At 61.2% G+C, this 48,888-nt stretch carries 40 protein-coding genes and 1 tRNA gene (1 of these 41 running past the window's edge); 20 read left to right on the plus strand and 21 right to left on the minus strand.

Annotation, left to right across the window (positions count from 1 at the left end; genetic code table 11):
- From dksA to GOB93_RS06800, 10 genes are all read left to right on the plus strand, one after another.
- Positions 1-145, plus strand: partial view of an RNA polymerase-binding protein DksA gene (gene dksA, locus GOB93_RS06755; RefSeq protein WP_173582726.1) — the end only. Its footprint begins 269 nt before the window's first position; only the last 145 of its 414 coding nucleotides appear in the window; the start codon falls outside the window, past its left edge; the stop codon is at positions 143-145.
- 105 nt (positions 146-250) lie between these two features.
- Positions 251-325, plus strand: a tRNA-Thr gene (locus GOB93_RS06760).
- 63 nt (positions 326-388) lie between these two features.
- Complete coding sequence (gene hpxZ / locus GOB93_RS06765) at positions 389-775, plus strand: oxalurate catabolism protein HpxZ (protein ID WP_173582727.1); 387 nt, start codon at positions 389-391, stop codon at positions 773-775.
- A 75-nt stretch (positions 776-850) separates the two neighbouring features.
- Positions 851-2,254, plus strand: a complete 1,404-nt coding sequence (locus GOB93_RS06770; RefSeq protein WP_173582728.1) for an MATE family efflux transporter — start codon at positions 851-853, stop codon at positions 2,252-2,254.
- A 172-nt stretch (positions 2,255-2,426) separates the two neighbouring features.
- On the plus strand, positions 2,427-4,745 hold the full coding sequence (locus GOB93_RS06775) for a cache domain-containing protein (protein WP_173582729.1): 2,319 nt from the start codon (positions 2,427-2,429) through the stop codon (positions 4,743-4,745).
- Between the two features lie 167 nt (positions 4,746-4,912).
- On the plus strand, positions 4,913-5,749 hold the full coding sequence (locus GOB93_RS06780; protein ID WP_338422313.1) for an MlaE family ABC transporter permease: 837 nt from the start codon (positions 4,913-4,915) through the stop codon (positions 5,747-5,749).
- Between the two features lie 73 nt (positions 5,750-5,822).
- Positions 5,823-6,524, plus strand: a complete 702-nt coding sequence (locus GOB93_RS06785) for an ABC transporter ATP-binding protein (RefSeq protein ID WP_173582730.1) — start codon at positions 5,823-5,825, stop codon at positions 6,522-6,524.
- Positions 6,524-7,474 carry an MlaD family protein gene (locus GOB93_RS06790; protein WP_173582731.1) on the plus strand — a complete coding sequence of 317 codons (951 nt, stop codon included), beginning with the start codon at positions 6,524-6,526 and terminating at the stop codon, positions 7,472-7,474. Before GOB93_RS06785 ends, GOB93_RS06790 begins: the two co-directional genes overlap by 1 nt.
- Positions 7,471-8,490 (plus strand): hypothetical protein, encoded by a 1,020-nt coding sequence (locus GOB93_RS06795; protein ID WP_242010582.1) that lies wholly within the window; start codon positions 7,471-7,473, stop codon positions 8,488-8,490. Before GOB93_RS06790 ends, GOB93_RS06795 begins: the two co-directional genes overlap by 4 nt.
- Positions 8,468-8,701, plus strand: coding sequence for a hypothetical protein (locus tag GOB93_RS06800; protein ID WP_173582732.1), 234 nt, complete (start codon positions 8,468-8,470; stop codon positions 8,699-8,701). The genes GOB93_RS06795 and GOB93_RS06800 overlap by 23 nt, the downstream gene beginning before the upstream one ends.
- 47 nt (positions 8,702-8,748) lie before the next feature.
- Here the strand turns inward: GOB93_RS06800 and GOB93_RS06805 are convergent, their stop codons facing one another.
- The 6 genes from GOB93_RS06805 to GOB93_RS06830 form a co-directional block, all read right to left on the minus strand.
- On the minus strand, positions 8,749-10,191 hold the full coding sequence (locus GOB93_RS06805; protein ID WP_173582733.1) for a pilus assembly protein TadG-related protein: 1,443 nt from the start codon (positions 10,189-10,191) through the stop codon (positions 8,749-8,751).
- Positions 10,192-10,275: 84 nt separating this feature from the next.
- Entirely contained in the window at positions 10,276-11,760 is a 1,485-nt protein-coding gene (locus GOB93_RS06810; protein WP_173582734.1) for a SulP family inorganic anion transporter, read from the minus strand.
- 124 nt (positions 11,761-11,884) lie between these two features.
- A complete protein-coding gene (locus GOB93_RS06815; RefSeq protein ID WP_173582735.1) occupies positions 11,885-13,516 on the minus strand; it encodes a tetratricopeptide repeat protein in 1,632 nt (543 codons plus the stop codon).
- A gap of 16 nt (positions 13,517-13,532) precedes the next feature.
- On the minus strand, positions 13,533-14,123 hold the full coding sequence (locus tag GOB93_RS06820) for a CarD family transcriptional regulator (protein ID WP_173582736.1): 591 nt from the start codon (positions 14,121-14,123) through the stop codon (positions 13,533-13,535).
- A gap of 210 nt (positions 14,124-14,333) precedes the next feature.
- Positions 14,334-15,911, minus strand: a complete 1,578-nt coding sequence (locus tag GOB93_RS06825) for a porin family protein (RefSeq protein ID WP_173582779.1) — start codon at positions 15,909-15,911, stop codon at positions 14,334-14,336.
- 326 nt (positions 15,912-16,237) lie between these two features.
- Positions 16,238-17,113 carry a bestrophin family protein gene (locus GOB93_RS06830; protein ID WP_173582737.1) on the minus strand — a complete coding sequence of 292 codons (876 nt, stop codon included), beginning with the start codon at positions 17,111-17,113 and terminating at the stop codon, positions 16,238-16,240.
- Positions 17,114-17,444: 331 nt separating this feature from the next.
- Between GOB93_RS06830 and fghA the strand changes: the two genes are divergently transcribed.
- On the plus strand, positions 17,445-18,296 hold the full coding sequence (gene fghA, locus GOB93_RS06835) for an S-formylglutathione hydrolase (RefSeq protein WP_173582738.1): 852 nt from the start codon (positions 17,445-17,447) through the stop codon (positions 18,294-18,296).
- A 357-nt stretch (positions 18,297-18,653) separates the two neighbouring features.
- Here fghA and GOB93_RS06840 read toward each other — a convergent pair whose 3' ends face one another.
- From GOB93_RS06840 to GOB93_RS06855, 4 genes are all read right to left on the minus strand, one after another.
- Positions 18,654-21,815, minus strand: coding sequence for an error-prone DNA polymerase (locus GOB93_RS06840; RefSeq protein WP_173582739.1), 3,162 nt, complete (start codon positions 21,813-21,815; stop codon positions 18,654-18,656).
- Complete coding sequence (locus GOB93_RS06845; protein ID WP_173582740.1) at positions 21,812-23,374, minus strand: DUF6504 family protein; 1,563 nt, start codon at positions 23,372-23,374, stop codon at positions 21,812-21,814. Before GOB93_RS06845 ends, GOB93_RS06840 begins: the two co-directional genes overlap by 4 nt.
- Positions 23,274-24,062, minus strand: coding sequence for an ImuA family protein (locus tag GOB93_RS06850; RefSeq protein ID WP_173582741.1), 789 nt, complete (start codon positions 24,060-24,062; stop codon positions 23,274-23,276). The genes GOB93_RS06845 and GOB93_RS06850 overlap by 101 nt, the downstream gene beginning before the upstream one ends.
- Positions 24,063-24,188: 126 nt before the next feature.
- Positions 24,189-25,235 carry a LacI family DNA-binding transcriptional regulator gene (locus tag GOB93_RS06855; RefSeq protein ID WP_173582742.1) on the minus strand — a complete coding sequence of 349 codons (1,047 nt, stop codon included), beginning with the start codon at positions 25,233-25,235 and terminating at the stop codon, positions 24,189-24,191.
- Between the two features lie 345 nt (positions 25,236-25,580).
- Between GOB93_RS06855 and GOB93_RS21465 the strand changes: the two genes are divergently transcribed.
- The 5 genes from GOB93_RS21465 to GOB93_RS06875 all read left to right on the plus strand — a co-directional run bounded on the left by GOB93_RS21465 (position 25,581) and on the right by GOB93_RS06875 (position 31,888).
- Positions 25,581-26,516, plus strand: a complete 936-nt coding sequence (locus GOB93_RS21465) for a sugar phosphate isomerase/epimerase family protein (protein WP_242010583.1) — start codon at positions 25,581-25,583, stop codon at positions 26,514-26,516.
- Positions 26,513-27,604: a sugar phosphate isomerase/epimerase family protein gene (locus GOB93_RS21470; RefSeq protein WP_338422310.1), complete on the plus strand. Its 1,092-nt coding sequence runs from the start codon at positions 26,513-26,515 to the stop codon at positions 27,602-27,604. Before GOB93_RS21465 ends, GOB93_RS21470 begins: the two co-directional genes overlap by 4 nt.
- Positions 27,601-28,719 (plus strand): Gfo/Idh/MocA family protein, encoded by a 1,119-nt coding sequence (locus GOB93_RS06865; protein WP_242010584.1) that lies wholly within the window; start codon positions 27,601-27,603, stop codon positions 28,717-28,719. The genes GOB93_RS21470 and GOB93_RS06865 overlap by 4 nt, the downstream gene beginning before the upstream one ends.
- 100 nt (positions 28,720-28,819) lie before the next feature.
- The gene (locus GOB93_RS06870; protein ID WP_173582743.1) at positions 28,820-30,487 is read left to right on the plus strand and encodes a GMC oxidoreductase; all 1,668 of its coding nucleotides are present in this window, start codon (positions 28,820-28,822) and stop codon (positions 30,485-30,487) included.
- A gap of 60 nt (positions 30,488-30,547) precedes the next feature.
- Positions 30,548-31,888, plus strand: a complete 1,341-nt coding sequence (locus tag GOB93_RS06875; protein WP_173582744.1) for an MFS transporter — start codon at positions 30,548-30,550, stop codon at positions 31,886-31,888.
- Positions 31,889-32,172: 284 nt separating this feature from the next.
- Here GOB93_RS06875 and GOB93_RS06880 read toward each other — a convergent pair whose 3' ends face one another.
- A complete protein-coding gene (locus tag GOB93_RS06880) occupies positions 32,173-33,810 on the minus strand; it encodes a hypothetical protein (RefSeq protein WP_173582745.1) in 1,638 nt (545 codons plus the stop codon).
- 415 nt (positions 33,811-34,225) lie between these two features.
- Here GOB93_RS06880 and GOB93_RS06885 point away from each other — a divergent pair, with 415 nt between their 5' ends.
- Positions 34,226-34,804, plus strand: coding sequence for a YqaA family protein (locus tag GOB93_RS06885; RefSeq protein WP_173582746.1), 579 nt, complete (start codon positions 34,226-34,228; stop codon positions 34,802-34,804).
- On the opposite strand, the gene GOB93_RS06890 is transcribed toward GOB93_RS06885, so the two are convergent.
- Complete coding sequence (locus tag GOB93_RS06890) at positions 34,791-35,705, minus strand: DMT family transporter (protein WP_242010585.1); 915 nt, start codon at positions 35,703-35,705, stop codon at positions 34,791-34,793. The two genes, GOB93_RS06885 and GOB93_RS06890, sit on opposite strands and share 14 nt — an antisense overlap.
- Positions 35,706-36,114: 409 nt before the next feature.
- On the opposite strand from GOB93_RS06890, the gene GOB93_RS06895 reads away from it, so the two are divergent.
- Positions 36,115-38,745: an HWE histidine kinase domain-containing protein gene (locus GOB93_RS06895; protein ID WP_173582747.1), complete on the plus strand. Its 2,631-nt coding sequence runs from the start codon at positions 36,115-36,117 to the stop codon at positions 38,743-38,745.
- A gap of 34 nt (positions 38,746-38,779) precedes the next feature.
- On the opposite strand, the gene GOB93_RS06900 is transcribed toward GOB93_RS06895, so the two are convergent.
- Together GOB93_RS06900 and GOB93_RS06905 are read right to left on the minus strand one after the other, a co-directional pair.
- Positions 38,780-39,763, minus strand: a complete 984-nt coding sequence (locus GOB93_RS06900; protein ID WP_173582748.1) for a zinc-dependent alcohol dehydrogenase family protein — start codon at positions 39,761-39,763, stop codon at positions 38,780-38,782.
- A 208-nt stretch (positions 39,764-39,971) separates the two neighbouring features.
- Complete coding sequence (locus GOB93_RS06905) at positions 39,972-40,844, minus strand: substrate-binding domain-containing protein (RefSeq protein ID WP_173582749.1); 873 nt, start codon at positions 40,842-40,844, stop codon at positions 39,972-39,974.
- A gap of 350 nt (positions 40,845-41,194) precedes the next feature.
- Between GOB93_RS06905 and GOB93_RS06910 the strand changes: the two genes are divergently transcribed.
- The gene (locus GOB93_RS06910; RefSeq protein ID WP_173582750.1) at positions 41,195-41,542 is read left to right on the plus strand and encodes a DUF3147 family protein; all 348 of its coding nucleotides are present in this window, start codon (positions 41,195-41,197) and stop codon (positions 41,540-41,542) included.
- A gap of 180 nt (positions 41,543-41,722) precedes the next feature.
- Positions 41,723-42,184, plus strand: a complete 462-nt coding sequence (locus GOB93_RS06915) for a DUF2147 domain-containing protein (protein ID WP_173582751.1) — start codon at positions 41,723-41,725, stop codon at positions 42,182-42,184.
- Between the two features lie 46 nt (positions 42,185-42,230).
- Here the strand turns inward: GOB93_RS06915 and GOB93_RS06920 are convergent, their stop codons facing one another.
- The 7 genes from GOB93_RS06920 to GOB93_RS06950 form a co-directional block, all read right to left on the minus strand.
- A complete protein-coding gene (locus tag GOB93_RS06920) occupies positions 42,231-44,480 on the minus strand; it encodes a TonB-dependent receptor (protein ID WP_242010586.1) in 2,250 nt (749 codons plus the stop codon).
- Positions 44,481-44,568: 88 nt separating this feature from the next.
- On the minus strand, positions 44,569-45,051 hold the full coding sequence (locus tag GOB93_RS06925; RefSeq protein ID WP_173582752.1) for a DUF2946 family protein: 483 nt from the start codon (positions 45,049-45,051) through the stop codon (positions 44,569-44,571).
- A 156-nt stretch (positions 45,052-45,207) separates the two neighbouring features.
- Positions 45,208-46,506: a lactonase family protein gene (locus tag GOB93_RS06930; protein WP_173582753.1), complete on the minus strand. Its 1,299-nt coding sequence runs from the start codon at positions 46,504-46,506 to the stop codon at positions 45,208-45,210.
- Positions 46,507-46,586: 80 nt separating this feature from the next.
- A complete protein-coding gene (locus GOB93_RS06935; RefSeq protein WP_338422311.1) occupies positions 46,587-47,195 on the minus strand; it encodes a DUF2147 domain-containing protein in 609 nt (202 codons plus the stop codon).
- A 56-nt stretch (positions 47,196-47,251) separates the two neighbouring features.
- The gene (locus GOB93_RS06940) at positions 47,252-47,761 is read right to left on the minus strand and encodes a DUF1178 family protein (protein ID WP_173582754.1); all 510 of its coding nucleotides are present in this window, start codon (positions 47,759-47,761) and stop codon (positions 47,252-47,254) included.
- On the minus strand, positions 47,758-48,027 hold the full coding sequence (gene grxC, locus GOB93_RS06945; protein WP_173582785.1) for a glutaredoxin 3: 270 nt from the start codon (positions 48,025-48,027) through the stop codon (positions 47,758-47,760). The genes GOB93_RS06940 and grxC overlap by 4 nt, the downstream gene beginning before the upstream one ends.
- A gap of 167 nt (positions 48,028-48,194) precedes the next feature.
- Positions 48,195-48,716 carry a ComF family protein gene (locus tag GOB93_RS06950; protein WP_173582755.1) on the minus strand — a complete coding sequence of 174 codons (522 nt, stop codon included), beginning with the start codon at positions 48,714-48,716 and terminating at the stop codon, positions 48,195-48,197.
- Between the last annotated feature and the right edge of the window lie 172 nt (positions 48,717-48,888).

Genomic DNA, 48,888 nt, shown 5'->3' on the forward strand with positions numbered 1-48,888 from the left:
CATCGATAACGGAACCTACGGCTACTGTGAGGAAACCGGCGAGCCAATCGGCCTCAAACGGCTCGAAGCCCGGCCGATTGCAACACTGTCGATCGAAGCGCAGGAACGTCACGAACGGATGGAAAAGATTCACCGCGACGACTGATCCCGCAACACCGGAACAGAGCAAGGGGTGATAAAAACCACCCGGACGGCGATTCAGGGGCTTGCCGATATCCTGCCGGAAATGTAGGAAGCCTCTCGCCTCAGTGCTGCTGTAGCTCAGTGGTAGAGCACTCCCTTGGTAAGGGAGAGGTCGTGAGTTCAATCCTCACCAGCAGCACCATCTTTCTCCTGACCTGTGGCAGTATGGCGCGGCAGTCCAGACCACGGTTACAGGAAAAGCACTATGCTGAAAATTGACGATCCGGATGTCCTCCGCGAGGTGACAGAAGCATCAGACCGGTATGAAGCCGCCCTGATGGCCAATGACGTGGACACGCTTGATGTGCTGTTCCGCGATGCACCGGAGACCCTCCGTTACGGTGTCGGCGAAAATCTTTACGGTTTCAGTGAAATCGCCGAATTCAGGAAAACCCGTACGGGCGGCTCGCCACAGAGAGACGTCATCCGTCGCGTCATCACAACTTATGGTCCTGATATGGCGACCGTGAATCTGGAATTCCGGCGCAAAGGCGGAAGCCGGACCGGCCGCCAGAGCCAGACATGGCTCCGCACAGATGAGGGATGGCGCATCGTCACTGCCCATGTTTCGCTGATGGAAGCCTTTTCCTGACAACACAATTCTGAGGGGTATGGTGCAGCATCTTCGCCCGCGCAGCCGGCCTTCGCGCAGACTTGCCATGCCCCGATGAACAGTGACAGCGCAACCGGACTCGGGGCGCACGACCCTTCCGAAACAATCGCGGGACAGGAGCCATCGTTCTCCACGCGGCCGCTTCCTGTGCGTTTTCTGATCTTCATGATGCCGGTCCTCCTGGACTGCGTGCTTCAGTCAGCATCCGGAACGATCGGAAATATCTATGTTGGACGCCTGCTCGGCCCGGATGATCTCGCTGCGGCGAGTTCGTTCTTTCCGCTTCTGCTGGTTCTGATCTCGTGCGGCGTCGGCCTGGGAACCGGCGCAAGTGTTCTCGTGGGGCAATACTGGGGAGCCGGTCAGGCCGGACGGGCGAGGGTGGTCGCCTCCGCCGCGCTGGGCGTCGGGCTCGCCATCGGCGTGATCATCGCCGCTGCGTCTCAGGTCGCAATCCGTCCGACACTCACACTGTTTGGCACCCCGGAGAACGTGCTGGATCACGCCGCGCGCTACGCAGGCACGCTGCTGCTCGGAACGCCGGCCCTGGCGATGCTCATCATCGCCTCGATCGTTCTGCGCGGCGCCGGTGATAATGTCAGACCTCTGGTGTCGATGACCACCCAGATCATCGTGACCCTGATCGCAACCCCGCTCGCCATCCGCGCCGGACTGGGCCTCGATGGCGCAGCCTTCGCAACCCTGGCGGGCTGGACAGTTGCCCTGCTTTACATGGCGCTCTCCCTTCGGCGCGCGAAACACCCGCTTGCGCCGGATGTCACCATGCTGCGCGAACTCGTCCCGGCCAGTTCCGTACTTCTGCCGGTGCTTCGCCTCGGTCTGCCGGCCATGGTCGAGATCATGACAATGGGACTGGCCGAGATCGCCCTCGTCGGGCGGATCAATGCTTTCGGCTCGGACATGACAGCCGCCTACGGACTCTTCATGCAAACCCTCACTTATATAGAATACCCCGGCATGGCCGTCGGCATCACCGTTTCCGTCCTGTGCGCACATGCCATCGGTGCCCGTAACGAACCGGAAGCACGTGCGGTCCTCAGAGTCGGCTTCAGGGTCGGACTCATCATGACTGGATGTCTCGCCCTGACGGTTACACTGGCACCGGGAGCGGTCGCCTCGCTGTTCACAACCGACCGTCACGTGATAGGCCTCGCGGAGCACGCATTCCGGACCGTGATGTGGAGCGCCGTTCCCCTCGCTCTCTGCGGTGTCGTCGGCGCCGCCATGCGGGCCAGCGGAGATGTAATCGGACCGATGACGATTCAGCTCTGCTGCATCATCCTCATCGAACTTCCGGTCGGGGCCATCGCCGCCCGTCTCTGCGGCGCACCGGGCGTCTGGTTCGGCTATCCCGCCAGCTTCAGCGCCATGTTCATAATAACCGTCATTTACTGGGCAGTCCGCTGGAGACAGCGTCCGCTTATTCCCGTCATCTGACAGTCAGCCGCCACTCTCAGGACCGTGTCCCGCAATCGCAGACCTGCCATTTTCATCCCGACCGTAAGGAAGACGTGACTAACTGTCCGTTTGGTAATAACTTATTCAGGTTTCCGGGCACCATCCTGCATAACCGGATCCATATGGCAGACTGATCGGGGAAGGCGAAGTTTTGGCGTCCAGTGAGATTGTCGATCCGACCTCAAATACTGACGTCTCCCTCCGCAGGAAATTCCTGCATGTCGGCGTACCTGTCATCGGCGTGCTGCTTATCCTCGCCACAATCGGCGGTATCGGCTGGCATACCTATCAGACCACCCGCACCGGGGTCCTGAAACTGACACGTCAGTTGCTTGTCTCGGTACAGCGCTACGTCGTGCAGGATGTCTCCGATTATCTCGGCGGAGCAACAATAGGCGGCGTCTTCGCAAAGGACTTCGTCAGCCACGCTCCACCTTCTGTGACGAATAACGCGTTCTATGCATACAGCGCGTCCATGCTCCGTCTCGTGCCGCAGATCCAGTCCTACTATCTCGGCGATCAGAATGGCGGCTTCATTCTCGTCGAGCGTGATCCGGGCGGAAAAGGCCTCGAATACACCGAACTTCGCACCGGTCCCGCCGGCGGTATTTTCCATCACGAATTCCATGACGAAGACGGCAAGGTCATCCGGACCGAGGAAAATCCGGCTGACAATTATGACCCGCGCACCCGCCCATGGTTCACCGGAGCTATCAACAAGGACAGCCTCGCCTGGTCGGCACCGACAATATACGCCAACACGAAACAGCTGGTGATCACGGCATCCGTCTCCCTGGCGGGAAGTGACAGCGTAAAGCGCGTTTTCGCCGTCAACGTCTCGCTCAATCTTCTGAGCCAGTTTCTGGATGGCCTGAAGATCAGCGAACATGGAAACGCCATTATTCTTGATGGCAGCGGGCATATCATCGCCGGTCATAATTTTTCGAAAGTCGTCGAGCGGTCCGGCAACGACCCGTCAAAAATGACTCTCGACCCGAAAACGCAGCCCGCGTTTCAGATGGTTTATGATCAGTACCGTGTTCGCGGCGCGGGTTCACACCCCTTCAGTCGTAACGGGAAAAACTACATCGGCATGGCGCAGACACTTCCGTCCACAAACGGATGGGTGCTCCTCATGATCGCTCCCGAGAGCGACTTCGCCAGTTTCGCCCGCCAGAGCGGCCGTGAAAGCCTTCAGTTCTCCATTATCATCGTCGTACTGGCCGTCCTTCTCGCCGGTCTTCTGGCCCGTCAGAGCCGGCGGACCGAACGCGTGAACCATGCCCTGTCGCGCCAGAAAGCACAGACGGATACCGAAGCCGCAGCCCTCCAGCAGGTCGCCGTTTCCCCGGGCCTTATGGACGCGTCTTCCGAGGCGCTGGTTCTCACCGAGGAACTCACGCGCGTCACCGGCGCAAGGCGGGCTTCCCTGTGGCGCATGCTGCATGACGGCACCGCCCTGATCTGCGACGACAATTTCGACGCCAGAGTTGAAGGGCATTCCGGCGGTTTCGAACTGTCCCGCAATGAAGTGGAGGATTTCTTCAAACTCGTGGACGCGGGCAGCATTGTCACAGTGGAGGCCGCAGCCGCCGATCCCCGCACAGCGTCCTTTGAACGCTTCGTAATGCGGGACGCGGGCACACGCTCACTCACAGTCTGCCCGATCCGCGGCACAAACCAGGGTCGGAGCGAGATTGTCGGCGTGATGACACTGGAAGACGCCCGCTTCGCGCCCTATCTCGTCTATTTCCTTGAAATCATCTCAGCCATCGTTGCTGTGCGATACGGAAACAGCGCCGAAATCGTCGACAGCGAAAAAGACGCCGCTCCGGATACGAGCGCCGCAAAATCGCTCGCTCCTACCCGTTTTGACGAAACACTCATGCAGGCCCCCAAAGTCGGTGGCGAGGCCGGAAACGGCCTCTATCCCAGCGTGGCCGTCATGGTGATCGCTTTCTCCGATCCCGTACTGGAAAACGACGACACCGGCGCAAAGCTGCTGCCACTGATCGACCGCATCGCATCGGAAGTGCAGGATATCGCCCGGCGCTATAATCTGTTCTCCGTCAAAGTCGCCGGACATCGCCTGATCTGCATGGCCGGATGCACAAAAGACCCCGACCCGACAGCCGTCTGGCGTCTGGCGGAAGCGGCACTCGCATTGCGTGAAACGTGCATGATGCTGCTCTCCGCCGCCAATATCGAACCGATTTTCAGTATCGGAATGGATTTCGGCCCCGCAATGGGTGGCGAACTCGGTGAAGACCCGAAGATTTTCAACCTGTGGGGAGAAACAGTCACGCTGGCGGAACTGATGGCGCAGGGTGCGCCGGATGTCGGAACCATCGAAGTCACGGAACGGGTCTATCAGGCTCTGCGAAACCGTTACCTGTTCCGTAGTCGCGGCTCTTTCTATGCGCCACGCTCAGGCACGGGACGGGTCTACGTACTCGCAACACGCCGGTGACGGACGAACCATCCTCCGGCACCGGACAGAATCCCCACACAGATGGCGGGACACAGCCCGGCACGCCGGCAAACTCCCATCCACATGCCGCAGCAGGGCAGGGGACCGCACACGAGCAGACGACGGATCGCCCTGACGACAGCACACCGGCAGGCCAGCCCCCCGAAATCTTCCATCCCGATGACGAAGAGCTGCCGCGGAACCCGACCGTCGGTCAGTATATCAGGCGCTTCCTTGCCGCGACAGGCGCGCTGGTGCGCCGTCAGGTCTGGTTCCTGCTCATCATGCTGGGCACGATCTGGGGTGTCCTGAACGAAAGCGTGCGCCCGGGAAACTGGCGCCGGACAGTTCGCTACGAATTCCAGATGACCCTCTCCTCCGTGACCGTCGGTGGTCTTCTCAGCACGCTGGTCACCGGCACGCTCACCGGCGTCGCGGTCGTCTCCCAGGCGATCTACTGGCTCGGTTTCGCCGGCATGGCTAAAATGACCGGATCGATTCTCGTCTCCGTCATTGTGCGTGAAATCGCACCGGTCCTGGTCGGCGTGCTGATGCTCGGGCGAAGCGGCATGCTGTCCCTGGCCGAAATCGGCATGCTGACAACTGGCGGCCAGATCCGTTCCCTCCAGGCCGGCGGCCTCGACCCGTTTCTGCTCCTCGTTCTGCCGCGCACCCTCGCATTCATGGTGTCAGGCTTCACACTCGGCATCCTCTTCTCAGTCGCGTCCCTCACAACCGGTTATGTGATCAGCCGTGCCTCGGGTGCCCTGTCGAGCTCGCTTCTGTCGTATTATTACGATGTGGCGACGGCCATGACCCCTACCGATTACATCCTGATCCCGCTGAAATTCGTCGTCGTGGGATTTCTCGTCGGCCTCGGCTGCTGCGTCAGCGGTCTGACAGCATCAGGAGAGGACACGCTCGCCACCATGCTCCCGCGCGGTTTTTCACGCGGGATGCTCATCGTCATGGCGGTGAGCGTACTGTTCAGCCTGAAGCTGTGAGGGAGACCGGCATGTCCTCTTCTCCGCCACAGCATCCGGCCGCTCAGCATCTGACGGGAAAGGAGACACGCCTGTGAGCAGCCGTCTCTCCGGCCCGATGCTGGAACTCGCAAACGCAACCCCCTTTTTTGAGGACAGCGGCCTTCCGCCGGTCCCGCTGAACCTGCGGCTGATGCCTGGCGAATGCATGATCGTCGAAACACGCGATATGCTGCGCGCAACCATGTTTGCCGATCTGTGCTCAGGACTTCTGCCGCTGAATAACGGCACCGTCAAAGTCTGCGGCCTGGACTGGGCCACTCTGGACAACAGACGCAGCAATGCCCTGCGCGGCCGGATCGGCCGGATCACCCGTCGCGCAAGCTGGACCAGCCTGTTCGGAACTCACGTGGAACTGATGCTCAGAGAACTGCATCATACGACGCGCTCCATCGAGGAAATTACCTCTGAAACGCTCCGACTGAGCGAACATTTCGGATTGCCCGGCATCCCCGTGGATGCGGCGCGATATCTTTCCTTTACAGATCAGGCCCGGGCAAACTGCGTGCGTGCTTTTCTGGGCTCGCCTGATCTTCTCCTGCTCGAAGACCCTCTGGATGGCGGAATGGTCGACCTGTCGGTCCCGTTTCTGGAGAGTCTGACCGCCGCGCGTGACCGCGGAGCCGCCGCGCTCTGGTTCGTGCGCGATGCCTCCACATGGCAGCCTTACCGGGAAACGGTCAGCGCCCAGTGGAGGCTTGCGGATGATGGACTCATAACGGTACGGATGCGCTGATGTTCCAGATCAGATTAAGGCAGAAAGGCCGCCCCCTTATCCATCTCCGCTATGCGGATGAATGGGTCGGACTGCTCGTGCTGGTCAGCCTCGGCCTGTTTGTCGCGGCTGTCATCGAAGCCGGCGTGCTGAGTGACTGGCTGAGCCCGCCGGCCCGCCTGCGCGTCGTGCTCCCGGAATCGGGCGTCGGTGGCCTTACCGTCGGCGGAGACGTCCAGATTCTCGGAGCCCATGCCGGCACCATCCGGGGAATCAAGCTGAACCCGGGCGGTAAAATGTACGCACAGGTCGATCTCGACCCGCAGGTCGAACCATTCCTGCGGCGCGACAGCAAAGCCGTGATCCGCAAGCAGTTCGTCGTCGCCGGCGCCAGCTATCTGGATCTGACCCGTGGCTCCGGTGAACCGATGAACTGGGAATACGCCGTCATCGACGCCGTAACCGAACCCAGCCCGACCGACATGATCACGCAGACCCTGAAAGATATTCAGGCGCAGGTGATGCCCGCCATCGCAAGCGCCCGGCACATGATGGCCCAGTTCGATGAGACGATCACCGACATGCATGCCGGCAAAGGAAGCGTCGGACAGCTGATGACGGATGACAAACTCATCCGCCAGGCCGAAGCGACCATCGTTTCGCTCAACGACGTGATCAATCGCCTGAAACCACAGGAAGAACAGCTGAAAGCGATCCTGACGAAAACCGACGCCACCATGGCCAACGTAAAATCGGCAACCGGAGATCTGAAAAAAGCCACGCCACGGCTTCCGTCCATCACCAGGAGCACCGATGAAGCTCTTGCCGATGTCCCCGCGTTGCTGACACAGGCCCAGACCACGCTCTACACATTGCAGAAACTGACCGATCAGTTGCGTGGCCTGTGGCTGCTCGGCGGTCACAAAACCTCGCAGGCTCATCGTCTGCCGGCCCATCGGGTGGCGCCATGATGTACAGATATGCGGCATTCCGCCTTTCCGTCATCCTGATCCCGCTCTGGACAGGCCTGTCCGGATGCGGAGGCGCCACCAGAGACGAAACCGTTCAGGATCAGGACACCGCCTGGACACAGGCCATGGACGCCGGACGTGAAGCTCTGGCCATCGAGCGCTATTCGGTCGCTGAACGGGAATACCGGGAAGCCGCGCGTCTCGCACTCCGTAGGGATGATCCGTCAGCCATCGACGATGCCGCCTACAACCTGGCGGTCACACAACTCGCCGCCGGAGAGGCGGCGCAGGCCCTGGTAACAGTGCAGCAGGCCCGTGAGACGCTGAAAATGCGGGCTGGCCAGAGCGCTTCCGTCCCCGGCGGCATGCCTGGCTCGTCAGCTTCAGTCAGCCCGGCAAAATCACCCGCCACCGGAACCACGTCAGGCGGAACCACATCAGGTCCCGACGCCGGCGGCCTGGATCTCGTCGCCTCAGCCGCGCTCTACCGTCTTGGCCGGCTCGACGAAGCCGCCCCGCTCGCCGGCCAGGCATCCCTGTCAGGACAGACCGATATCGCACTGCGGGGCTCGTTCATCGCAGGCCTCATCGCAGCCGGTCGCAATGACAGCATGACCCTGAACGCCAGCATCCGGACACTGGCCGCCGTGCGTCCTCCGCAATCGGCCGTGCTGCGCGGCGATCTGGCTGAACTGAAAGCGCTGGCCTCCCTGAATACAGATCCGGCTGTCGCCATGTCTCTCGCCGCCAGTTCGGTCGATCTGCGCCGTGAAACAGGAGACTACCGGGCCATGGCACGCGCCCTGTCCGTCGAGGCGCAGGCAGCGCGGGCAGCCGGGCAGGGGGCAAAAGCCTCGGCGTTGCTGGCCCAGGCCGCACAGAGTCTCGGCGCGCGTGGCGGAGGCGATGGCACCGACCCTCTGGCGAACCGTTATATGAGCGACGCACAGCTCTCCGTACCCCTGCAGCCTTTCGATATCAAGGATGTCTCACATGATTCGACAACCACCCGCTGACCGGCACGGCGTCGCCCGGCCCGTACCGACCATGAGAGCAGCCGGAAAATGGGCACGATGCGCCCTCCTGCTGACCTCCCTCGCGGGACTGGCCGCCTGCGCGGATGATATAGGCGGAGGTCATGGCCAGCTTCATCCGAAGCATCACCACGGGCAGAAAGCACCTAAGTGGTTCGTGCCTCCGGCAGTTAAATCAACGGACCAGCAATAAATCAGAGGACCGGTAAAGCGACCGCCCGACAGTCATTGGAAGAATGCCTACTGGGAAAGGTGCAGACCAATATCGGCGATGATGGAACTGAATGTCGTGCTCACCGCCGACTGAATCGCCGGTCCGTCTTCCGCCTCAATGTAATCGTCGCTGCTTGTCGCGCATGTTTCCATGGTGTTCTGCATCGAATCAGCTCCGGTGCCATTATAAGGCGCGACAAGCGTTTCATATTGCCCGTCCGTATCGGTGACCGGGTAGTAAGGAGCCCATATGGAAAACAGCCTTACGCCCGCCGCCTTGAGAGAGGTGCAGCCGGAAGAATAAGCCGTATCGACCATCCGGTTCCACAGATTATCCGTGTAGACGTCCTCCGCTCCGTCCGACAAAAAGACAACGTAAGTCCGCATGGCCGAGGCCGACGATCCGTCACCAATATTGGTCAGACTGCTCTGCACATTGCCTAAAGCGGTAGTGGTCTTCGTGTACCCATAGTTTGTGACACTGTAAGGTGGCGTCCAGTTCGTCGCGGCTTCAATATCGATATTTTCAGCGGCGGCGGCGGCAGCACTCATGTCTGTCGTCGGCGCCAGCATCTGAGTAAAGCCTGTCCCGAACGTATAAATTCCAACCGAAAAATTTGCCCTGCTGTCGGTCGCATATTCGGCGAGCTGACTGATGAACGTCTGAACAGCCTCATTCACATAATCAATCTTAAGCTGAATCCCGAGCGTTTTCGCGGTCGCCCGTCTGTCGCACGGAATCGTGGTGGAATGCCTGCCAGACCTGGTGGAACTGGTTGCAGCCGTGCAACTGGTCGTCGCTTTTGAATAGCCATTCGGATCATGGCAGGCAAAAGCACACTGTATCTGGCTGCTGGACGCCAGCTCCGAAATCGCGCTGGTCGTCCCGCCGATCCCCATCGAATTCGAAACATCGACAACGAAGATCACCTGAAAATATCTTGACCCTTCCGCCATCGTTGCCGTCGACGTCACAGATATCGTCGTGCTCGCCGCACTCCGGAACGCCGGGAACAGCGCAGCCTGAGTCAGATTCAGCTTCACGGTCACGGATGCCGAATACGCCGAAGTCTGGGTAATCGTGACCGATGCTGAAGGAAGAGATGAAAGACCCGCGCCCTGATAATTGCTGAGCACAGCGCTTTCCGCCGCGCTCTGGGCAATGCCCTGCATACTCCCCGATGTTGAGGAGGAAGAGCCCGTGGACGCCGCCAGATAAGCATTTGTCTGTTTCGTCGCCGCAAGTGCCGCCGCATCCGCCACTGCCTGCAGAGCAACACGTGTATTGACAATCTGCCCGATATCGACCGCGCCCCCGATCGCGATCAGAAGAGGCACGAAAGCGACTGCGGCAATCGCCAGCACATTACCGCCTCGGCTGCCACCGAAACGACCGTCCGCGAAAGTCTTACGAAGGCAATGGCGAAGCCATCTCTCCGGCCGGCGCAGAAGTCGGTACAGAGTATGCATCAAAGCGGCAGCTCACATTCTGTCTGCCGCTTAATTAAAGAGCGTTTTTTAAAACCGGGTTAAAGGTTTACCGATCCAGGCATCTCAGCCTTCGGTTGCGCCGACCGCCGAATGCCGGGCCAGAAAAGCCGCGCTCGCTTCGTTCAGGCCCACGACACGCACAGCATGGCCCTTCTCACGCAGTTTGCTGACGATCGTCTCCATCGCGCCCACCGCCGTGATGTCCCACAGATGCGCCTCATGCAGATCCAGAATGATATCGCGGGGATGAGCCGGCACGCCGTCTGATCCCCCGGCCATATCGTCATAAGCAATGGCGTCCTCCAGCAGTTCGGAAGACGCAAAAAACACTTCCCCCGTCACCACATAGCGACGCACCCCATTCACCGGATCGAGTGAAGCCTCCACGCGCAGCATGGAGGATACGCTGGACGCGAAAAACACGCCGCTCAGCAGCACCCCGGCCGCAACGCCCGCGGCCAAATCATGTGTCAGCACGACAACGATCACAGTCACCACCATGACCGTGCTCGTCAGGCGGGGATGGGTCGCCAGTTCACGCAGCGAAGACCAGGAGAATGTACTGACCGAAACCATGATCATGATCGCCACCAGCGCCGCCACAGGCACCCGCGCCACCAGAGGTCGCAGCATCACCATCAGCACAAGCAGGAACACACCGGCCATCAGAGTGGACAGACGCCCGCGTCCGCCATAGCGCACATTCCCGACCGTCTGCCCGATCATCCCGCAACCGCCAATCCCGCCGAACAGACCGGCCGCGATATTCGCCATCCCGAGACCGACGGATTCCCGCCGCTTGTTCGACGGAGTTCCCGTCAGATCGTCCACCACCCGCGCCGTCATCAGGCTTTCAAGAACACCGACCATCGCCATGGCCAGCGCATAGGGAAAAACAATCCCGGCCGTCTCCATCGAAACTGGCAGATGCGGAAGCGCGAAAGAGGGCAGACCGTCCGGCAGATGCCCCAGATCGGCAACCGTCGCCACAGGCATCGGATGCACGGCAACGATCACCGTCAGCACCGCTATGCAGATAAGCGGCGATGGAATCGCCGAAAACACGCGCGGAACCAGATAGATGATCGCAAGCCCCAGACCAATCAGCGCCCAGGTGTGCCACGTCACATGCAGCATATGCGGCACCTGCGCGGAAAAAATCAGAATTGCCAGTGCGTTGACGAACCCGGTTCGTACAGGACGTGAGACAAAACGCATCAGCACCTGCAGATTCAGCAGGCCAAAAACGATCTGAATCACCCCTGAAAGCAAAGTGGCCGCAAGCAGGTACTGCACGCCATACCCGTGGACCAGTCCCGCCGCGACAAGCGCGACCGAACCCGCCGCCGCTGAAATCATCGCCGGTCGGCCGCCCGCAAAAGCAATCACGACACTGATCACGAAGGACGCATAAAGTCCGACAGAAGGATCGACACCGGCCACAAACGCGAAGGCGATAACTTCCGGAATAAGGGCGAACGTCGCGACCAGACCGGCAAGGCATTCACGGACAGGGCTGGCTTTCCAGCCATCAGCAAAAAAAGTCATACGGTTTCCGGAAGATCGGAAGATGGAATGACAGCCTGGCGCAATTCTCATCCTCAGATTAAAGATTATGTCGTAACACTATGATTTTAAAATATATACTTACAGAGAACCATATCCGGACAGATTACGCGACATGCTGCTTCGCCGCAGCCATCCCCCGCAGTCGCGCCGCCACACGCTCAGCCACGGAACCCCAGTCCCGTGGCCGCTCCTGCCGGATGATCGTCAGATCCGGATACCAGACAGAGTCCTCACGACCGGAAAGCCACCGCCAGCAATTGTCAAAACGATCCATCAGCAGCACAGGCCGACCCAGCGCCCCGGCCAGATGAACGACCGAAGTATCGACCGATACCAGCACATCGAGCCCCATCATCAGAGCCGCCGTGTCATCCATGCTGCCGATCTGATCCGTCGGATCATACAGACGCATGCCCTCCGGCGGATTCAGCGCCTGTTCCGCATACGGCCCCTTCTGGAGACTGATGAGATTGATGCCCGGAATACGTCCGAGCGGCGCCATCGCCGCAAGAGAGGCCGACCGCCGCCTGTCAACCATATGGGCAGGCGTTTGATCCGGACGGGGAGAACCACCCCAGACAAGCCCGACATTCAGCCGGCCATTCCGGGGCAGAAAACGTCCCATCCGCTGCACCTTCCCCGGATCGGCACGAAGATAGGGAACCGGATCACCCATGCTGTCCGGCGTTCCGACAAAAACCCGGGGCAGGCTGATAAACGGGCAGTGCCAGTCAAAAGCCGGCGTTCTGCCGCCAACCTGAACCACGGACACACAGTCGATCCGCCGGCACAGATCACCAAGCTCCTCCGGCACCCAGAGATGCAGAATGGCGCCGCGACGGGCGAGGGGAGCAAGATAGCGGAGATACATAATCGTATCCCCCAGCCCCTCTTCCTGCGTGATCAGGATACGTTTCCCGCGCAGATCCAGCCCGTCAGTGAGAGACGGCAGAAGCGTCGCACGCGGCAGATCGCTGTGCCCGGGCAGTTTCAGACGCCATTCGTGCTCCGACCAGCCCTGGGCGAACCGCCCGGCCTTCAGAAGTGCAATGGAATAATTAAGCCGGATCTGCGCATCAGCCGGCCGTTCCTGAATGGCGGTCCGGTAAAGATCAATCGCCTCGTCCGACCGGTTCTGAGCCGAATAGATACAGGCAAGATTCGAAATCGCGCTGGGATTTCCGGGAGTCATCTTCAGCACCTCGTTGAAGATGTCGATCGCAGCATCGATATCCCCGCGCTCGGCAAGCGCGATCGCCTTCAGATTCAGCGCATAAGTCGCAGACGGCCTGATCTCCAGACTCTTCGTCAGAACCCCGACCGCCTCATCCAGACGCCCCATCTGCGACAGCACGTCCCCCAGAGCGTCATAAAGACGGGCGTCATGCGGCGCCAGCCGGAGCATGACCCGCAACACACGCTCGGCTTCCGGTCGCCGGTCGAACCGCGCGAACATGTCAACAAGATCATGTCCCGGATGTTTGTTGCCAGGGCTGGCCAGTCCTGAAGCCACCATCAGCTCCGCAGCCTTTTCAGACCGCCCGGTTCCGGCACAGGCAAATGCGTATAAAAGGTCCGCCCGGTCATCACCTTTCTCAGCAAAAGGCTCCAGCGCGGCCCTGGGTGCCTCAAACCGGCCTTCGTGGATTTCCACATAAGCCCGGCGCAGAAGCGTATCATCGGCTCTGACGGACTGCCCCGTCGTTGTGCGGGATGGGGCAGGGGGGCTGACCATCTTCAGAACCCTGTAATCAGGCCGCTTTCATCACGGCAGTCAGAGACTGCAGCACATCAGCGGGCTCTTTCTTCTCAAGAACCGCAACCTCAGCCACGAACCGCTCCTGAGCCGCCTCGAACAGTTTGCGCTCCGAAAAACTGCCATCCAGACTGTCCACATTACGTCGCAGATCCCGCAGAACCTCCGCGATCTGCACCAGGTCACCGGAATTGATTTTTTCCTGATAAGCCACGGCACGACGCGCCCACATGCCTTTGCTCACATGAGGCTTGCCCTTGATGATCGCCATCGCCTTATCAACGATCTCGCGTGACACAATCTTGCGAAGGCCCGCCTTGCGCGCCTTGGCAAGCGGAATACGCAGCGTCATCTGGTTTCCCGGAAAGGAAATCTGGATGACTTCCAGCTTCGTGCCCGCAATCTCGTCAACACCGATGCGGTCAACGCGTCCAACACCGTGAGCGGCGTAAACGATGGAATCGCCTTCCTGAAAAGGATCCTCGTCCTTGATTTTAGTCTTCGCCTGCGCGGCAGTCGTCGCTGCCGCTGTGCGTGCCATGGCGTCTGTAACGCCGCCCTTCGGTGGAGATCTGAATGTGCTCATAGGGCCTGTCTTTAACACAAAAACACGCTCATGTCTCGCGGGTTAAGTCAAACTTCGTCCGGGCAGGCACCCCGTGCTTCAGTAACATCCTCCGTTACACACAGATTACCACGTCCGAAACATCCCGGTTCCGCCATGAACGTCACGATAACGTTCCGAAACCTGAAATGTTCCCGGATTTTTTACTATGGCTCTTCTTCGTTCAGAAGATCAGAAGAAGAGCACCGCACCACCGGAAGCAGAGTTATCTTTCGCCTTGTTGCCATTATGCGCGGACGATTCCGTGTGCGCATATTCGCCGACAAGCTGCAGCCAGTCCGTCACCTTGAAGAACAGGGCACCAACTTCGGATTCATTCCGCTTCACCAGATCGGGATCAAGCTCCATCGGTCCCTGATAGAGATTGCTGACACCATAACTGCCCACCAACCGGAGCCGCTTCGTAACCGAATAGGCCCCCTGAACATAGAATCCCTCGGAATCACGCTTCCGGCCATCCGCGGCAATACCATCAAAGAACAGTCCGGTCGTTCCAAGACCGCTGCCCCGATAATAATAAGCCACGCCCTCGAAGCCTTTATAGGACAGCTTCGTCCCGATCTCCCCGGCCTCCACCGTCGCGCCACGCCCGGTCGACTGCGCCAGAATGCTGGAGGTCAGCCTTTGCTGATGCTGCGCCAGGAAGCCCGCCCAGATCCGGCCCTTCAGATCGCCGGCCGTGAAGTCATAGGAGAATTTGCCCTGCACCATAGGGGAACTGTGATAGGTCGACGTGGCGGATGAACCATCGCCGGCAAAATTGAACTCATCCAGCGGCTGGAAGATGCCCACCGAACCCTGCAGCCCATGCCAGACAGGGGAGGCATAGGAAATCTGCGGAATCCAGTCCGCATACACATAACCAACACCGATGCGGCCAAGAGATGTATTGCCCGGCGCAGCGTTGCTTCCCGTCGAGCCGACACTGAGCAGCGTCGCGTCAAACAGGATTGCGTCCGAGCCAAACAGCGCAATATCGCGTCCGACCTTGAATGTGCCCCATTTCTTGTTGCCCGCCGTGATGTAAATCTGACGAAAATCGAGCCCGGCCGTGCCCAGACCCACAGGACTACCGCCAGTATTGGCGTTGAACGCGCCGTTCTTGGCATTGTCGATGCCCGGATACATGCCGAATACCGCCGCCAGATCGATCCCTTCCTGCGTGGTCGTGATCTTGGTGATCAGACCCGCCGGAAGCAGGCCGTTGCGAACCGCCGAAGCATCAAACTTATTGCCGCCAGCCCCGGTCGAGACACCACCCGCGACGACCTGACCCGTCGAAGGACTGTTATAAGTGTAGAACCCGTTTACAAAACCCGAAAGATTGATCGCGATTTCCCCGGCCTGGAACGTCAGCCCCTTACCCGGAACATATTTCGCGACACGGACAATGCTCGGATCATGCACGGCCTGCTGCGCCGCCAGCATCGAATCATGCGCCGAACGTGCACTGGCTGCCGCACTGTCAGCCGCATCCTGCGCATCCACGAAAACAGGCGTCACATCCGGAGACGCATCATGCCGACGGGCGCGCCGCACATCCTCGGCATAACGACGGCTCCCGCCTCCCGGACCCGCCGCGCGCTGAACCCGCGCCGGGCTGCCATCCTCATCGCCAAGGGAAGGGCGGCTGTGATGCATATGCTTCGTCAGGAGCGTGCTGTATTCCGTCTTCGTCAGACTGCCTTTGGCCCGCAGAATATCAAGCAGATCCGTATAATCATCCGCCCGCGCCGCGCCGCCGCCCATAATCCCGGCCAGAACCGTCGCGGCCAGCAGCACCGAACTCCGGTATCTGCAACTCCGGCATCTGCCGCGCCATGAACCGGAATGTTTTTCCCTGACCGGTGACGGCGCCGACTGAATCACGATACTTCTGGTCCTTCAACTGCCGTGCTGTTTCTCTGTCAGCCACCGCGTCACAAAAACGCCGCCCGCATGACGGACATCACATGACGCAGCCTGGCAAACAAACATTATGAAACAGCAAAATCTGACAGAACGGTAATGCGGTCAACGTTCCGTGCGGCGACTGATGGCTTTGTGATCGGGAGTGCGTCTTTTACGTCACGGCTTTACGGCTGGATACCATTTTCGATTTTCACCGGTGGCCCCGGCTGCTCGCCGATCGACTGCAGCAGATCCGTCTCGATGGTCCGCGCCATCGCCGCCATCGGCAGCGCATGCGGCGAATTCCTGAACGGCTCCTGCAGGTCATCACCGGCCTTATCCAGCACAACAAACAGCAGTCCGACCAGGGAAGACCCCAGCGGCGTCACCCAGCCCAGCGTCTGCACGGCCGAAAGCGGAAGCACGATGCAGAAAATATTCGCCAGCGTGCGCGGCAGAATGGAATACTGAATCGGCAGCGGCGTCTTGCGAATACGCTCCAGACCGCCCTGCGCGTTGGCCAGATCGGACAATATCCGGTCGATCTGGCCATGCAGCGCCCCATCGATCCCCAGCCGCGTCGCTTCCTCCGTCACACCCACGCCAAGCTGAACCAGGATGCCGTTGGGCTGGTTCGCCCATCCCCTGATCTGCTCCGCCATCTCCGGCGACAACAGCCGGTTCACATCAGCCGACGCATCCACCTCACCCAGCGCCATCCGCAACGCGTGAGGGTAGGCCGCCATCGCCCGCACCAGATCATGCCGCCCGCCCAGGATCGAAACAACCTGACGCCCGAAGGACCGTGAGTTATTCGTCACCGCACCCCACAATGTCCGTCCCTCCCACCAGCGCGCATAGGCACTGTTGTTGCGGACACTCATAAACAGAGCCAGAGCCGAGCCGATGAGAGAGAGGGGGAGGGAAGGGATCTCCATCCATTCCTGATGAAAAACCTGGTAGAGAAAGACGACAACAAAATCCCAGGCGCCCAGAAGAAGCAGAATGCCGAGGCTTTCCCGGAGAAGGATCGTCAGTCCGATCCGCTTATTAACGATCATCGCGAAGCGTTATCCCTGACCCTCTTGCAAATACTGAACACGCAGAATCCGCCGCAGATATTCCGGCTCACTCAGATTTCTCCCTGACAATGTGGTGACACAGCTTCGCCCCGGCGACAACGTCACCCGCCACATCAGGATCCCGGAAATCCATGGAAGATCATCGTTTGTCATCATGTCGCCACGCACCGGCAAAATACAGACGGGCAAAACACAGACAGGACACTTTCAGCTGACCCGCTACAGCCGGCCGGACAACCACCATTCCCACACGTGCGTGCCCCGTTTTATTGGGATAGACTGTTTCAGTCAGAAATGGAGGAACTCAGAAATGACCCTTACAACGCGTTCCGAACATCTCTGCTGCGGCGGACAACTCGGTTTTTACAGCCATCAGTCCGAAGAACTCGGCCTCGTCGCCAGCTTCGGCGCCTTTATCCCGAAGGGTGCCAGCCGGGAAAAGCCGGTTCCCGTCATCCACCTCCTGGCCGGTCTGACCTGTAATCACGAAACCTTCCTGATCAAATCAAACGTCGTGCGTTTCGCCGCACAGCACGGCATCGCCCTCATCGCCACCGACACCTCTCCGCGCGGCGCCGGCACGACGGGCGAAACCGACAGCTGGGATCTCGGCGCCGGCGCCGGCTTCTATCTCGACGCCACACAATCCCCCTGGCGCGCCCATTACCGCATGGGCAGCTACCTGGACCGCGAGCTTCCCGCTGTCACGGAAGCGATTTTCCCGCTCGACGGCACAAAACGCGGCATCATGGGCCATTCCATGGGCGGCCATGGCGCGCTCGTCCACGCCCTGAACCGTCCGGATCTGTGGAAATCCGTCTCCGCCTTCGCGCCCATCGCGCATCCGGCCGCTGTCCCCTGGGGCGAAAAAGCCTTCACAGCCTATCTCGGTCCAGACCGCGCCGCCTGGGCCTCGAACGACGCCACGCTGCTGCTGAAAGCCGGTCACAAACACCCCACGACGCTCCTCATCGATCAGGGCAACGCCGACCAGTTCCTCGAAAAACAGCTCCAGCCCTGGCATCTCGAAGCCGCCGCAAAAGAGGCGGGACAACCCCTGAAACTGCGCCACCACGCCGGATACGATCATTCCTACTGGTTCATCCAGAGCTTCATCGAGGACCATCTCACACACCATGCCTCGGTCCTGAACAACATCTGACCTGAACCTCACCCTGGCCAGAGAGTGGCGGATCTGGTTTTCCGCCACATTCCCCGGAGAGCATAACCCGGCCACCATTCGAGTTGGCATAATATATATTATGCGACAAATGTGCGTCGGAGAACGATCCAGGGCAAAACATCGCCTGCGTCCCTGTCCGGTGATCCCGCAGAAAGTAAAGCAACAAGCCCGCTACCCACCCTGACTGCATACGTCCGACATTCCCAGACAGCGCATGGACACGATGCCGGACCCACCCCACCCTCTCCGGCTGTTCCACAAGATGGTCGCTGTAATGAAAATCACTGCAGGAAGCAGACCCCGCTCCTGAATGAAAGCAGCTTCCCCACGGCAGCCCTAATGAAAATTCCGGGCTCTGAAAGCCAGAATCTCCGCCGCACCGGACGCATCCTCCCGCACTCCGCTCAGATCCCGGTTCCCCACATCGGCCAGCAGTCCCGACAGATCGGTGAACTCCCACGCCACAAGATGCACAATCGCTCCCTCCTTCTGCAGACGCCCCTTCACAGCAAGCATCTGTCCCGAAAGAATGACCCGCCGGTATTTTTCAAACATATCCGCCCATATGACGACATTCAGCACGCCGGTTTCATCTTCAAGCGTCAGAAACACCACTCCGCCCGCCGAACCGGGCCGCTGCCGGACCAGTACCAGCCCCGCCGCCATCAGCCCGCGACCATCCCCGGCCCGTGCCACCTCACGGCAGGACACAGCTCCCAGCCGCCGCAGATCCTCGCGCAGGAAAGCAACAGGATGATCGCGAAGCGTCAGTCCGGACCGGTTATAATCCCGCGCCACTTCAGCCCCCTCCCGCATGGGCTGAAGCAGCACATCCGTCTCATCGGCCTCACGTGCGAAAGACATCGCCGCGAACAGCGGCAGAGGCTCATCCCGCAATGCCCCGATCGCCCATAACGCCTCACGCCGCGCAAGACCCAGACCCGGCCTGAACGCATCCGCATCCGCCAGATGCTTCAGCGCCGCAACCGGCACACCCGCCCGGCGCCAGAGATCGTCAGCCGAAGCAAACGGCCTCCCGCCACGCGCCATGACAATGCGGACAGCATCCTCACGGGAAAGCCCTTTCACCAGACTCATCCCAAGCCTTACCGCGAGCCGGCCATCCGCCGCAGCCGACCCTTCCGGCAGGCTGTCCCAGCGTGACGCATTGACACAGACCGGCCGAACCTCGACGCCATGCTCCCGCGCATCCCGCACAAGCTGAGCCGGAGCATAAAATCCCATCGGCTGAGAATTCAGAAGAGACGCCAGAAAAACGTCAGGATGATGACATTTTATCCAGGACGACAGATAAGAAAGAATCGCGAAACTTGCCGCATGACTCTCAGGAAATCCATACGACCCGAACCCCTCAAGCTGCCGGCAGATACGTCCGGCAAATTCATCCGGGTAGCCGCGCTCCCTCATGCCGTCGATGAGCTTTTTACGAAATGCCCCGATCGAGCCTTTGCTTTTAAATGTCGCCATAGCCCGCCGGAGCTGATCCGCCTCCGATGCGGTAAATCCCGCACAGACCATGGCGATCTGCATGACCTGCTCCTGAAACAGCGGAATGCCCAGCGTCCGCTTCAGCACCTTTTCCAGCGCCGGTGACGGATAGTCCTCGGGCTCAAGTCCTTCCCTGCGCCGCAGATAAGGGTGAACCATACCCCCCTGAATCGGCCCCGGCCGCACAATGGCAACCTCGATCGTGAGATCCCGCAGGCTGCGCGGCTTCAGACGCGGCAGCATCGACATCTGCGCCCGGCTCTCGATCTGGAATACCCCGATCGTATCGGCACAGCAGATCATGTCGTAAGTAGCCTCATCCTCCTTCGGGATCGTATGCAGCGTATGAACGACCTTCTTATAATCCGCGAGCAGATCCAGCCCTTTCCGCAGACAGGTCAGCATCCCGAGAGCCAGACAATCGACCTTCATGAATCTCAGAACATCGATATCATCCTTGTCCCATTCGATGATCTGCCGCCCGTCCATCGCCGCCGGCTCAACCGGAACCAGCTCGTCCAGCCGGTCACGGGTCAGAACAAACCCACCCGGATGCTGGGAGAGATGACGCGGCACATCAATCAGACAATGCGCCAGATCAAGCGTCAGCCGGATACGCCGGTCAGACAGATCAACTCCCGTTTCCCGGAACTGCTCCGGATCGACCTCTTTCGACCATCCCCATATCTGACCGGAAAGAGTCCGGATCAGATCCTCCGGCAGTCCCATCACCCTGCCAACATCACGCAGCGCTCCTCTGGTGCGATAGCGCGTCACCACAGCCGTCAGCGCCGCCCGGTCCCGGCCATAATGATCGTAAACCCATTGAATCACCTGCTCGCGCCGCTCATGCTCGAAATCGACGTCAATATCAGGCGGCTCACCCCGCTCCTCGCTGATGAACCGCTCAAACAGCACGGTGTTACACGCCGGATCAATCGCAGTGATCCCAAGCACATAGCAGACCGCAGAATTCGCGGCAGAACCACGCCCCTGACACAGAATACCCTGACTGCGGGCATAACGAACGATGCTATGCACCGTCAGAAAATAAGGCGCGTAATTCATTCGCCCGATCAGCACGAGCTCATGATTCAGACTGTCCCTGACTGAACCGGGAATGCCACCGGGATAGAAAGCCTTCGCCCCCTCCCATGTCAGTGTTTCCAGAGTCCTCTGCGGTGTCTGCCCCGGAACGGAAACTTCGTCCGGATACTGATAGACCAGATCAGCAGGACTGAACCGGCAGCGCTCCACGATCTCCATCGTGCGCGCAACCGCCTCCGGATACCGGCTGAACAGCCACGCCATCTCATCCGGCGACTTCAGATAGCGATCAGCATGACGTTCCCGCGCAAATCCCGCATCGTCGATCGTCGTGCCATGCCTGATGCAGGTCACGACATCCTGCAGAATGCGCCGATCATAAGTGTGAAACAGCACATCATTGGTCACAACCGCCGGCACCTGCTCCCGCGACGCCAGACCCGCCAGCTCATAAAGCCGCATCTGATCATTGGGCCGCCGGCGCAGCGTCAGCGCCATATACGCACGATCCGCAAAAACCGCCCTCAGCATCCGCAGATGCCGGACACAACCCTCGTCAGCCCGGTCCGGAAGCAGGATGACAAGCAGCCCCTCCCCCCAAACCTCCAGATCCTCCCACAGGAGACGGCATTTCCCCTTTCCCGCCCGCGCCTTCCCCAGCGTCAGAAGCCGGCAGAGCCGCCCATACGCCGCGCGATCCACCGGCCAGACCAGAACCGGAGGGAAATCCACCAGATCAAGGCGGCAGCCCACAACCAGCCGCACCCCTGTCTCCCGCGCCGCGACATACGCCCGCACCATTCCGGCCAGCGAATTCCGGTCCGCAATCCCCAGCGCTCCGATGCCCAGCGCCTTCGCCTGCGCGAACAGCTCATCAGGTGAAGACGCACCGCGCAGGAACGAAAAATGACTCGTCACCTGCAGCTCGGCATACCGGATCATCCGAAGATCCCATGCAGAAACCAGTTCTGCGATCCGGTTTCCCCATGCTCGCCATCCCCGGAACGATACAGCCAGAACCGCTCGCCGGACGTATTCTCAACCCGGAAATAATCCCGGACAGCGCTCAGTTCAGAATCACCCCGCCACCACTCCCCGAACACGCGCTCCGGCCCGTCCGCGCATCTCACCCTGTGACGCACACCCCGCCAGATAAAAAACACCGGCGGCTGATCCGGCAGCTCCGCCATTGCCTGAACCGGCTCCGGCCGGGAAAGCAGCCGCGCCGGTCGCGGCCATTCATGAGACCAGCCGTGGAGCGAGTCATCAGCCAGTTCCTCTGCGCTCTCCGGCGCCAGCGCCGGCACCCTGCGGAAAGAACGCTCAGGCACATCGCTCTCAACAGGAACGAACCGGTACACCGCCCGCACCCCGATGCGGTTTGCCAGCGTGTCGATCAGATCAGAAATATCCGGCTCCGCTTCCTCAGCCAGGCAGGACACCGTCTGGCGGCGATCCACAGGCTCAGCATGCGTCGCCGTCAGAACCATGCGCTCGATCCCGAACCCCGGATCAATAGTCTCTATTTTTTCACAGAGCAGCCGGGACAGACGCCCCGCATCCCGTACCGGAAAGCCTGTAGCGACACGGATCGCCGCAACCCGGCTGTCCACCCGATGCAGCAGCAGCTCAAGACGCCGCGCTCCCTGTCCGCGTTCTTCCAGTCCGGCACAGAGCAGCGGCACCAGCCTGCCGATATAACGGGCAATCGTTTCCGCCGCCCCGATCGGTTCCGCGAAATTCCGTGACACCTGAACAGGCTCAGCGACGCTGACCGGCGTGATGACCTCCGCCTCCCGTCCGTAAGCCTGATCCAGCCTGCGAACCACTTCCGGACCGAAGCGCAGAACCAGCGGAGCACGCGGCATGGCGGCAAGCTGCCCGATCCGCGATATGCCCAGCGTGCGCAGATCATCGGCAGGACCGTCCGGCAAACGCAGAGCCTCAACAGGCAGATCCGCAACAGCAGCCACCGTCCCGCCAGGCGGCGCAACAATGATCCGGGCGCGCCCGTAACGCGCCAGTCCATGCGCGGCGCCCCATGTGTCCGCAACAGCCGCTTTCGCGGTGACGCCCTTCTCCTCCAGCCGCCGGATCATCGCCTCCAGCATCGCCTGCTCTCCGCCATGCAGATGATCCGCGCCGGTCGTCTCCATAACCAGACCATCCGGCAAATCGGGGGCGACAACGGGAGCAATCCGCAGCCGGAACCATAACGCCAGCCGCTCCAGCCCGGCCCTGTCCCCCGCAGGATCGGCATCCATGATGATCAGACCGGGATACAGCGCCCGCGCCCGGGCAACCGGCATTCCCGCCCGCAGCCCCGCCTGCCGGGCCGCCAGATCCACTGACAACACGACACGCCGCCGTCCCTCACGCCCGGCCAGCACCAGCGCCACATCACGCCCGGGCGCTTCGGAACCCAGTCGCCTCCTGAGCCGGTCCGTCGGCCAGAGCGGCAGACAGAGCGAGACGACACGACGCAAGCCTCCCCCGATCATCACAGGCCTCCACTTCAAAAACGGCGGGCTCCCCGGACCGGACCCGCATCAGTTCCAGCCGCCAGCGCGACCGCCCGACACCGGGCACCGGCAGCACAGCGGATGGCCGCACCGAAACCCGCCACCGGGTCACACTCGCCACGGGCTGACCGAAATCAGCCATCTCCGGCGGATACCGGCAGCGACGGATGGCAATACCCATCGTGCCGGATTTCTCCGCCGCCAGTTGCAGACGCCGGGACGCCATCATCGACAGCCGTCCGACTTCCCCCACGACAGCCCCCAGCCCCCCGTACCGCAGCCCCTCCTCGAAGCAGGCCAGCACATCCGCGTCCGAGCCGGCCTGCGCGCAGATCAGCCGCCGCCCCGACAGCCCCGCCTGACGCAGCGCCGGCGCGAACAGATCCTGCCCCGTCACAATCCACAGAACCCTGCCCCGCATGCGCGCCACAATCCCGGCCGAGAACTGCCCGGCCGCCGCAGCATGAACCGCATCACTGTTCCCTCCCGACACCTCGTGCAGAGCGCCACACACCAGGCCACCCCCCGGAAGATGACGGTCAATCTCATCGACCCCGAAAGGCAGCACCGCCCGCCTGCGGATAGCATGCCCCTCAAGCCGGCTGATCTGATCCCGCAGCGTCGCCAGGGCGGGACCCAAGGCGGGACGAGGTCCGGAAATGGTCATTGGCGTGATCCGTCTGCGCGTCACAGGCTGAAGTCAGAATAATATGTTCACTATTTGTTCTCATTCATGACCGAAAGTCAATCCGCCACGGATATCGCCGACAACCTCTCCCCGAAATCTTTCCCTTCAGGCCGAATGGCGCCTGATCAGACTGACCGGCATGATGACCCGCTGCGCCGTCAGTTCAAACCGCCCCAGACAGGCATCGATCAGCATCCGCGCGCCGGCTTCACCGATTTTCACGGTCGGCTGGGACACGGTGGTCAGACCCGGTGTCGTCCAGCCCGAAAAATCCACGTCATCATAACCGACAACCGCAACATCGTCGGGAACCCGCAGCCCCGCCTCCATCACACGATGAATAAACCCCTGCGCAACAAAATCACAGACACAGGCAACCGCCGTGGGCAGCGTATCAAGCGCCAGAAACTCCCCGGCCGCACGCGCGCCGGAGGCGAAGTCGAAATCACCGGCCAGCAGCACGACCGGCCGGATCTCCGGCGTTTCCCGAGCAAGACGGTCACACAGCCCCCGCAAACGCGGCCGGTCATGCTCGCTGGCCTCGCCCGGTCCCTGCACATACGCGAAACGCCGGTGCCCGCGAGACAGCAGATACTCAGCAATCTCCCGGAAACCCGCCTCCTCATCCGCCACAATGCTCGGAATGCCATGCCGGGTCTGATCCGTCAGCAGACTGATCACAGGAACCCCGGCCAGATCAGGCGCCACCCCTCCGGCCCGCATCAGCACCTCGGTCCCCGAAATACTGATGATGCCATCAGCGACCCCACTGACCGGCGTGCGCCTGAGCGTCGCGGCGCCGCTTTCCGTCTCCCTGACCAGAACGCCGTAATCCATCCGCCGCGCCTCGGAAAAAATGCCCCGCAGAACATCCATCACAACCGGCGAGATGGACCGGTCCGAAGGCGCGGGCGCCGTGACGAGAATGGTGCTGGTCCGCCCGGTCCGCAGGCTCCGGGCCATCTGATTCATCACATAGCCCATGCGAACAGCCGCCTGGGAAACAAGCCTGCGCGTCTCCGGACTGACCCGGTCCGGATTCGAAAGCGCACGGCTGACAGTCGACGGATTCAGCCCGACGTCACGGGCAATATCGGCAATCGTGACCCTGCCCTGACGGGAAAGATCCTCAGCATCCTCCATGTCAGCCATCGCACGCGCAGTCCTTCTGAAAAAGCCGCTCATGCCACGCGCGCCGTTCCATCATGATCAGCAACGCCACCTCTCAGATCCGGCCGCCGGAACCGACCCAAAAACAATCGAATGCCAACACAAACACCATTTCACAGCAGGAAAACACTCCCTTCGGCTCCGATACGGACATCACGAAACAACCCTTTCCAGGCAGCTGTTTTACCCCATAACTGTGATCTCTTAGCTCATAACGCTTCGAACCCGAAACGTCCTTGACAGGGATAGTGGCAAACTTTATGGCATACGATTGCCAGACGCAGTCTTCGCCTTCTTTCGGACGTCATCAGCCGGAGCACCCGCATCATGCAGATCGGCACCGATCTCGTCACGTTCTACAATCCCCGCTTCTGGAACGTGGACTCCCCGGACGACATCGCCGCCCTCGCCGCCACACAGCCCCGCGCCTTCTGGACCCGTATCCTCGACGTGCTTCAGAGCGCCGGCCTCACAGGCGCCGAACTCACCTTCCCGCCCTTCGACTGGCGCGGCGCCGTCTCAGCCTTCGGCTCTCCGGCCGCCTTCAGCGCCGAACTCGCCGCCCGCAACATCGCCGCCTGGTCCTGCTTCTTCCCCGATCTCGACCGTATTCCCATCAGCGAATACGGCACGTCGGAAAACGCCATCCTCGCCTCCGTCACCGAAACCGCACGGTTCCTCGCCGCCACCGGCGGGACCGTTCTGGTCACAGGCCTCCCCTGCCGCACCGGTTTCCTCAGCGAACCTCTTTCCTTCGTCGATCTGCCGCTCGCACAGCCGATCGCCGCCCTCCTCAACCGCATGGGCGCCGCCGCCGCAAAGGAAGGCGTGAGCCTCGCTCTCCACACCGAAGCTCACAGCCTGTTCTGCGCCCCGCGCGACATCGACCTGTTCCTGCTACTGACCGATCCTCGCTACGTCCATCTGTGCCTCGATCCCGCCCACATCACACTCGAAGGCGGATCGCCCGAACGCGTCCTCGAACGCCACCTGGACCGCACGGTCGCCGCGCACTGGAAAGACGCCACCGGCCCCATGCCCGTCGACACCCCCATCGACGCCGATATTCACACCCGCCACAGACCGTATTTCTGCGAACTCGGCCAGGGGCGCGTGTCCTTCCCCCGCCTGCGTGCGCTGCTGGATCAGGCTCCCCTGCGCTGTGGCCCGATCCTCGAACTGGACGCCTGTCCCGACCCCGTACCCGCCCTGCGACGCGGCAGCGCTTTCGTGCGCGCGCTCTCCAAAAAGGACGCATCGTGAAAGGCCCCGGACTCTTCATCTCCCAGTTCCTCGGCGAGACCCCGCCGTTCAGCAGCCTCGACGGCATCGCCGACTGGGCCGGCGAACTCGGCTACAAAGCGCTGCAGATCCCCACCCACCGCAAAGACATCTTTGATCTCGGCAAGGCCGCGGAAAGCCAGACCTACTGCGACGATATCCGCGGCATGCTCGCCGGACACGGCCTCACCATTTCGGAACTCTCCACCCATCTTCAGGGCCAGTGCGTCGCCGTTCATCCTGCTTACGACATCCCGTTCCGACGCTTCACGCCTCCCGCTGTATGGCACAGCCCCGAAGCCCGGACGGAATGGGCCGTCTCCGAACTCCTCAAGGCCGCGAAAGCCTCAGGCCGCCTCGGCCTGAATGCCCACGCAACCTTCTCCGGCGCGCTCGCCTGGCCCTACCTCTACCCCTGGCCGCCCCGGGATGACGATCTCATCACCCTGGCCTTCTCAACCCTGGCCGAACGCTGGACCCCGATACTGAACGCCTTTGACGAGGCTCGCACCGATCTCTGTTTTGAACTGCATCCCGGCGAGGATCTGCACGACGGCACCAGCTTCGAGCGCTTTCTCGCCCTCACCGGAAACCACCCGCGCTGCGCCATCCTTTACGACCCCAGCCATCAGCTCCTTCAGCAAATGGATTATCTGGCCTTCATCGATCTCTATCACGACCGGATTCACGCCTTTCACGTCAAGGACGCCGAATTCAATCCCACCGGCCGTCAGGGCGTCTATGGCGGCTACGCGGACTGGCGGGACCGCGCCGGTCGTTTCCGCTCCCCCGGTGACGGCCAGATCAACTTCACCGGCATCTTCTCCCGCCTCGCCCAATACGGCTACGATGGCTGGGCCGTGCTCGAATGGGAATGCTGCCTGAAAAGCGCCGCCCAGGGCGCCCGTGAAGGCGCCCCTTTCATCACCAGCCACATGATCGACGTCGCCGCCCAGGCTTTCGACGACTTCGCCGGCGGCACTCTCACCGACGCCGAGCGCCACGCCTGTCTCGGCCTGCCTCCGACAGTACCGGAGCCACCAGCGGACGGAAACACCGCGCAGCCATGAGCGTTCTTCCGATCCCCGCTCCTCTCATCTCCGCTGGCATGATCGGCGGCGCACTCGGCGCGTTCATGGGCGATGTCCACCGCCGCGCCATGGCCCTGACCGGACGCTTCGCCCTCACGGCGGCCTGCCTGTCCGGCCACCCCGAAACCGCGCGCGCCGCCGGCACCGCTCTCAGGCTCGACCCCGATCGCATCTACGACGACTGGGCCACCATGGCCCGGACAGAGGCCGCCCGTCCCGACGGCATTCGCCTCGCCATCATCGTCACCCCCAATTACCTGCACCTTCCTGTCGCTGCGATCTTTCTCGACGCCGGAATCCCGGTTTTCTGCGAAAAACCCCTGACGAACACTCTCCCCGAAGCCGAAGACTTCGCCGCCCGGTTCGCCATGTCGGGTGACAGAATGGCGCTCGCCTACACCTACAGCGGCTACAGCATGGTGCGCGAAGCTCGCACCCTGATCCGCTCAGGCCGCCTCGGCCCGCTGCGCAGCATTCAGGCCGAATACCTTCAGGACTGGCTCGGCGCTTCCGATGCGCCCGGCGGCTGGCGCCTCGACCCGGCAAAAGGCGGCCCCGGCGGCTGCCTCGCCGATATCGGCACCCACGCCTTCCACCTCGCGGAATTCGTCACCGGCCTGCGCTGTAACGCCCTTTCCGCCCGTGTGTCCCGTCTCGTCCCCGGCCGCGAGGTTCCCGATGACGCCCAGATGCAGCTCCGCTTCCCCGGCGGCGAAACCGGCGGCCTCTGGGTCAGTCAGGTCGCCACCGGCTGCGGCAACGGCCTGCGGCTGCGGATCTTCGGCGAAAAAGCCAGTCTGGAATGGGCGCAGGAACGCCCCGAGGATCTGATCCTTTCCTTCCCCGACGGTCACAGCGAACGGATCGTGCGCGGCGCCACCGGTGTCACTGCCCCCTCGCTCCTGCCTCGCGGTCATCCGGAAGGCTATCTCGAAGCCTTCGCGCGGCTCTACACCGATCTTGCCGACAGGATCGAAGGCCGGCCGGCCCCGCTTCTGCCGACGCTCGCGGACGGGCTGCGCGGCCAGCATTTCGTCGCCGCCGCACTGACCTCCGGCGCAGCGGACGGTGCCTGGATTTCCCTCACCCCGTGACAGGCCGCCATCCGCCCTTTCTGAACAAACCCGCCAGATCCGCGTCTCCGGGCGCATGGGTTCCGGCACAACCCGAAATCCCCGCCTTCAGGAACCGGTTATGACCACCACACAGTACGACGCCATCGTTATCGGCTCCGGCGCCGCCGGCGGTTTTGCCGCCAAGGAACTGACCGGACAGGGCCTCTCCGTCCTCGTTCTCGAAGCCGGCCGCCCGGTCGGACAGAATGACCCCGCCTCCCGCCGCAAACCGGCCGGCAAGGACGCGCATCTCCTCCCCCGCATCGCCGCCACTCTCACCGGCCAGCACCGCCAGTCCCGCGTCGCGTTCTTCAACAGCCAGCTCCGTCATCTGTTCGTCAATGACTGGACGCATGGCTACACCACCCCGAAAGACGTTCCCTTCCTGTGGGTGCGCGGACGTCAGATCGGGGGCCGGCTGCACGCCTTCGGACGTGTCCTCTTCCGCTGGTCCGATTATGATTTCAAAGGCGCAGGACAGGGAATGGGCGGTGTCGACTGGCCCCTATCCTATGCCGATCTCGCGCCGTGGTACGAAAAAGCCGAGCGGTTTCTGAGCATCCACGGCAATCTGGACAGGGTCAGCACCGCCCCGGACGGGATCATGGCGGAACCCGCCGTTCTGACGCCGGAAGAACAGGCCTTTCGCAAAAGCGTCGAGCAGCGCTGGCCCGACCGGCACGTCATCGCCTGGCGCTTCAATCCGCATGACGGCGCCCCGCTCCCGCCCGCGCTCGCCGCCGCGAAAGCCACCGGAAACCTCACCATCCGCTCCGGCGCCGTCGTCCGCGAAATCCTCACCGACCCAGCCACCGGACGCGCCACCGGCGTCGCATGGTCGGATCGTACGACCAAAACACAACACGTCTCACAGGCCCGCGCCGTCGTCGTCTGCGCCTCGCCGATCGAGAGCATCCGTCTGCTGCTCAACTCATCCTCATCCCGGCATCCGGACGGCCTTGGCAACAGTTCCGGCACGCTCGGACGCTATTTCATGGATCAGTGCGCCAGCCTCATGTTCGGACGCTGGCCCGCCACCGCCCGGAGCGGCCCGGACGTGACCCTGCCCGTTCATCCGTTCTTCGGCGTCACCGGCGGCATGTACATTCCGCGCTATGAAAACGCCGACGGAGCCTCCGATCCCGCCTTCCTGCGCGGCTATACCTATCAGGGCTCAATCGGGCGTTACAGCGCCCCCGCCTCAGGCAGCGACGTTCCCGTCGCAATCATGAGCTTTGGCGAAATGCTGCCTTATTCCGACAATACCGTCACCCTCAATCCGAAACGCCGCGACCGCTGGGGCATCCCCCTGCCCCATATCCGCTGCGCCCCCCATGAAAATGAACGGGCCATGCTGCGCAAACAGATCCGCGACTGCGCCGACATGATCGAAGCCGGCGGCGGTGAAGTCGATTTCTGGGCCTCCCCCCTCGGTCTCGGCGAAACCGGACGCGGCCTCTATCCGGAAAAATCACCGCTCGCCCGCTGGCTGATCCGGAAGATGTTCCCGAAAAGCATGGTCATGGGCGCCGCCATTCACGAAAGCGGCGGTATCCGCATGGGCAGCGACCCCGCCTCCTCTGTTCTGAATACCTACGGTCAGTCCTGGGATGTTCCCAATCTCTTCGTCACCGACGCCTCCAGCTTCCCTTCCGGCGGCGCGCTGGGAACGACCCTGACAGTAATGGCTCAGAGCATGCGCGCATGCAATCATCTCGCAAACGAACTGAAATCAGGGCGTCTCTGAATTTCAGACCCCGGCAAAACGCCGGCGGAAAGTCAGTGAGAAGCCGGCGGGAGGCCAGCGATGACGGTGACATCAGGCGAAATCTCCATTCGTGAAAAGATCGCCTACGGATGCGGCGACCTTTCCTCCAATCTGATGTGGGGCCTGACCTCGTCCTGGCTCATGTTCTATTACACCGATGTCTACGGCCTTCCTGCATCGGACGTCGCCTGGATCCTGCTCATCGCCCGCGTCTTCGACGCCTTCTGCGACCCCGCCATCGGCTATGTCATCGATCGCGCCGGCGGCATGATCGTCCCCCGTGTCATCCGTCTCCTCGCCATTCCCTTCGGCGTGTCCGCTTTCCTCTGCTTCCTGCCCCTCCCGCTGTCCCCGCATGGAAAAATCCTCTGGGCCGGCACTTCATATATTCTGTTCGGTGCAGTCTATTCCTGCATCAATACCCCTTACGGCGCTCTCGCCACGATGATCAGCACCGTCGCGCAGGACCGCGTCGGTCTCAATACCTTCCGCATGATGGGCTGCCAGCTCGGCCAGTTCTCCGTCGCCCTGCTCACCATCCCCGCCATCAGCTGGCTCGGCGGCGGCGATACCATGACACAGCGCCAGACCGGTATGGCGCTCTATGTCCTCATCCTCTCGGTCATCGGCAGCGTGCTGTGGGAAGCCGTCTCCCGTGTCTGCGTCGTGCGGCACCCTCCGCCGCCCGTCCGGCACAGCCCCGCCGAACTGTTCGGAACCCTGTTCCGGAACCAGCTCTGGCATATATGCAACGCACTGGTTTTCCTGCAATTCGTCGGGATCGCCACGTTCTACGGCTTTGCGATCTATTATGCGCGCGTCCTGCTCGGTGGCTCGGATTCATTCGGCGGCGAGCTGCTGACCATAGCAACCGTCTCGGCCTTTTTTGGCGCTTGCCTGTCGCCGTTATCCGTCAGACACCTTGGCGTGACCGGAACATGCTCCGTGTCCCTGATTCTGCAGATCCTCGGATACGGACTGATCTGGCTGGCCGGGTCCGGAATGACGTCATTCTTTGCCGGTTTCCTGCTTCTCAGCCTCTCACAGGGCGTCGCCTCGCCCCTGTATTACGTCCTTCTTGCTGCCGCGATCGATAAAGGGTTCGCCCTCTCCTCCGTCAACACGGCCGGCCTCGCCTATTCGATCAGCACCCTGATGACAAAACTGTCGATGGGCGTCACCGGCTTCCTTCTCGCATTCTTCCTGTCCTGGGGACACTATACTCCGGCAAGCGTCACGCAGTCCCCTGATCTCGCTCCCTGGGTCACAGCCGGTTTCATCTGGCTCCCGCTCGGTGGCGCGATCCTCCAGCTCGGCCTGCTCCGCCTCTGGCCCCGTCAGACTCCTGAGAGGAATAAGAACGTCTTCATCACACCGTAAAACCGAAGCAATGAGGACCATGCCTTACAAAAGTCCGGTACCCTGAAATCACTCATTGAAACGAACCGAAAAGAGCAGCTCCACCGGGTTTACCCAGGCACTGCTTTGCCCGACACTACCTCGCTATTTCCGCCAGGCACCTCCCCGAACTGCCATCCAGATCTTGTTCAGTCCGAAAAACGCGGATCAATCAATCCCGCGCCGTCACCGAAAACCCGAAAACCACATCCCGCTCCCGTATCCCCGCAACCAGGCGAAAAACACCCCGCCACTTTATTCTGTCTCTATGCCGGTTTCCCGATAACCCGGCACAAAGACAGGCGATAACTCCTTACAGCGCTTTCACGGCGCTTCTTCCCGTTCAGCGCAGACGACACTTCACGACAATCCGAAACGGTAAAATCCGGCAGAAACCTTTTCAGAAGCGCCATGTGATCATCTTCCGCCGGATCATCGGAACGCACCATGTAAACCGGAGCCCCGCTCCGGAGGAGATCGTGAACCGCCTGCCCCGGCCAGAAATCCACCGATGCCGCCAGCAGATTATTCATACCGACAAAACGCAGCGTCGCGGCCGGCTCAAAGAAAGGCGCCAGATAAGACAGATTCCGCCCCATCAGCAGAACGACGCTGTCAGCAGCAACCCGCTCACGCCCGACATCAAACGTCCGCGCGGAGAAATCCGTATGTCCGAAACCAGGATACCGGCTTGTCACCATCAGAAACACGACAGCCACGCAGACTGCCGCATCACGCCACAGACGCGATCGGCTCTTTCCGGCAACCCGGAAAACGTCGCACAACGCCGCCACAATCAGATAACCCGACATCGCCTCAATCGGGATCATATATCGCAGGATCGAATAAAGCCGGAGCCAGACAACATAACCAGTAACGGTAAAAGCCAGAACACCGGCACAGGCCCGCCCCCCCGGCTCCGCCGCGGAGCGGCGCAGCCACCAGACGCGCGGAACCAGCAACAGACAGGCCAGCATCGTCAGAGCAAAACGCGCGTCGGCAAACCCCGGCTCAGCGATCATCCGCTCTCTGCCCGATAACCAGAAGAACGGATAGGCAATCCATTGCAACACCGATCGCGGCTTATATCGCTGATCGGTAAACGTCTCCGGCGCGGTCCAGACGGAGTGAAAAATTCCGTTGAACATCGGAAAAACAGGGTTGCCCGTCAGACGCCAGAGATGAACCGCCCACCATCCATAGGTCATCAGAAAGCCCGCGACACATCCTGCCGCGCAGGCGGAAACCGGTCGCACCCGCCAGCCTCCTCTTGGCGCCACAACAGCAACCGTCGCCAGAACAGCCGGCACATAAACCACCGCCGTTGGCTTGATCCCTGCCGCAAGCCCAACACACAACCCGCCCAGGATAAACCGCCGGTTACACAGTCCCCGGCAATCACCGGACAACCCGGCCGTCGCCAGCACAACACGCAGACCCAGCAGCACCAGCACCGCAACCGGCATCTCGCCGGATGATAACCCGATCTGAGAAAGTATCGCCGTTCCGGTCGCCCCGATGAGCAGAGCCGCCACAACCCCGACATTGCCGAGTTCCGTGCCACCCGGGAGTCCGCGCAGCATCCGCAGGATGGAGAAGAGAACCAGCAGCAGCAAACTGTAAGAAAAACCCTGAACCGCCGCAAAAAACCGCGGATAATCCGCCAGCGGCCCCATTCCCGCCCGGTAAAGTAAAATATCTCCAAGCGGATTGAAAAATGTCTGGATATCCGCCGGATAGATATCCCTGCCGTCACGATGCGTCAGAAATGCCCAGGCATTATAGAGATGATAGTTGCGCAGATCGGAAAATCTGTCCTGCCCGAACAGCACCGAAATCACCGGGCCTGCAATCAGAAACACAGCGTAAGGAATGGCTTTCGCAGTCTTGCCCGGAAATTTCATCAGAATCCCACTACACGTCGCAGAATCCGCTCCTCCGGAGCCGGGCCATTACGGATATCACCGGATCATAATCCGCCTCCGTCCGGCACTCCGGCATCCGGCAAGGCTCTTAGTTCACTGCCCGGCTGACCCGATCCCATCCGATGCCAGTTAAATGACATCACAAGGACCAGTAAAGTATCCCCACCTGAAACCACAAACAGATATCAGTAAAAACGATACCCGATTTCTTGCCGAATCATTAAATCCAGACACGCAATATTTAGCCGCCATGCCCGGTTTCACTTCCGCAGGCGCCACAATGCATTCCTGCATGAGATCATGTCAGACTTCCCGCAGGCCACACCTCTTGCGGGAGCGCATACGGAATGGCATTGGACATCCCACAGTTCAGACGAAGGATGCCCCGGCCGCCATGCTCGACCGCCTCTACTCCCGCGTGCGGGCGCACGCCGCCGGTCCTCAGGCCCCTTACTGGCTCGCTCTTCTCTGCTTCGCCGAGGCCAGCGTCTTCCCGCTGCCACCCGAAACACTGCTGATTCCAATGTGCCTGGCCAGCAGAAACCGCGCCTGGCAGTTCGCCGCCATCGCAACCGTCTCCAGCGTCTGCGGCGGCCTGCTCGGATGGTATATCGGCGCCGTCCTGCTCGAACACGTCGCCCTGCCCATCGTCCATTTCTACCACGCCGAACGTACCCTCGCCACGCTTCAGGAAAAATTCCGCCAGTGGGGCGTCTGGATCATCCTGATCAAGGGCCTGACACCCGTCCCCTACAAATTCGTCACCATCGCCAGCGGCGCGGCCCATTTCGCGATCATCCCGTTCATGCTCGCAAGCCTCGTCACCCGCGGCGTCCGCTTCTTTCTCGTCGCAGGCCTCCTCCGGCGTTTCGGCGCCCCGATCGAAACCTTCATCGAAGAGCGCCTGCCCCTCGTCTGCGGCGCCTTCGCCGTCCTGCTGGTCGGCGGAATCGTGGCTCTCAGATATCTCTGATCCGGCCACGCGTCATCGCGCTGCCATGCAGCGCGATATACCGGAACTTGATCTTCTGCCGGACCCAGTTCACCAGCCCCGATAACGTGACAATAATCACGCCGATAAAGCCCCACATGTCCAGCTGCTGGTGAAACATCGTGTAGCTGAGCACAACACCCCAGACCATCTGACTGTACTGCGGAAGCGCGACCCGGTTCGCCGGCGCCGCCTGCGTCGCCATCATCAGTAAAAGCTGCCCCAGCGCCGCAAGCAATCCGTAACCAAACAGAAAAAACCAGCCCCTCATATCCGGCCAGGACGCATGACCGGCCATAAGAATACCATTTCCCACCAGCGGACCGATCAGACTCGATCCGAACAGCGACAAGCGCGGGCTGTTCTGCCCCGACCGCCGGTAAGCAATCACACCGACAGCGTTCGCGACAGCCGCAATCAGGGCGCAGAGATGGCCGAAATGCAGAGCCCGAAATCCCGGCCGCAGCACGATCAGCACACCGATAAAGCCCACCGCCACCGAAATCCACGCCCAGATATTCACCGGCTCCCGCAGAAACGTCACCGAAAGGATCGTCACGAAAAACGGCATCAGAAACATCAGCGACAGAGCTTCCGGCATCGGCAGCAGCATGAACGCCTCAACACTGGATGCCGTCGCGAGAAAAACCGAACCGGCCCGGATGAGCCACATCCAGGGATGCGCCGTCCGCACGATGTCAATCCAGGACTCATGCTTCAGCCGCACGAAGGGCAGGATCAGAAACCCGAACGCCCCACCCGAAAAAGCGACCTCAAACGGATCGAGACTCCCGGCGAGAAGCTTGGAAAATGCGTCACTGATCGAAAACGACGCATAGGCCATGAAGGCCAGCAGCATTCCTGAAGCAGCAGTCGATGGCATCGCCGGTCCTGTCTCCGTTGCACGACACCGGACAGGTGCTGCAATCGCCTGGGGGATTCACGAGGTTCGCTTACTCCGCCCCACACGCCAGGAGAAGGTGATTTCGCATCGCCATCCGCAGGCCAGCCCTGCGTGCATCAGCGTTCCGATAACCGGATAAACCACCGCCGGAAACGCATCTTTATTTACGGCAGAACTCCCCGCCTTTTGTGAGCCACAATTACGGGACATTAAGAATTCAGCCATCTCACGGAGACACTCCACAGCACGACAGCAAATCCCGGCTGGCAGATAACTAAGAGACGACTTGCAGAATATTCAGCACCGGAAGCACGATTACAGTGGCTCCCGCACGTCCTTATGATTAATAACGCAACGGTTCCCCGAACAGCCGGAGGGAGGAGTCGGAATGGATATCAGCGAATGCACCCACTCTGACCTGACAGAAAGCGACCTCGAAATCTTCTCCGCCCCCGAGCGCATTCAGCCCCGCGGCTGCCTGCTGTCATTCAGCACCGACGGACTGGCCCTCCTCCGTCACTCCGAAAACGCCGCACAGTTCCTGTCAAACCCGGCCATCAGAATCGGTGCCTCACTGGAGAACTGTCTCGGCGCCGCCGCGCTGAAATCCGTCTTCACTGCCCGTGAAGAAAGCCGGCAGCTCGGCAGACCCGCCCTCCTGTTCGAATTCCCGCTGCCCGGCGGCATACCCCGCGACGTCGCCGTTCATCTGTCCGGCGACGAACTGGTCGTAGAGTGTGAACCCGTCGGCAAACCCGGAGAAAACGGCCGGCGCATCGCACAGCTTCGCATGGTCATCGATCAGCTGCGCGACAAAACCGATCTCCACTCCCTGTTCACAGCCGTCGTCCGGCAGATCCGCGACGTGTCTGGCTACGACCGGGTCATGCTCTACCGGTTCGATCAGACCGGCATGCCGCAGGTGGTCGCCGAGGATAAACGAGAAGATCTGGGCAGTTTCGAAGGACATTATCTGGCTACCGAAGACGTCACCATACTGACCGCCAGTCAGTACCGCCGGACCCGGGTCCGGATGATCGACGACGTCATCGTCCCTCAGGTTCCTCTGGTAAGCGCCCCGGGGCTGCCCCCGCTGGATATGTCATTCGCCCAGTTGCGGGGCGTCTCGCCACAGGCAAAAGCCTATTTCGTTTCCCGTGGCGTCAGAAGTTCGACAGCCATCTCACTCATCGTCGACGGCACGCTCTGGGGCATGATCGCCTGCCGCCACTACACCCCGCGGGTCATGACGATCGATGAACGCGCCATCGTGAAAATGATCGGTGAGTTCGCCTCTTTGCAGATCGCCGCCCTGATCCGCTCCCACCGCCTCGAAGTCACGACCCGCGCCCAGGCGCTGATCGGCCATTTCCTGCATAACGCAGCCTCCAAACTCGATATTCCGTCCTACGTACGCTCCCAGCTCAGCAGTCTCATGCCTCTTGTCGAATGTGACGACATCGCCGCATGGATTGGCGGCGAGTGGACACAACACAAAAACATCCTGCCTGAAAACATCATCACCACCCTCGTCGCGGAAGCCGGGGCAAAAGCCGGCACCACGATATGGACGACCGACCGACTCTCTGCCGACCGTATCTCCGGAACCAGTGACTCAGACACCACCTTCTCCGGTTCCACTGCCTCAGGCACCGGCGCCGCCCTGCGTTCACTCCTACCCGGCATCGCCGGACTGATGATCATCCCGGTCTCACCCACTCCGGGCGATTACATGTTCGTCTTCCGCCGCGAAGTCATCCGCATCATCAATCGCCCCGGTACCTCGTCCCCCTCCGCCCCGGACGCCGGAAACGGTCATATCCCGCCCCGTCTCACGCGCCTGCGCGGCCGGTCGGACCCATGGACCATTGAGGACGAGGAAGCAGCCGAGCAGCTCCGCTCCGCCCTTATCGAGGTGATGGGAGCCTACCGGCAGCAGCAGATTCTGGAACGCGCCGAAGCCGACACACGGCAGCGTATGCTCAACGAGGAACTCAGCCACCGGGTCAAAAATATCCTCGCCGTGGTGCAGTCCCTCATCAGCCGCCCTCTCCCGCCCGGCCGTTCCGCGGAAGAACACCTGACGGCACTGCGCGGCAGAATCGCAGCACTTGCAACAGCGCACGACCAGATCTCCCGCGCCGCCCATGGCGGCTCGCTCCGCGCTCTCCTCGAAGCCGAACTCGCCCCTTACAGACTGCAGGCCGGCACCGTCACCCTGGAAGGCCCCGATCTGTGGCTGCCCGGAAAAGCCCTGTCGATCATGACACTGCTCTTCCACGAACTCGCCACGAACGCCGCCAAATACGGCGCTCTCTCAGTCCGCGAGGGCAGACTCACCGTCAGCTGGGCGCAGAACGCACAGGCGAAAACGTGGGACATCAGCTGGACAGAAACAAACGGACCGGCAGTAAAACCCGCCGCCCGCTCCGGATTTGGCTCCGTCCTCCTCGAACGCGCCGTCAGCCACGAACTCGGCGGCCGCGCTTCCCGTGACCTCAGGCCGGAAGGCGCCATCATCCGGGTCTCAATCCCCGACAGATTCGGAACCCTCGCCTGCCCCGCGGAAATGTCTGCACGGCAACAGACAAAAACAGAACCGACATCCTTTCCCGCAGAGAAAACGGGCCATTCCTCGTCAGATGGCGTCACCGACGCCCGTATCCTGCTCGTCGAGGACCAGCTTCTGATCGCCATGGAAGTCGAAGACGCCCTGCGTGATTTCGGCGCCGCCGAGGTCACAACGGTCTCATCCGTTGAGGAAGGCGTCAGCATCGTGGAGACCCGCCTGCCGGACGTCGCCATTCTCGACGTCAATCTGGACGGAAAAACCTCCGTTGATCTCGCGCGTCTCCTCCGCAGAAAAGGCGTACCCTTTGTGTTCGCCACCGGATATATGGACCGCTCCATGATCCCGGACGAGTTTCAGACCATCCCCGTGATCCGGAAACCATACGCCGCCTCGGCAATCGCCTCCGCCCTCGGCGCGCTGCTCGACACCAGACGTTCCGCCGCCTGATTCAGAGAACCACTATTCAGGGCAACTCCCCGGATCAGGGAACCAGAACAGCCGCCCCGTCAAACCGCCCGTGTCGCAGATCGTCCAGCGCCTTATTGGCTTCACGCAGCGGATAAGGCGTCGTCGAGACCCTGATCCCGATCTTCGGCGCCAGTGACAGAAAATCGATCCCGTCCTGCCGCGTCAGATTGGCAATCGAAACAATTTCCCGCTCTTCCCACAGAATATCGTAAGAAAAAGCCGGGATTTCACTCATATGAATCCCCGCGCACACCACCCGACGCCCCTTGCGGATCGCCTTCAGCGCCGCCGGCACCAGAGACCCTACCGGCGCAAAAATGATCGCCCCGTCCAGCAGCTCCGGCGGCGCCTCATCCGATCCTCCGGCCCACACAGCCCCGAGCGACCGCGCGAAAGCCTGCTTCTCCACATCCCCCGGACTGGTGAAGGCATAAACCTCCCGCCCCTGCCAGCGCAGCACCTGCGCGATGATATGCGCCGCCGCCCCGAACCCATAGAGCCCGATCTTTTTTCCATCTCCGGCATGCGACAACGACCGCCATCCGATCAGCCCGGCACAGAGCAGAGGCGCAAGCGAAACATCATCTCCCGCCTCTCCCAGCGGAAACGTATAATGCGCATCCGCCACAGCCGAGGTCGCATAACCTCCGTTCCGCGTGTAGCCGGTAAAAAGCGGATGATCGCAAAGGTTCTCTTTGCCCTCGTCACAATACAGGCAATGCCCGCAGGTATGCCCCAGCCACGGAATACCGACCCGCTCACCAATACTGAGATCCGTAACCCCCGGCCCGATCGCATCAATCCGGCCAACAATCTCATGCCCGGGAATCACCGGCAGCGCAGGATGCGTCAGATCGCCGTCCACAACATGCAGATCCGTGCGACAGACCCCGCAGGCCAGAACCTTCACCCTGATCTGCCCCTCGCCCGGCTCAGGGTCAGGCAGTTCAACCCATTCAAGCGGAGTACGTGGTTTCTTCAGCTGCATGGCAAACATCGTCAGACTCCAATCCGGACAGATGAGTCATTCCTGGCAGGAAACACTCTGTCATCAATTGATGAAAATCATTCCTCCGAAAGGAAAAAAGGCAACCCGCTCATCAATATCACAAGGACTACACCGACACAGTCTGCCCCGGCCCCACAAACAGCACAGTCCGGATCACCGCACCGGCATCAGACACCGTCCACGGAAAACGCGCCGCTCACTCCGCGTCACCGCCCTTCACGCCGATAAACCCATAACGCTCGAAAACCGCCTGCGCACGAGGACTCCGGAGCTCTTTTTCAAACGCATCGGCCGCCGGCTTCCTGTCCGTTCTGATCAGCGTGACGCCCGCATAGTCCACCGGCACTGCAATATCCGAAGGCACCGGAAACTGTGTGATTCCTTCGTCCTGTTTCTGCACATGCTGCCGGCTGCAATAGGTGATGAACGCCTCCACCTGACCAGTTTTCAGAAAATAGACAACCGGATTCATCCCCTGCGGAACCGGAGGCGCCACCGCTCCACCCGTCAGCGCCCTCGCACGATAGAGAACCGACCCCGGAGCCATGTTCTCCAACCGCTCAAAATTACCGAGCACCTGCCAGCCATAGTCCCCGGCCGGATCGCTCCCCGGCGTGGAAATGCCAATATGGACTGCAGGATCGGATAATTTCGCGGTAATCGTGTCCGCCGTGACCCCCGACTGCGACAGCACCTTAAAACACAGACTGTTCTTCACAAATATGAACGGCATATAGGCCTGCCGCGCCTGCGCAAGCAGCTCCGGATAAACCGCGTTCGCGGAAAGAAAGACATCAACCGCCTCTCCTCCCTGAATCCGGTGGTTGAGCTGCCCGGCCGGCCCGTACGTAATCTGCGTCGGAATATGCGTCCGGCGCGTGAACCGCGCCGCCACATCGTCCAGCGCCCCCCGCAGACTCCCCGCCGCAGCAATACGCAGCGGCGCCGGCTCTTCGGCCCGTGCAGCGGAACCGGATACGAGACAGAGAGCCAGAACAGCCCCGGAAATGAACCGGCAACGAATGGACCGGCAATACAGGTCATATCCGCGAAAAAAGCTGATCGTCATAACTGCACCCGTCCAGAGAGCTTATACCCGGAACATACAGAGTACTCTGGTACAGAGCACACCACCATCGAACATACCGGCATCAGATATGCTGGCACCAGATAACACTGACACCAGATAACACCGCCGGATCAGAAGCGGACAGTCCCGCTCCCCTCCGGTCCCTCCTCCACTTATCGCCGATCACCACCTGATTTTGACAGGCGAGTCCCGCATCGCGCCTATCCGGAAACATACAGCCTCCGCGCAACCCGGCATTGTCAGTCAGAGAAACCGGACCTATCCGTCAGAAAATAAACCCGCTCCTGCCCAGAACAGTCAGGAAAATACAGCAAGGAAAATCCGGCCTGATGTTCTTCATCCTCAAAACCGTCCTGTCCGGCCTGCTGATCGCCCTGGTTTCCACCATCGCCCGCCGCTACCCGACCCTCGGTGCCCTCGTCGCCTCCCTCCCGCTGATCTCCGTCTTCGGCATGATCTGGCTCTGGCAGGAAACCCACGACCCGGTGAAAATGGAAGCCCACGTCTCCGCGACGTTCTTCTACGTCATCCCCTCGCTGCCGATGTTTCTGCTCATCCCGTGGATGATGCGCCAGAACATCCCCTTCTGGACGGCACTGCTCATCGGCTGCGCCGTCACCGTCGTGCTCTACCTGGCCACAATGTGGCTCGGCCGCCGCGCCGGCTACGCGCTCTGACATCTGACGGACTATGAGAAAAGACTGCCAGCCATGCTCCGGCCATCCCGGCAGCTTTTCGCAAAAGCAGATACGATCAAACGATACCATTCTGTCTGCGTTCAGTATCCGCCTCCACAGCAGCCGACAGACCCAATTTTGTCTTTTTCTTTCAAAGCCTTTCTGTGAAAGCGAGAAGTCATGACGCCTCAGCTCCGGACAGTTTTACTTCTTTCTCTTTCAGTAGCCGCCTGCGGAACCCCCCTCGCCGCCCACGCCGCATCATCTGACAGCCCGGTCGGAGAATGGCGTACGATCGACGACAAAACAGGCGAAACCAGAGCCATCGTCGCCATCACTCAGGAAAGCACCGGCGAACTGTCCGGCAAAATCATCAGAACCCTCGACCCCACCATTCCCGCCGACCGCCGCTGCACCGCCTGCACGGACGAGCGCAAAAATCAGCTGCTCACCGGCCTCACAATCATCAGAAACATGAAAAAAGACGGCAATCACTGGGAAGGCGGCAATATCCTCGATCCCGCCTCAGGCTCGGTCTATGACTGCACCATGAAACTGAGAAAGGACGGTCAGGAACTCGTCGTCCGCGGCTTCGTCGGCCTGTCCCTGCTGGGCAGATCACAGACCTGGGTCCGCAACTGAAACAGCAGATGAACCGGGACGCCCCGGCCTCAACTGCTGCTCCGTCTCAGAACGAAGCACTCAGACTCACATTGAACGAACGCCCCATCCCGGCCAGCGGCGACAGTACCCCCGTCGCCTTATAGTCTCCCAGCGACATCCCCCCGAGCGGCAGATAATATTTCTGATTGCAGACATTCTCGATGCTCGCATCAAGAGTCAGATTTCGCCACCGGTAGCTCCCGCCCAGCCCCAGCAGCGCATAACCCGGCGTGCGCTGCTCGTTGCGGAGCCAGTCAACCGTGCTCTTCGATTTGACCAGCGTGACCTCAACCCGCCCCGTCCAGTTCTCAAACGTCTCATGCAGGCTCACCATGCCGTTCGTCGGCATCTGATGATACAGCCCGGAATGATTCACCAGATCCTGCCCGCGAACCCAGTTGATATTCGCCCGGATCTCCCCCGTCCCGAACGCAGCCGTCTTCCACAGCTGCCGCGATCCTGACGCGTTGATTCCGTAGCTCTGCGCATTGTGATTCACGAACTGCAGTTTCGAAAATCCGTTCGTAAACTCCCCGATCCGCACAACATTAATGTAATTATGTGTGTAGGTGTAATAAGGCTGAACCTTCACCTCCCATCTGTGATCCACCGGGTCATGCCACGTCACCGTAAAGCTCGCCGTATTGGCCACCTCCGGCGTCAGATTCAGATTGCCGACATACCCGTTCCCGTCGCCGAACCAGCCGATCATGCTCGTCGCCATCGTGCCCTGCGCCCAGGAATACCGCTCATACAGATTGGGCGAGCGCGTCTTGCGCGCATACCCGCCCTCGATCATCAGACTGTCCAGCGCATGCCAGTGCACCAGCGCCGTCACGTCGAAATTCGTGTCCGTCCGCCCGCGTGACGCCGCATTGAACTTCTGAGCCGCCATCGCATCCGCCATCGACATCATGCCGGTCCAGGAATACGGCGCGACCGAACCGGTATTCATCATCACAAGATCGTTGCGAAACCCCAGCTCCGTCGAAAGCCGCGGCAGCCACTGCGCATTCCACTGGATATAATGCCCCAGCCGGTCCCGGTGGCCGTTATTGATATTGTGAAACGTATCCGGCCCCATCATCATGCTGTTCAGCAGCGGCGGCCACCAGTCGTTCAGCCCGTTATGATCGAACTCGCTCCCCAGCCGCAGCGTGTGATCCGGTCCGAGCGGGATCGTTGCCTTCAGCGTGTAACCCGCCGTCCGGGAATCCGTGTTCATCGGCATCCCCGTCGTCGCCGAATGACCGCCCTTGTCGCTCATCATGTCCATCGCATGATCGACACGCTGCCAGAACCCGCGCGCCTCCAGCACACCCCAGTCGAAATCGCCCTTATACTTGCCGTTTAGGTAGGTCGACCGGTTGTTGGTCATGTCCATATACTGGTTCGGAAACCCCTCATACGGAATGTCCTGCTGCCCGACCGTAATGGCGACCAGATGATTGTCCTTGCGCAATCCCGCCGTCACCGCATGGTTGAAGCTCAGATAGCTCGTCGAGCGCACCTGCTTCCCGTCCCCGCCGGTCGTGTAATCGCTCGCATGGGAATAAGACCCCGACCAGCGCAGACTCAGCAGATCATTGGCCACAGTCATCGAGCCCGAGGCCCCCGACCCGCCGCCATTGCTGCGATAATCGCCCCGCACGCGCCCGGTCACCAGGATCTTTCCCGCCTGCGCGAACTGCGGATCGCGCCGCTCGACCTCGATCGTCCCGCCCAGACTGTCGCCGCCAATGCTGACCGGCGTAATCCCAGCCGTCGCCACCGCTTTTGATACGGAATCCGGGTCCACATAAGACAACGCCGGATTCATATGGTTCGGACAGGCGGATTCAATCCGCATCCCGTCCACAATCGTCGCCACACGGTCGTCCGCCATCCCGTTCAGCACCGGCAGCGCCGAAACACCACCCGCTGAATACGTGCTGAACCCCAGGCTGTGCCGGAACAGGGATGTCGTATCCGGACTATGCGTCACCGGCACCCGAAGCCCGTTTACGGAGAGATACTCCCGTCCCCGCGCCTCGACCCCGGTCACCGTCGCAGACCCGCGCCGCTCCGAAAGCATCGACATCGCCGTCCCGGGCTGCCCGTCATGGCCAGAGCCAGGCGGCATGTCGTGACCGGAAGAATCCGGTATATCCATCGGCATCGGCATTGTCTGAGCCGAGGCACGCGCCGCACAGGGCAGCAGATAAATACCAGCCAGCACCAGACCGGCTGTGAAGACGGAGCCGTACAGACTCCGTCTCCGGCTGAATCCATACATGGAAAATCCTGTCAGAATCCGAATGTCAGTCAGGCCACGCGGCGCGTCGCTCTCAAAGGACACAACGCCGCAGGGCAGCGGATAACAGTCAGATCAGACAGGGTGGTCCGCGCAGAGGCGGCAGCACGCGGACAAAGGCCGGCGGCCCGCGCGGCTGCGCAAAAATCCTGCGCATGGAAAGAAAAGCGGAAGACACACCGGGCAGAAACGGTGCCGCCGTCAGAATCACGCCGCAGATGATCAGCAGCGGACACAGCACACAGCCCGCATCATGCTGATGGTGCGTCTGCCCGTGTCCATCGGACACCGCCATCCCGCTCATATGATGATGGCTCATCCCGTGAGCCGGCATCATCATATGCCGGTGATGCTCCGCCGGCCCGGCCGCGTCAGCGCCGTGCTCCGGGCTGATATCGATCCCCGTCAGCCGCAGGATCGTCGCCCGCGGCGTATCGCCGGGCAGCGCCAGACCCTGCAGGGACAACTGCCCCAGCAGACCGATCAGTGTCAGCGCGACAATCAGCCAGCGGCCGCAACGCGGCCGTGTCGCAGGATTAGCCGGAACAGTCATAAAAGACCGGTCAGCCCGCCTCCCGTTGCCGGAGCACACATCTGCTCCGGAAAAGCAGCCCTAATCTCCCGCAACCTCACAGTCCAGTGAATGCAGCGATGCCCAGCCCTGCGTCACCAGCCCGGACCGGACACATCGTCGGCCGGACGCAGCGCCTCACCCTTCCAGCGTCAGAAACGCAAACGCGCTCGGCGTGCCGATCGGCGTGAAGTTCCACGTAAACTGCAGCACCCCGGTCTCGCCATTCACCCGGAAGGACGTAATGGAATCGCTGCGCTGATTGGCTACAAGCATGAAATTCCCGGTCGGATCGAAGCTGATCGCCCGCCCGTAATCCGCATGCTCCCACACCTCGTCGAACAGTTCGAGAGACCCGTCATCCTTCACACGGAAACAGGCGATCGAATCACCCAGCCGGTTGGTGACATAAAGGAATTTTCCATTCGGGTGCAGAATGATCTCCGCCGCGATGGTGCTCCCGCGGAACCGCCCCGTCACCGTCGTCGCCGTCTGACGCGGCGAGATCGCACCCGTCTCCGTATCGTAATCCGCGACCACAACCCGCGAGTTCTGCTCACCGAGGATGTAGATCACCTTCCCGTCCAGGCTGAAACAGAAATGACGCGGCGCGGACCCCGGTTCCATGTCGAACCACGGCTTCGCCGCCGGCACCAGCACGCCCTTGTCCAGATCCAGCTTCCAGACATACACCCGGTCCAGCCCCGCATCCGCGACCAGAACAAATTTCGCCGCCATATCGGCCTGAATCATATGCTCATGCGGCCCGGAATGATCGCTCACCGCATAATTGCCCGGCGGATTATCGGCAGCGCGCTCCGGCCTTTTCGGCCCGGAATCATGCACAAGATCGGTGCGCGCGCCGAGACTGCCATCCGCCTGAATCTGAATCACAGCCACGCTGCCGCCCGTATAATTAGCGGCAAGAAGATAACGGCCAGACGGATGCACGCTCAGATGCGCCGGATCGGCCCCGCCAGTCGCCACGGTGTTCAGCTTCGTCAGAACCCCCGTATGCTGATCGATCGCAAAGGCCGTCGCGGAACCGCTGCTCTCGCCCCCGAAATCATTGACCTCATTGACGACATAGAGAAACCGCCGGTCCGGCGACAAGGCGAGAAAAGACGGATTGTCCGTGGGCGTCACCTGACCAAGCTGCGTCAGCACACCGGACTTCGTGTCCATTTCAAACAGCGTAATGCCTTTGGCATTCGCTTCCGGCGGACCATGCTTCGTATAACCGCCAACATAACACAGCGTGCGCGGACCGGACTTCGTCGCAGCGGCTTCAGGTGTCGATTTCTTCAGCGCGCCCTTCGGAATGGGCGCCGGCGGCGGTGTGGGCGCATCGGCGGCAAAGGCTGACCTCAGAACACCTGTCAGGCCCGCGCCCGCTAATGAAAGACCGAACAGGCGGCGGCCGAGTGTCTTTTTCATACCTGCTGACGTCTCCTTATTCTGCCCCTTATCCGCGTCCGGCACACAGCGCGCCCCGGACCGGCAGGCGACAATTTTTATTATTGTGGCATCCGGCAGGCGGCGCCAATTGTCCCCTTATACCGGGTCCAGGTCTGCGTTTCCCCGAAAATCGGCACCATGATATAGCCCCGCAGTTTCAGCACATCCGGTGTCGGAGACCATATCTGCGCATGATAAACATTGCCTGAATCAGGATCGAGAATGCGCCCCGCCCAGCGTCCCGGCGTATCCGCCATCGGACTGAAATTCGTCAGCATCACCAGACCACACTCGGACCGTCCGTCCTTCGCGGTCGGAACCGGCTCCGTCGGTCCGTACTGCAGACCCACCAGCGTACCGCACAGCATGTTTCCGCATCGCGCGATACGAAACACGCCATCGTGCTTTTCACTGAGCCAGTCGCCAAATTCAGGCCCGGATGACGGAATGTCCGCCCCTTTCGCCGCCGGTTCGCCATGCGCGCTCCCCGAGGCCAGAAGGGCAGCCACCCCCAGAGCCGGCAAAACCCGCGCCGGCAGAACCTGTAATGCCAGCCCCCACACTGACAAAGCGCCAGCCAGCATCCGTCGTCTCACGCCACCCCGTCGCCGCCGGGACAGCGCCCCGCCTTCACGCGTCCCTGTCCTGTCAACAGAATCGGTTTTCACCTGCTTTGCCTTTCTGGCTGGCCCGGTTCCGAACCGGGTCTGATGATCCCCGCACCTCAGCTGTCAGCGCGCGAAACCCAGGGAAGCGCCTGTACAGCGACGCCTTCATCCTCGAGAAGTTCCTTCTGCTCTCCGGACATGCTGCCATAAATTCCCCGTTCCTCGACCTCGCCGCGATGGATCCGGAGCGCCTCATCGGCAAACCGGTCGCCAACATTCTCGCATGTCGTCTCGACATCATGCCGGAGCCGCCGCAATGCCGCCATAAGCACGTCAGGAATACCCCCCGGCATCCCGCCTGCGCCCGCAGATGACGAAGTAGCCGGGGATGAAACCGCCGACCCGCCCCCGACCACTGCCTTTTCCTCCGCCGCTTTTTCTTCCGCTCCGGCAACAGCCCGGCCGGAACGCACCGCCGGCGCCATCAGCGCGCGATCAACCTCCGCAGTCCCACAAAACGGACAGGACAGCAGACCACAACGGGCCTGATCCTCGAACGCACCGGAATCGCGGAACCATCCCTCGAATTCATGCGCGCCGGAACAACGAAGCTGATAGAGAATCATGGCGCTCCGTGGACATGCAGCAGAGGGTCAAGGCCACCACTCCGGTCGAGCGCGAACAGGTCGTCACACCCGCCAATCGCCCGGTCGTCGATAAAAATCTGCGGCACCGTCATGCGTCCGCCGGACCGGGTGCGCGCCTCCACCCGCTCAGGCGTGCCGTGAGGCGCATTGATCTCCCGAAAAGGAACGCCCTTCTTTTGCAGCAATGCAACAGCCCGGATACAGTACGGGCATCCGGGCTGGGTGTAGATTTCAACCTTGGGCATGGTCATCCGGTCAGTCTGCTCAGAATTACTGTTCGTCACCACGTTTAACGCAGCGGTCACTATCCTATCATGTCCTGTAATTCTGTCATACGCACCATGAAACCGAAACCCCGCCCCGGCTGACCACCTTACGGACCTCCCAGGAAAAACCTCCCGCATGGAAAATATCAGTATTCCAGCCCGCCAGGCCGGTCCACATCCTCGCTGTCGGACGGCACCGTCCTCGCCGCCGTCAGCAGCACAACCGCCCCCACACTGATTCCGAGCAGCGCCCGCGTACAGGCCTCCGCCGTCGCCCCGGTCGTCAGAATATCATCCACCAGAACCACCCGGCGCCCCTCCAGTCTCCTCCCCCGCGCCGGCCTCACCACAACGGCGTCCCGCATCTCCCGCGCACGCTCTTTCGCCGAAAACCCCGCCAGCCGGCTGGTCGCGTGCGGACGACGCAGGGCATCCACACAGACCGGAACTCCCGAAAGCCGCCCGACCGCGCGCGCCAGCAGCGCCGCCTGATTGTAACGCCGCTGAACAAGCCGCCGCCAGTGCACCGGCACCGGCACCAGCACATCGGCATCCCCCAGAATATCCCCGCCGGCCCGGATCATCTGCCGCGCCAGAATGCCGGCATTCTCCGTGCGATCCGCATATTTCAGGGCAAGAATCAGATCCCGTGACCCGCTGTCATACACATAGGCCGCCCGCCCCCGCGACCAGGGCGGCGGATGACGTTCACAACGAACACACCGGGCATCGACGCGGATTTCTCACACTTGAGGCAATTTCGGGTCATTTTGTAGAATTCAGTCATCCCACAGGAGCCCGATCTGGAATATTGACGATATTCTGCTTCTGGCGGCGGGT

This window comes from Acetobacter musti (assembly GCF_011516835.1).
Classification (GTDB): Bacteria; Pseudomonadota; Alphaproteobacteria; order Acetobacterales; family Acetobacteraceae; genus Acetobacter; species Acetobacter musti.

Coding starts and splice junctions, on each gene's coding strand:
- hpxZ (WP_173582727.1), top strand. CDS start 389: ATGCTGAAAATTGACGATCCGGATGTCCTCCGCGAGGTGACAGAAGCA.
- GOB93_RS06770 (WP_173582728.1), top strand. CDS start 851: ATGAACAGTGACAGCGCAACCGGACTCGGGGCGCACGACCCTTCCGAA.
- GOB93_RS06790 (WP_173582731.1), top strand. CDS start 6,524: ATGTTCCAGATCAGATTAAGGCAGAAAGGCCGCCCCCTTATCCATCTC.
- GOB93_RS06795 (WP_242010582.1), top strand. CDS start 7,471: ATGATGTACAGATATGCGGCATTCCGCCTTTCCGTCATCCTGATCCCG.
- GOB93_RS06800 (WP_173582732.1), top strand. CDS start 8,468: ATGATTCGACAACCACCCGCTGACCGGCACGGCGTCGCCCGGCCCGTA.
- GOB93_RS06805 (WP_173582733.1), bottom strand. CDS start 10,191: ATGCATACTCTGTACCGACTTCTGCGCCGGCCGGAGAGATGGCTTCGC.
- GOB93_RS06810 (WP_173582734.1), bottom strand. CDS start 11,760: ATGACTTTTTTTGCTGATGGCTGGAAAGCCAGCCCTGTCCGTGAATGC.
- GOB93_RS06815 (WP_173582735.1), bottom strand. CDS start 13,516: ATGGTCAGCCCCCCTGCCCCATCCCGCACAACGACGGGGCAGTCCGTC.
- GOB93_RS06820 (WP_173582736.1), bottom strand. CDS start 14,123: ATGAGCACATTCAGATCTCCACCGAAGGGCGGCGTTACAGACGCCATG.
- GOB93_RS06825 (WP_173582779.1), bottom strand. CDS start 15,911: ATGGGCGGCGGCGCGGCGCGGGCGGATGATTATACGGATCTGCTTGAT.
- GOB93_RS06830 (WP_173582737.1), bottom strand. CDS start 17,113: ATGATCGTTAATAAGCGGATCGGACTGACGATCCTTCTCCGGGAAAGC.
- fghA (WP_173582738.1), top strand. CDS start 17,445: ATGACCCTTACAACGCGTTCCGAACATCTCTGCTGCGGCGGACAACTC.
- GOB93_RS06840 (WP_173582739.1), bottom strand. CDS start 21,815: ATGATCCGGTATGCCGAGCTGCAGGTGACGAGTCATTTTTCGTTCCTG.
- GOB93_RS06845 (WP_173582740.1), bottom strand. CDS start 23,374: ATGATCGGGGGAGGCTTGCGTCGTGTCGTCTCGCTCTGTCTGCCGCTC.
- GOB93_RS06850 (WP_173582741.1), bottom strand. CDS start 24,062: ATGACCATTTCCGGACCTCGTCCCGCCTTGGGTCCCGCCCTGGCGACG.
- GOB93_RS06855 (WP_173582742.1), bottom strand. CDS start 25,235: ATGGCTGACATGGAGGATGCTGAGGATCTTTCCCGTCAGGGCAGGGTC.
- GOB93_RS21465 (WP_242010583.1), top strand. CDS start 25,581: ATGCAGATCGGCACCGATCTCGTCACGTTCTACAATCCCCGCTTCTGG.
- GOB93_RS06865 (WP_242010584.1), top strand. CDS start 27,601: ATGAGCGTTCTTCCGATCCCCGCTCCTCTCATCTCCGCTGGCATGATC.
- GOB93_RS06870 (WP_173582743.1), top strand. CDS start 28,820: ATGACCACCACACAGTACGACGCCATCGTTATCGGCTCCGGCGCCGCC.
- GOB93_RS06875 (WP_173582744.1), top strand. CDS start 30,548: ATGACGGTGACATCAGGCGAAATCTCCATTCGTGAAAAGATCGCCTAC.
- GOB93_RS06880 (WP_173582745.1), bottom strand. CDS start 33,810: ATGAAATTTCCGGGCAAGACTGCGAAAGCCATTCCTTACGCTGTGTTT.
- GOB93_RS06885 (WP_173582746.1), top strand. CDS start 34,226: ATGCTCGACCGCCTCTACTCCCGCGTGCGGGCGCACGCCGCCGGTCCT.
- GOB93_RS06890 (WP_242010585.1), bottom strand. CDS start 35,705: ATGCCATCGACTGCTGCTTCAGGAATGCTGCTGGCCTTCATGGCCTAT.
- GOB93_RS06895 (WP_173582747.1), top strand. CDS start 36,115: ATGGATATCAGCGAATGCACCCACTCTGACCTGACAGAAAGCGACCTC.
- GOB93_RS06900 (WP_173582748.1), bottom strand. CDS start 39,763: ATGTTTGCCATGCAGCTGAAGAAACCACGTACTCCGCTTGAATGGGTT.
- GOB93_RS06905 (WP_173582749.1), bottom strand. CDS start 40,844: ATGACGATCAGCTTTTTTCGCGGATATGACCTGTATTGCCGGTCCATT.
- GOB93_RS06910 (WP_173582750.1), top strand. CDS start 41,195: ATGTTCTTCATCCTCAAAACCGTCCTGTCCGGCCTGCTGATCGCCCTG.
- GOB93_RS06915 (WP_173582751.1), top strand. CDS start 41,723: ATGACGCCTCAGCTCCGGACAGTTTTACTTCTTTCTCTTTCAGTAGCC.
- GOB93_RS06920 (WP_242010586.1), bottom strand. CDS start 44,480: ATGTATGGATTCAGCCGGAGACGGAGTCTGTACGGCTCCGTCTTCACA.
- GOB93_RS06925 (WP_173582752.1), bottom strand. CDS start 45,051: ATGACTGTTCCGGCTAATCCTGCGACACGGCCGCGTTGCGGCCGCTGG.
- GOB93_RS06930 (WP_173582753.1), bottom strand. CDS start 46,506: ATGAAAAAGACACTCGGCCGCCGCCTGTTCGGTCTTTCATTAGCGGGC.
- GOB93_RS06940 (WP_173582754.1), bottom strand. CDS start 47,761: ATGATTCTCTATCAGCTTCGTTGTTCCGGCGCGCATGAATTCGAGGGA.
- grxC (WP_173582785.1), bottom strand. CDS start 48,027: ATGCCCAAGGTTGAAATCTACACCCAGCCCGGATGCCCGTACTGTATC.